Genomic DNA, 54,238 nt, shown 5'->3' with positions numbered 1-54,238 from the left:
GGGTTCGTTCATCGCAAGGGCGATGCCGCGGATGGGGACGGATTTGGCGTGCCCGTCGTATTTGTCGGCCCAGGCGGCGTAGGTGAAGAGGCGCTGGATGGAGGCGTCGACCTCGGCCTGGCCGGGGTTGCCGGTAAGGTCTTGCAGGCGTTGGGCGAATTCGGTGGCTCGGGCCGAGAGGTTTTCGGCGATGAAGTAGAGGATCTGGGCGCGGTTGTAGGCGGTGGTTTTGGCCCAGGATTTGGCGGCGTGGGCGGCCTCGACAGCGTTGCGGATGTCCTTGCGGTTGCCGATGCCGACGTGGCCGAGGAGTTTGCCTTTGGGGCTGCAGATCGGTTGCGAGTAGCCGCTGTCGGGGCGGGCCTGCTTGCCGCCGATGTACATCTTGGCGGTGCGGTCGAGGGCGTCGACTTGTGGCTCGGTGGGGGTTGCTGGGGTGGTGACGGGTTTGAGGGCGGCGGGTTTGAGGCTGGGTTTGAGGTAGGCCATCAGGCCCTCCCATCCGCCTTCGCGGCCGAAGCCGGATTCGCGGACGCCGCCGAAGCCTGCGGCGGCGTCGAAGAGGTTGGTGGCGTTGACCCAGACGACTCCGGCTTTCAGCTTGGGGGCGATGTCGAGGGCGAGGTTGATGTTCTCGGTCCAGACGGTCGCGGCGAGGCCGTATTTGGTGTTGTTGGCGAGTTGGACGGCCTCTTCGGGCGTGCGGAAGGTCATGGCGACGAGGACGGGGCCGAAGATTTCTTCTTGCATCAGCGGGGAGGCGGTGCCGAGGCCGGTGATGAGGGTGGGGGGGTAGAAGGAGCCGTGGGCGGGGAGGGGGCAGGGGGCCTGGTAGTGGTCGCCCTCGGGGTTTTCGCGGACGAGTCGGGTGATGGTGTCGAGTTGGATCGGGTCGACGATGGCGCCGATGTCGATGGCCTTGTCGAGGGGGTCTCCGACCCGGAGGCCGTCCATCCGGTGCTTCAGCTTGGCGTAGAAGCGGGGGGCGATGCCTTCCTGGACGAGGAGGCGGGAGCCGGCGCAGCAGACCTGGCCCTGGTTGAACCAGATCGCGTCGACGAGGCCTTCGATGGCGCTATCGAGGTCGGCGTCGTCGAAGACGATGTAGGGGGATTTGCCGCCGAGCTCTAGCGTGAGGGCCTTGCCGGTGCCTGCGGTGGCTTGCCGGATGCGTTTGCCGACCGAGGTGGAGCCGGTGAAGGCGATCTTGTCGACTTGGGCGTCCACGAGGGCAGCCCCGGTGGAGCCGTCGCCGGTGACGATGTTGAGGACGCCTTTGGGGAGGCCAGCCTCGCGGCTGATGTCGGCGAAGAGGAGGGCGGTGAGGGGGGTGTATTCGGCGGGCTTGAGGACGATGGTGTTGCCTGCGGCAAGGGCGGGGGCGACCTTCCAGGCGAGCATCAGGAGGGGGAAGTTCCAGGGGATGATCGCTCCGCAGACGCCCAAGGCGGTCAGGTCGGGGTGTTCGGAGGGGAGGAGCTGGGCGAGGCCTGCGTGGTAGGAGAAGTGGCGGGCGACGAGGGGGATGTCGATGTCGCGGGATTCGCGGATCGGTTTGCCGTTGTCGAGGGTTTCCAGGACGGCGAGGAGGCGGGCGTGTTTCTGAGTGAGGCGCGCGAGGGCGTAGAGGGTTTGCGCGCGTTTGTGGGCGGGGAGGGCGGCCCATTTGGGGTGGGCGCGGCGGGCGGCTTGGACGGCTTTTGTGACGTCGTCGGCGGTGCCCTGGGTGACTTCAGCGAGGGGTTTGCCGGTGGCGGGGTTCGTTGTGGTGAACGTCTCACCCGGCGTGGTGAATTGGCCGTCGATGTAATGGCCGAAGGTGCCGTTGTGCTTGGCGATCCAGGCGAGTGCCTCGGCGGCGGATTCAGGGGCGGGGCCGTAGGCCATGCTGTCGAAGATTTCCTTGATGGTCATGGCAGGGTCCTCAGCTGCACAGGGGCGGGCTTCTGGCTGGCCTGCGCCTCCGGCGGGGATACTTGGGCAAAGATGAATGGCATGGGGTTCGTCAGCCCATCGCGTGGCGGTTGGTGGCGGAGTAGTGGCCGGTCAGGTGGTGTTCAAGCTGGCGTTCGATGTCTCCCAAGAGGGACGAGGCGCCGAAGCGGAAGAGGTCGGGTTGCAGCCAGGGGTGGCCGAGTTCGTCTTTCATCAGGGAAAGGTAGACGAGGGCGTCCTTGGCCTTGGCGATGCCGCCTGCGGGTTTGTAGCCGACCTTGAAGCCGGTTCGCGCTTCGTAGTCGCGGATCGCGCGGATCATGGTGAGGGAGACGGGGAGGGTGGCGTTGACCGTTTCCTTGCCGGTGGAGGTCTTGATGAAATCGGCCCCGGCCATCATGCAGATGAGGGAAGCGCGGGCGACGTTGCGCAGGGTTCCCAGTTCGCCCGTGGCGAGGATGGCCTTGACGTGGGCATCGCCGCAGGCTTCGCGCATGTCGCGCATCTCGTCGTAAAGCGCCTGCCAGTTCTGCGTCAGGACGTGGCGGCGGGAGATGACGATGTCGATTTCCTTCGCCCCGGCGCGAACGCTTTCGCCGATCTCCATGATGCGGAGCCTGTAGGGCGATAGGCCTGCGGGGAAGCCTGTTGAGACGGCCGCTACCGGGATCGAAGTGCCTTCAAGGGCCCGGACGGCGTGTTCGACCATCTCGTGATAGACGCAGACGGCCCCCACCGTAAGGCCCTGCATTCCCATTTTCTCCAGCATCCAGGGCGCGACGGGCTGGCGGGCCTTGGCGCAGAGGCGCTGGACGCGGCCTGCGGTGTCGTCACCGGACAGGGTGGTCAGGTCGATGAGAGAGATCGCCTTGAGAAGCCAGGCGGCCTGGTAGTCCTTCTTCACCGAACGGCGACCGGGCAGGGTCGCGGCGCGGCGTTCGATGGCCGAGGTGTTGGCCTGGACCGAGGCGACCCAGTCCAGATCCAGCGCCATGCCGGGGTTCCGGGCATGGGTGACCTGCGGCAGAAGGCCCGCTTGGGCCGGAGACAGGGTGTTCATCGGGCCTCCCCAGGGTGACGCGCAGACGATGCCACGCGGGGCGCGGTCGGGCAAGGGCCGGGGCTGCGGATTTCTGACCGTATGGTCAAAAATCAGGAATCGTGACGCTCGGGCGCGAGAGTGGCCCAGGGCTTGCCGGTGCCGCTGTCGGGGATGTCGGGATCGGCCTCGCCCCTCAGGATCAGGGTCTTGGCAAGGAACAGGGCCGAAACTGGCGCTGTCAGCAGGAGGAATACCGTGATGAGCAGTTCCTGCCAGCTGACCTGGCCCTGGCCGAGAAGATCCAGCGCCGAGACCAGCAGCGCCGCGCCAACGCCGATGGTGGTGGCCTTCGTCGGTGCATGCAGCCGCTGCATCGGGCGCGGCAGGCGCAAAAGCCCGTAGGAGCCGACCAGGGCGAAGATGCCGCCTCCGACCAGGATCGAGGAAAGGAAGAGGTCGAGGGCCATGTCCAGAGCGGGCGTCATTCGATGATGTTCCCGCGCAAAAGGAATTTGCAGTAGGCCACAGTGCCGACAAAGCTGGTCAGGGCGAAAAGGACGGCGACCTCCAGATAAAGCCCGGTGCCCGCCCAGATCCCGTAAAGCACGACCAGAGCGATGGCATTTATGGTCATCGTGTCCAGCACCACCACGCGGTCGGTGAGGGTCGGCGCCGAGAAGAGCCGCCAGAGGTTCAGCGCGAAGGCAAGGGTCAGGCAGCCAAGGAAGAACAGCAGGGCGTAGGGCAGGATCATTCGAAAATCCTTTTCAGGCGGGCCTCGTAGCGGGCCTTGATCTGGTCGCGGACGGCGTCGGGGTCGGGTGCATGCAGCGCGTGGACTAGGAGCGCACGGCCGCAGGCCGACATGTCCGAAGTCAGCGTCCCGGGTGTCATGGTGATGGTGCCGGCCAGAAGCGAGATCGCCTCGGGCGAGGTGAGGTCGAGCGGCACGGTGATCCAGGCCGAACGGATCCGGTCGCGGGGCATGAAAAGGACGATGCGAGCGACCTGGAAGTTGGCGACGATGACATCCCAGAGAACAAGGATCGCGTAGGCGGCCAGCGCGAAGGGCCGCTTGACCCGGGGCCGGTCGGGCCACCAGGCCGAGGTTGCAAGCGGGATGATCGTGGCGAGGATGATCGCCATCACCAGGCTGCCAAGCTTCCACTGGTTCACCAGGAGGAACCACATCACGATCAGGGTCAGCGACAGGTAGGGATGAGGGAAGAGGCGTCTCATGGCGCAACCTCCAGACGGTTGGCGCCGATATAGGCGGCCGGGTCATGCAGGGATGCGGCGGTGCCGTCAAGCCAGCCAGTGACCGGCCCCGCTGCCAGTGTCAGCGCGATGAGCGCAGCGAAAAGCGCGAAGGCGGCGGTCACGGCCAGCGGCTCTTGCGGAGCAGGGTCCGCGACCGCTTCGGATTCGGACGGTTTCCAGAACAGGAGCGAGCCTGCGCGGGACAGGCCAAGCAGCATCAGGAAGGACGAGACAAGAACCGCGGGCCAGATCGCGAAGGCCTGATCGCGCCAGGCGTCAAGGATCAGCAGCTTGCCGATGAAGCCGGACAGCGGCGGCATACCGGCCAGGGCCACGGCGGAGGCAAGGTAGAGTGCTGCGATCAGGCCGTTCTGCGCCACAGGGGCCGGGGCATCCAGCCGCAGATGCGCGCGACGGCGCGAAACAAGGTCGGCGACGAGAAAGATCAGGGCCGTCGCAAGCGTCGAGTGCAGGATATAGTAGAGCGCGGCGCTGGTGCCCCTGGGGGTCATGTGCGCGATGGCGAGGAAGGCCGTCCCCATCGAGGCGATGGCGGCAAAGGCAGCCAGACGCGGCAGGGTCGTAGCTCCAAGGATGCCGAGGGCGCCAATTGCCAGGGTCACCAGAGCGGCGGGCAGCAGGAACGCGGGGATCAGTGTCCCGGTCGCGGGCAGGTCGGTCGGAAAGACCAGGGTGACGAAGCGCAGCGTGGCATAGGCCCCGACCTTGGTCATGATCGCGAAGAGGGCGGCGACCACCCCAGGCGCGTTGGCATAGGTGCCCGGAAGCCAGAATTGCAGCGGCACAAGGGCCCCCTTGATCGCGAAGACCAGGATCAGCATCACCGCGGCGACCCGCAGGAGGGCGGCGTCGCCTGCGGGCAGGCCGGGCAGCTTGGCCGCAAGATCGGCCATGTTGAGGGTGCCGGCGACCCCGTAAAGCAGCGCGAGCGCAAAGAGGAAGAGCGACGACCCGACCAGGTTGAAGGCGATGTACTGGATGCCGGCGCGGGTGCGTCGGTCGCCTCCTCCGTGGATCATCAGGCCGTAGGAGGCGATGAGCAGGACCTCGAAGAAGACGAAGAGGTTGAAGGCGTCGCCGGTCAGGAAGGCTCCGCCCACGCCCATAAGGAGGAATTGCAGAAGCGGATGGAAATGCGCGCCCTTCGCGTCCCAGCCCGAGCCGATGGCGTAAAGCGTGGTGATGAGTGCGAGGACGGCAAGCAGGGCGACCATCATCGCGGAAAGCCGGTCAAGGACGAGGCTGATGCCGAAGGGGGCGGGCCAGTCGCCCAGGAAATAGGCCTCGGGGCCGTGCATGGTCGCGGACCACAGCAGGGCGACCGCGATGGCGTTCAGGGCGATGATGGCGGCCAGGCTGGCGATGCGCTGCAGTGCGAGATGGCCGCGCAGGGTGAGCACCATCAAAGCGGCGACGAAGGCCGGAAGGACGACGGGGGCGATGATCCAGTGGTTCATGCCTTGTCCTCGTCCAGGTCGATGCGGTCGTGGCCGGCCTGCAGATGCCCGCCGATGGCCATGATCATGATGACGGCGGTCATCCCGAAGGAGATGACGATGGCGGTCAGGACCAGGGCCTGAGGCAGGGGGTCGGCGGGCGCGTCGGTGGTGCCGACGATCGGGGCGGCGTTCACGGCAAGCCTGCCGGCGGTAAAGAGGAACAGGTTCACCGCATAGCTGAGAAAGGTCAGCCCCAGGATCACGGGGAAGGTGCGCAGCCGCAGTGTCAGGTAGATGCCAACAGCGGCGAGAAGGCCGATGGCCGAGGCGAGGAGGGCTTCCATCAGCGGGTCTCCTCAAGGTCATGGGCGGTGGTGTTCGGGCCTTCGCCGGTCCGCAGCGCCAACCGCGACAGCGACGCCAGCGCCAGCAGGATCGCGCCGAGGACGCAGAGGAAGACGCCAAGGTCGAAGATCGCGGCGGTGGCCAGTTCGAATTCCTCCAGCGGCCAGAGATGGACGTATTCGAAGCCAGAGGTCAGGAAGGGCAAGCCGAAGGCCCAGGCGCCGACCCCTGACAGCGAGGCGACCAGGACGCCCCAGCCGATCAGCGCGTGGTGGTCATAGCGCTGGCGGGCGTGGCTCCAGTCATAGCCGGAGGCCATGTACTGCATCAGATAGGCGATGGCGAAGACCAGGCCCGAGACGAAGCCGCCGCCGGGCATGTTGTGGCCGCGCAGGTAGATGTAGACGCCAACCATCATCGCCATCGGCAGAAGAAGGCGGGTTGCGACGACCAGCATCATCGGGTGGCGGTCGCCGGCTTCCCGCTCTTTCGGCAGAGAGGCAAGGCGTGCGGTAACGGCCGGGTTGCGCAGAAGCGCCTCGGACAGGGCATAGATCACCAGGGCGGCAATGCCGAGCACGATGATCTCGCCGTAGGTGTCGTAGCCACGGAAGTCGACGATGATGGTGTTGACGGCGTTGGTACCCCCCGCACCCGGCTTGGACTGGGCCCAATGGAAGGCCGAGATCCGGTCAAAGGCGGGCTGTCGGGTCATCATGGCATAGGCGAGACCCCCGATGCCAAGCCCGGCCATCCCTGCGACGGCGGCGTCGCGCAGGCGCCGCGGCAGGCGGCTTTCGACGGGAGTCTCCTTCGGCAGGAAATTCAGTGCGAGCAGCATGAGAAGAAGGGTCACAACCTCGACCGACAGCTGGGTCAGGGCCAGATCGGGCGCGGAGAACATCGCGAACATCGGGGCGATCAGCAGGCCGACAACGCCGGTCAGAAGCAGCGCAACAAGGCGGTTGCGGTGGAGGAACGGCACGGCAAAGGCTGCGACGACAAGGACCAGCCAAAGGCACAGGACCAACGGGTCCACCGGAAGAATCGGGCGCGTTCCAGGGGCGTGCGGCGTGGCGGTCAGGAAGGCCAGCGTCGCCAGGACCCCGATCCCTACAACCGCAACAACCATGCTGCGGCTGAAGCGGCCGTTGTGCAGGCTGTCGGTGACCTGACGCGCGGCGTCGGCCAGGGGCTCGATGAGACCGTCGAAGATGCGCTTCGCCTCGGGCCGCGGCGTGGCGTCCCAGAGGGAACGCAATCGGGGGTAGGCGCCCAGCAGGACAAGGCCGCCGCCGATGGCCGCCACCGACATCCAGAGCGCGGCGGCCTGGAGACCGTGCCAGTGGTAGATGTTGGTGAAGATGCCGCGCCCGGTGGTCGCCGAGGCCGCCGGGTTCAGAAGCCAGCCGATCATCGTGTTCGGCATGAGGCCGACCAGCACGACCAGCACCGCCAGCAGCGCCGGTGCGGCCCAGAGGCCGAAACCAGGGTCATGCGGTTTGTGCGGGTAGTCGTCGCGCACGGGGCCAAGGAAACCATGCGCCAGGAAGCGGAACGAGTAGGCGACCGAAAAGAGCGCGCCGATGGTGGCCAGGACGCCGACAAGCCAGGCGTTCGGCCAGGCGACATGCGCGGCCTCTTCCAGCATCATCTCTTTCGACAGGAACCCGTTCAGCGGCGGGATGCCCGCCATCGACAGCGAGGCGATGGCAGCAATGGCGAAGGTCACCGGCATCAGCCGCCGGAGGCCGCCAAGGCGTTTGAGGTCGCGGGTGTGCGCCTCATGGTCGACGATGCCTGCGGTCATGAAGAGCGCGGCCTTGAAGGCGGCGTGGTTCAGGATGTGGAAGATCGCCACCGTCGCGGCCTCGGGCGTGCCGAAGCCCAGAAGCATGGTGATGAGGCCAAGGTGGCTGACCGTGGAGAAGGCCAGAAGCGCCTTAAGGTCGTCCTTGAAGAGCGCGATCTTGGCGGCCATGACCATCGTGATCAGGCCCGCCGAAGCAACGATCACGAACCACTCGAAAGTGCCGGACAGGACCGGCCACATCCGCGCCATCAGGAATATCCCCGCCTTTACCATCGTGGCCGAGTGCAGGTAGGCCGACACGGGTGTTGGCGCGGCCATCGCGTGCGGAAGCCAGAAGTGGAACGGGAACTGCGCCGACTTGGTGAAGGCGCCAAGCAGGATAAGGATCAGGGCCGGCAGGTAGTGGGGCGATGCCTGGATCGCCTCCTTGTTCTGCAGGATCACCGTCAGGTCGTAGCTGCCGGCGATGTTGCCCAGGATCAGCATCCCCGCGATCATCGCAAGGCCGCCGCCGCCCGTCACCGCCAGCGCCATCCGGGCGCCCTGGCGGCCTTCGGGGAGGTGCTTCCAGTAGCCGATGAGCAGGAAGGACGAGAGCGAGGTCAGTTCCCAGAAGACGAGAAGGAGCAGGATGTTGTCGGACAGCACGATCCCCACCATCGCGCCCTGGAACAGCAGCAGGTAGGTAAAGAACTGCCCCATCGGGTCGGACTTCGCCAGGTAGAACCGGGCGTAAAGGATGATCAGGAGGCCGATCCCGAGGATGAGGCCCGCAAACATCAGGCCCAGGCCGTCAAGGAAGAAGTTGGCGTTCAGGCCAAGCGCGGGCAGCCATTCGATCCGGGTCTGCACGATCTCGCCGCGCAGGACGGCGGGGGCCTGCAGGGCCAGAAGGATGAGCGCCAGAAGCGTCACCGCCCCCGTCGCCGCGGCGCAGGCATTGCGTCCCGCACGGATCATCAGGCCGGGAAGGAGCGCACCAAGGAAGGGCAGCGCCGCGATCAGGGCTAGGGACATGCGGTGGGGATTCCTCGTCGTGGCGGCTGGTTGTTGGTTATCGGTCGCGTCGCGGCGGGTTTCGAGCGATTTTGGGCCTTGCGTCAAGGGTTTCAAGCCCCTTGCGTCGCGATAGCGCACATTTCGACGGGATTTCAAGCGGGAGACCGCCCTTGGGGGCATCGAGCCCCCGCGGCCGGGCTGCCGCGGACAGGGCGCATCGGGGTGCGCCCGTGGTCGGTTCAGCGGAAAACCAAGCGGCAGCCCCTGGTCCGGGCTGCCGCAGGAGGGGTCAGGCGACCTCGGCCACGCCTTCCGGGACCTTGGCGCCGGTCATGAAGGCCACGGCGTCCGACATCGAATAGTCTGAGGGCTTGATCACGCAAAGCCTGCGGCCAAGCCGGTGGATGTGGATGCGGTCCGCGACCTCGAACACATGCGGCATGTTGTGGGAGATCAGGATGATCGGGATGCCGCGGCTGCGGACATCGCGGATCAGCTCCAGCACGCGGCGGCTTTCCTTGACGCCAAGGGCTGCCGTGGGTTCGTCCAGGATCACCACCTTCGAGCCGAAGGCAGCGGCACGGGCCACGGCCACCCCCTGACGCTGGCCACCCGAAAGCGTTTCGACCGCCTGGTTGATGTTCTGGATCGTCATCAGGCCAAGTTCGTTCAGCTTTTCCCGTGCGAAGGCCTGCATCTTCGGCCGGTCAAGCTGGCGGAAGACCGAGCCCATGATGCCGGGTTTGCGGATCTCGCGGCCCATGAACATGTTGTCGGCGATGGACAGTGCCGGGGACATGGCGAGGGTCTGGTAGACCGTCTCGATCCCGGCCTTGCGCGCCTCGATCGGGGTGCGGAACTGGATCGGCTGGCCTTCCAGGCGGATCTCGCCCTCGTCGGGGATCACCGCGCCCGAGATCGCCTTGATCAGCGTGGACTTGCCCGCGCCGTTGTCGCCGATGACGGCGAGGATTTCGCCTGGCATCAGCTCGAAGTCGCAGTTGTCCAGCGCGGTGACGCGGCCGTAACGCTTTACCAGCCCGCGTGCGGTCAGAATGGGTTCCATGATGTCCTCCCTCAGGCCGATACCTTGCGGATCCACTGGTCGACTGCGACAGCGGCGATGATCAGCACGCCGGTCAGCAGAACCTTCCATTGCGGGTCCGCGTTCATCATGTTCAGGCCCATCGACATGATGCCGACGATGAGCGTGCCGAAGAGCACCCCCAGGATCGAGCCGCGCCCGCCGAAGAGCGAGATGCCCCCGATCACGGTCGCGGTGATGGCCTGAAGGTTGAAGTCGGTGACCACGGTCGACGGCGAGATCGAGCCATTGCGGCCGATCGACACCCAGGCGGCCAGGCCCGCGATGACGCCCGCAAGTGTGTAGACCCCGACCAGGACTTTCTTGGTGCTGATGCCCGCCAGTTCGGCCGCATCCGGGTCGTCGCCCACGGCATAGATGTGGCGGCCGAAGGCGGTGTGATTCAGCATGAACCAAAGCGCGATATAGAGGAGGATCATCGCCACGACGCCGTAGGTCACGACGGCGGGCCCGACCCGGAAGTTCTGGCCGAAGATGTGCAGAAGCTGGGTCTGGGCGGTCAGGTCCGCCTCGCGCATCGTGGCGTTTTCTGAATAGATCAGGCAGATCGCCATGATGATGTTCCAGGTGCCTAGCGTCACGATGAACGGCGGCAGCTTGAGGCGCGCGACGAGGTTGCCGTTCACGAAGCCCCAAAGGGCGGCCACCACGAAACCTGCCAGCAGCGCCAGCACGGCGGGCACCGCGAAATCGCCGGGCGAGCCGTCGGTCAGGACCAGATTGCCCATGATGACGAAGGAAAAGACCATGATGACGCCGATGGCGAGGTCGATGCCGGCCGTCAGCACAACCAGCGTCTGCGCGGCGGCAAGGATGCCCACCACGGCGACTTGTTGCATTACCAGCGTCAGCGTGTAGGCGCTGAAGAACCGGTCGCCCGCGAAGATGCCGAAGAAGGCGATCAGTCCGACAAGGACGATCAGCGGCACCAGGGCCGGATTGCCGTGCAAGAGGTGCTGCAGCCGGGACAAGGCCGACTTTCGTTCCTCGAAGTGGGCGACGTTCTGGTCCGCGCCCTTGGTGGCGCTTTCGAAGTCCTGTGCTTTGGTCATGCCTCTGGTCCCCTCCCCATTGGTCCTGTTCATCCTGCCTCAACCTGCGGCTTGAAGAAAGGGCGGCACGTGGCCGCCCTTCCCGTCCCCGCCGCTACCGGCGGGTCATGCCTTGGTCAGACCTTAGCCCCAGCAGAGCTCGGTGCCCTTGGTGGTGTCGATCGAGGTCACACCCTCGGCCGGCTTGTCGGTCACCAGCGAAACGCCGGTATCGAAGAAGTCCTTGCCTTCGGTCGGCGCCGGCTTGGTGCCGTCAGCGGCGAACTTGGCGATGGCTTCAACGCCCAGAGCGGCCATCGCAAGCGGATACTGCTGCGAGGTGGCGCCGATGACGCCGTCCTTGACCGAAGCGACGCCCGGGCAGCCGCCGTCGACCGAAACGATCAGGACCTGGCTTTCCATGCCGACAGCCTTCAGCGCCTGGTAGGCGCCCACGGCGGCGGGTTCGTTGATGGTGTGGACGACGTTGATGCCCGGGTCCTTCTGCAGAAGGTTCTCCATCGCCTTGCGGCCACCTTCTTCGTTGCCGTTGGTCACGTCGTGACCGACGATGCGCGGATCATCCTCGTCACCGATGTCGGCGGCGTTTTTCACGTCGATGCCGAAGCCCATCATGAAGCCCTGGTTGCGCAGGACGTCGACGGTCGGCTCGGACGGGGTCAGGTTCAGGAAGGCGATCCGGGCGTTGGCAGCTTCAGCCCCCAGCGTCGCGGCAGCCCAGGCACCGATCAGGCGACCGGCTTCCAGGTTGTCGGTGGCGAAAGTCGCGTCAGCGGCGTCCGCCGGGTCGAGGGGCGTGTCGAGAGCGATGACCAGCAGGCCAGCTTCGCGGGCCTTGGCCAGCGGGCCGACGATGGCCTTGGTGTCCGAAGCGGCGATCAGGATGCCCTTGGCGCCGTCTGCGATGCAGCTTTCCACCGCAGCGACCTGGCTGTCGTGGTCGCCGTCGACCTTGCCGGCATAGGACTTGAGCGTGATGCCCAGTTCAGCCGCCTTTGACTCGGCGCCTTGCTTCATCTTCACAAAGAAGGGGTTGGTGTCGGTCTTTGTGATCAGGCAGGCCGAGATGCCGTCCTGTGCCGAGGCGAAGCCGGCCGACAAGGCAAGCGCGCCTGCGCCCAGAAGGGCTTTGGTGATGATCTTCATGGTCTTCCTCCCAAGGTGAGGGCGTTTGTGCCCCCGTTTCGAAATCCGTGCGCCGGGCCGAAAAGCCCCTGCGACGAGGGTAGAAAAGCTGATTCCCTGCCTTGCGTCAAGATAATTAAATCACTCTGATTTATTATTGACAGGCGCGGCATCCGGCCGCAGTCTGGGCTGGATGATCGGGGCAGATGCTCTCGTCGCGCCAGACCCGGGAGGAGGGGGAGGCCATGCTGATCGGTATTCCACCCCTTTTGGGGCCCGACTTCCTTGCGACCCTGCGCGGCATGGGACACGGGGATGAGCTTGCCATCGTGGACGGCAACTATCCAGCCGTGGACCACGCGCGTCGGCTGGTCCGTGCCGATGGGCACGGGGTGCTCGCGGTGGTTGAAGCGGTCTTGACGGTGATGCCGCTGGACCTTGCGGTTCCGGCTGCGCTGTTCCGCGCCAGTCTGAACAACGATCCTGTGCAAAAAGATGAGATTCACCGCCAGATCGACGCGCTCTTTGCCCGGATGGCGCCGGGCTTGGCGGTTGTGGCCCTGTCGGGAGAGGCGCTCTATCCCCGCATCCGGGCGGCACATGCCATCGTGGCGACCTCCGAAACGGCGCTTTTTGCGAACGTCATCCTCCGCAAGGGGGTTGTCGGTCCGGTCGGCTGACGATGCAGGACGCCTCGACCAATGCGCTGGAGGTCGTGCGGGGCACGAACCAGTCTGGCATGCGCGACCACAACGAGCGGTTGGTCCTGTCGCTGGTGCGGCGTCATGGGGCGCTGGCCAAGTCCGACATCGCGCGCATGACGGGACTGTCGGCGCAGACCGTCAGCGTGATCATGCGGGGGTTGGAGCAGGACGGGCTGCTGGAACGCGGCCAGCCGGTGCGGGGGCGGGTGGGGCAACCGTCGATCCCGATGTCGCTGGCGGCCGAGGGGGCGTTCTTCCTGGGGCTGAAGGTCGGGCGGCGGTCGGCGGACCTGGTGCTGACCGACTTTCGCGGTCGGCTGCGGGCGGCGCGGCGGCGGGTCTATCGCTATCCGACGCCGGACGCGGTGGTGGGGTTCGTTCGGGAGGCGGCCCCGGCCCTGGCGGGGGAATTGCCCGTGGCGCTGCGGGGCCGGATCATGGGGATGGGCGTGGCGATGCCGTTCCAGCTGTGGAACTGGGTGTCGGTCCTGGGGGTCCCGCAGTCCGAGATGGACGCCTGGCGGTCGCGGGATCTGGGGGCTGAACTCGGGGCCGTCACGGGCCTGCCGGTCTATGTCCAGAACGACGCGACCTCGGCCTGCGGGGCGGAACTGATCTTCGGGACGGGGGAGCGGCCGAAGGATTTCCTCTACTTCTACTTCGGGACCTTCATCGGCGGCGGGCTGGTGATGAACGGCCAGCTTTACCTTGGCCGGACCGGCAACGCGGCGGCGGTAGGGTCGATCCAGGTGCCTGCCCCCAGTTCCGGGCCGGGCGGCGGGACGCGGCGGCTGATCGACCTTGCCTCGATGTCGGTGCTGGCCGAGGCGATGGAGGCGGCGGGGGAAGGGTCGGACCACCTCTGGTCGCAGCATGACAGGTGGGAGGTGTCTTCGGCCGTGCTGGACCGCTGGCTGGATCAGGCGGCGGGGGCGCTGGCCCATGCGACGCTGGCGGCGGCGGCCTTGCTGGAAATCGAGGCGGTGCTGATCGACGGGTGGATGCCCTTGGCGGTGCGGGCCGAACTGGTGCGGCGGACCCGGGGGGCGCTTCTGGGACTGGACCTGGCGGGGATCGAGCCTCCGGTCATCCGGGAGGGGACGGTGGGGGCGGACGCGCGGGCGCTGGGGGCCGCGGCGATTCCCTTGTCGCAGAGGTATCTGATCGACCAGAACGTCGCGGTGCGGGAGGGGTAGTGTCCACGGTGGACATTTTCTGATTTCTATTTGGAATCAGTGGGATGGGCGTGGGCGTTTACCGGGTGTTAACCGTTGGTTTCCCCTCACCCCGGCCCTCACCCCCGAGGGGAGTGGGGACGCTCGGGGCTGGCGGTGGTGATGGCTTGCGACGCCGTCGGCCCGCTGGCGCAGAATCGGATGGAGGCGTAGACTGATCCTGTCCGATCCAAGGGAGGGAGTGTGCCATGCAACTCAATGCCCAACAGGTGACGGTGATGCTTCCGGTTCGTGATCTTGCCCGCGCGCGCGATTTCTATGAGCGAGCGCTGGCACTGCCGTCGGGCGAGGAGCGGCCTGACGGAAAGGTGGTCTACCACTGCGGTGGCACCGAAATCGCGCTGTTCCCGAAGCCCGAGGGGACCAAGGCCGAACACACCGCGCTGAGTTTCCGGGTGGATGACATCCTGTCCTCGATTGCCGAACTGGAAGGCCGGGGCGTGGTCTTTGCCGATTATGACCTGCCGGGGTTCAAGACGGTGGGGCACGTCTGCGTGCTGGGGTCAGAGAAGGCGGCGTGGTTCAATGATCCCGAGGGGAATATCCTTTGTTTGCATGAGGATATTGCGTAGAGGGCGGTTCAGTTGGGGCTTCGCGGCTGGCGGCCGGGGGTTTCACACCCCCGGACCCCCGTGGGATATTTGTGAACAGGTGAATGAGCAGATTCGATGAACAAGAGAAAGACCCTGACTGCATTTGCAGCTCTGACCGCAGGAGTCGTTCTTGTGGGGGCTTTGGCGGCGTTAGGCTGCCCGCAACTTATCCGTTCTGACGCTTTGCGCATCGCCGGAGATAGACCCTATTGCCTGGCTGTTCCCGGTGCTCATCGGCCGGTTCAGGGATGGTGGGATCTGACCCCCTTCTTCGCCCGTGGGAATTGGCTGCGGCAGCACCTGGTACTTTTTGTGGAGGGGCCAAATGGTTTGGAGGGATACCACTGGTCCTATTCCGAGTCCCAGTTCAACCCCGGCGCAATCGGAATGCAGCATTGCCTTCCTCGCTTGGGTTTCCTTGATGCACTGCGGAACGATGGATCTGGTTTCTACTTCGTGATGGGCGGTACCGCCTATCTTATCCCGCGGGAGTTCAACGCAGGTCATGGAGATGAGGATTTCATCGCTTTGGACTTCGGTCTGACCCAACGAAGGCCAGGAGGACGGGACCATGTTATGATCGGTGCCGCTTCGGTCGAACGCTGGCGGCGAGAGTCAATTGGGCAGCCGACCCCCAAAATGACGATAGGTCAAAGGCTGCGTACAGAAGGCGCCTATGGACTCAGCATTCGCGACTTTGACCACTTGGGCCAAATTCAGCAAGAGTTCCGTTGCCTTAGCAAAGAACGGCTGTGCGTTCTGGAGTTTATTGCGCCGCCGGGGGTGTTCCATGTGGTTCTGGCTGAAACGTCAGTCGAGATGTTGCCGGCGGTGAAGCAAGGCATTCTGGACACTTGGGAGGGGTTCAAACTCCCCTAGTGACATGCTTTCGCGGGATGAGGGTGCGGGCCGAGTCAGCCGTTGGCAAGATCCTCAAACAACCGCGCCACGCCTTCCGCGCCCGGATCGTTATGCCCCTTGAGCTTGTCGGCGGCGAGGTAGCTCGCCCGTCCTGCCTTGGCGCGGGTCATCTGTGCCGTGGCGTTGGCGCCTTCGCGGGCGGCTTTGGCGGCCTGCGCAACTCCCTGCGGCAGGGCGGCCAGCGCTGGGGCGAGGGCGTCGATCATGGTGCGGTGGCCGGGGGCGGCTCCGCCTACCTGCATCACGCGGTCGAGGCCTGCGGTGAGGGCTCCGATCCAGGTTTTGCCGGAGGCGCTCGCGTCGCCGGCGGCGGCGAAGAAGATGGCGAGGAGGACTCCCGAGGAGCCGCCCATGGTCTGCGACAACTCCATACCGATGGCGCGGTAAAGCTGGGTGGGGTCGGCGAGGGGGAGGCGGTCCAGGGCGCTCAGGAGGGCGCGGGCGGCACCGGCGAGGGTGCTGCCGGTGTCGCCGTCGCCGGACTTGGCGTCGAGGAGGTTCAGGTCGGATTCGATGGCGATGAGGGCCTTGCAGCAGCGGTCAATCAGGGCGCGGCGGGCGGGGTGGGCGCTGGGGACGGGCTGGATCGGAGCGAGGCCGTCGGGGAGGGGGCGGACCGCCACGGCTCCGAACGGGGAGAGGCCGGGCCAGGCGTGGGGGGCGACGGGGGCGGCGAGGCTGGTCACCTGAGCGTGGTCGACGGGCAGGAGCGAGACCGAGAAGCCGTGCATGTCGAGCGAGGTCATCAGGGGGGCGGGGCCGATCATCCATTTGACCTTTTGCCCGAGGGGGGAGCGGGCGAGTTCTTCGGCGAGGATGCTCATTTCGAGGGGGGTGGTGGAGCCGAGGTTGTTGAGGAGGGCGACGTGGTCGCCGTTGCCGGTGTGGGGCAGGAGTTTCTCGGCCACCATCTGCATGGCAGAGCGGGCGCCGGTGAAGTCGACCTGTTCGATCCCGGCCTCGCCGTGGATGCCGAGGCCGAGTTCGGCTTTGCCTGACGCGATGCGGTCTTCCTTGGGGGAGCCGGGGACAGTGCAGGTGTCCAAGGACATGCCGATGGAGATTGCGCCTTTGATAACGCTGTGGGCGGCGGCGGTGATCGTGTCGAGGTCGGCACCGGATTCGGCCATCGCTCCGGCGATCTTGTGGACGAAGAGGGTTCCGGCGACGCCGCGGGCTTGCGGCAGGTCGGGGAGTGCTATGTCGTCGTCGACGATGACCATGCTGACCTTGAGGCCGAAGGCGCGGGCGCGCTCGGCGGCGAGGCCGAAGTTGAGGCGGTCGCCGGTGTAGTTCTTGACGATGAGGAGGCAGCCGGACTTGCCGGTGACGGCGAGGATGCCTGCAAGGACGGCGTCCACGGAGGGCGAGGCGAAGACATCGCCGCAGACGGCTGCCGTCAGCATGCCCTGGCCGACGAAACCGGCGTGGGAGGGTTCGTGGCCGGAGCCGCCGCCTGACACAAGCGCGACCTTGGAGCGGTCCCAGTCGGTGCGGACGACGACGCGGATGTGGGGATAGCCGTCGAGGCGGGCCAGTTTGCCTGCGCTGGTTCTGAGCAGGCCGTCGATCGCTTCGGTGACAAGGCTGTCGCGCGCGTTCATGAACTGTTTCATGGGGTTGGCCTTTCAGATGCGGTTTCCGGCTGTGTCGAACCAGAGGGGGTTGTGCGGGCGGATGTTGAGGGTCTGTCCGGGTTTCAGGGCGGTGTGCGGCTCGGTCAGGGTGATGAGGCTGTGTGGGCCGAGGGAGAGGTGGAGGCGGGTCTGGTCGCCCAGGTGTTCGACGCGGGTGATGGTCGCGGGGCTGCCCTCGCCAACGTGGATATGTTCGGGGCGGAGGCCGATCTGGGCGGCATTCGGGGGCGCTGGGCCGAAGGCGTCGGCGGGCAGAAGGTTGATGTGCGGCTGGCCGAGGCGGGAAGCGACATAGGTCGAGACGGGGGCCTCATAGATCTCGCGCGGGGTGCCGAACTGGACGAGGCGACCATGGTCAAGGACGCCGACATGGGTGGCCATGGTCATCGCCTCGATCTGGTCGTGGGTGACGTAGAGGAAGGTTGCGCCCATGTCGGCGTGGATGCGCTTCAACTCGATCCGCAGGTCGGCGCGGAGCTTGGCGTCGAGGCTGCTGAGCGGTTCGTCCATCAGGTAGATGCGGGGGTTCCTGACAAGCGCGCGGCCGATGGAGACGCGCTGCATCTCGCCGCCCGAAAGGGCGGTGGCCTTGTTGTCAAGCTTGTGGGGGATGCGGAGGACCTCGGCCACCTCGGCCACGCGCTTGGCGATGTCGGGTTCGGGCATCGCGATCATGGGGGAGCGGAGGGGGAAGGCGAGGTTCTCGCGGACGGTGAGGTGGGGGTAAAGCGAGTATTGCTGGAAGACCATCGCCACGTCGCGCTGGGCGGGGGTGTCGTTCACGACCGATGCGCCGTCGATGCGGACGTCGCCCGTGTCGGGGCGGTCCAGACCGGCGATCAGGCGCAGCGTGGTGGTCTTGCCTGCGCCGGTGGGTCCGAGGAGGACGACGAAAGCGCCGGTCGGGATGGTGAGGGAGACGTCCTTGAGGGCCTGGGTGGGGCCGTAGGACTTGGACAGGTTCGTCAGTGTGACCTCAGCCATGATGGACCCCGGCGTTGGCGGCGGTACGCAGCGCACGCCCGGTGGTGGCGTCGAAGAGCGACAGGCGGCGGGCGTTCAGGGCCAGGCCGGCGAGGTCGCCGGTCTTGGCCGGGGCCGTCGAGGGCGTGCGCGCCTTCACCTGGCCGTGGGGGGTCGAGAGCGTGACGATCTGGGTAGTGCCAAGGTATTCGACGGCCTCGATCCGCCCGCGCAGCGGGGCGCTGTCGGACAGCGCGACATGCTCGGGGCGGACGCCAAGGACAAGCTGGCCAGAGGCAGGTTCCTGCAACTGGGGGAGGGGGATGGGGATGCCGCCGAGGGTGACCGTCTCGGCCCCCGCGGCGGCGGTGCCCTCGAAGCGGAGGAAGTTCATCGCCGGGCTGCCGATGAAGTCGGCGACGAACAGGGTCGCGGGGTGGTCGTAGATGTCCTGCGGGGTGCCGAACTGCTCGACGACGCCGTGGTTCATCACCACGATCTTGTCGCCCATCTGCATCGCCTCCAACTGGTCGTGGGTGACGTAGACGGTGGTGGCGTGCATCCGGTCGTGCAGGGCGCGGAGTTCCTCGGCCATGATCTCGCGGAATTCGGCGTCGAGGGCACCAAGGGGTTCGTCCATCATGAAGGCCTTGGGGTTCCGCACAATCGCGCGGCCAAGGGCGACGCGCTGACGGTCGCCGCCCGACAACCCGCCGACCGGGCTGTCGAGCATGTGGTCGATGCGGAGGATCCTGGCGACCTCGGCCACCTTCTGCGCGACCTGAGCCTTGGGGACACCTTGCGAAACAAGGGGATAGGCGATGTTCTTGCGCACGTTCATGTGCGGGTAAAGCGCGAACATCTGGAAGACCATGGCAATGTCGCGCTGCGAGGCGGGGCGCATCGAGACATCCTCGCCGTCGATCAGGATCTCGCCCGAGGTGGGCAGTTCCAGGCCCGCAATCATGCGCAAGGTCGTGGTCTTGCCGCAGCCGGAGGGGCCAAGCAGCATGAAGAACTCACCGTCCCGGATGGTGAAGCTGGACCCCTGCACGGCGGTAAACGCGCCGAATTCCTTGCGGAGGTTCTTGATGACGATTTCAGCCAAGGGGAATCTCCTGCCCGGCGCGGATGAGGTTGCCGCCCGGGTCGAGAAGCGCCAGTTCGCGCATGCCCCAGGGTTTGTCGGTGGCGCGCTCAAGCCGCGGGATACCGGTGGCGGGAAGGCCAAGGGCGGCCCATTCGGCGTCGAGTGCGTTGATGTCAGCGGGGCGCAGATAGGCCCCGTGGTCGCATTTGAACGGGTCGAGGTCTGGATGGTGGAAGAAATGCACCTCGGCCCCTTCGCGCTTCATCAACAGGTAGTCGGCGTCAGTGTAGACGGTGTGGAAGCCCAAACGCTGCCAGAAGGTCTGCGTCTCGGCGATGTCGCGGGCGGGCAGGATGGGGGACAGCTTTTCCAGCATCAGGCTTACTCGGGGAAATGGCTGGTGACGATGAACATCACCGTGCCGACAAGGGTCACAAGGAAGGACCAGGTATAGGCCCAGAGGAAGAAGGGCTGCATCAGCATCACGACGCCGAGGGCGATCAGGATGGTGGCCAGGTTCTCCCACGGGCCGCGGCGCAGGCGGAGGAGGCCGTTGAGGAAGGCGGTCATGGGTGACCTCCGGTATTTGCAAGGGCTGCGGTCAGTTCGGTTTCAAGCCTTGAGACGAGCTCGGCGGCATGTTCGACGGCTTTGATGTCACCTACTCCGGTGCCCGCATAAAGGCAGGCCGATTGCACCGATCCGACTGCGCCGGGCATTGGCGGGGTGTCACTGTAGCGGGGGAAGGTTTCGTCGCCGCGCCGGAAGATCACATCGCCTTCGCCCGGACGGTTCGGGGCCTGCGGGCAACCGGACGCTTCCCATTCGGTCAGCGTGTCGTTGCGCAGGACGCGGTGCATGGCGAAGGGCCAGCCGACGTCGAAGCAGTTGGTGAAGACGGTATCCTTGGCCGAGGCTCCGACCAGCGCTGATTGGTACACGTCATGGGCTGCGGCTTCGACAGTGGCGACAAAGCGGGTGCCCAATGCGGCCCCGGCAGCGCCTGCGGCGATGGCGCGGGCGACGCTGTCGGCGGTTGCGATGCCGCCCGCGACGATCACCGGGACGCGATGGGCCTCGGCAAGAACAGCGGGCAACAGATCCTGTAACGGTGTCGTGCTTTGCACATGGCCGCCAGCCTCGTTGCCCTGTGCGATCAGGAAATCCGCCCCTGCATCAAGTGCCTTGCGGGCGCCCAATGCGCTGGCGACCTGAATTCCGACCAGCGCGCCTGCCCGATGTGCGCTTGCCACTTTTCCGGCGTCGATGCCCCAAGAGAGGGTGATGATCGGGAGGCCAGCTTCCAGTGCTGCATCGAAGCCCTCGCACGGGAAATGCAGCACGAAATTACAAAAGAAGCTGCGCCCGTCAGTTGCCGCGCGCAGAGCCGTTACGGCGGATGCGGCCTCCTCTGGATTTGCCCATGTCAAAGCGAATCCGCCCAAGGCTCCTGCCCGAGACACGGCCCCGGCAAGTGCGGTCGTCGCGGCAGAGCCGATGGGAGCCTGCATGATCGGGATGCTCTGGCCGATCAGTTTCAAGAAGGCGCCGACGTGGGACGGGTAGCCTTTGGTCATTTGCGGACGGCTCCGAAGGTGATCCCGCGCAAGAGGTGTTTGCGCAGAAGGATGGTGAAGATCATCACCGGGAGAAGGAACAGGGTCGCCCCTGCGGCCACGGCGGGCCAGTCCTGGCCGCCGACGCCGATGATCGTGGGGATGAAAGGCGGGGCGGTCTGGGCGTTGCCCGAGGTGAGCAGCACCGCAAAGGCGTATTCGTTCCAGGCGAAGATCAGGCAGAAGATCGCGGTCGAGGCGATGCCGGTCGCGGCCTGCGGCAGCACCACTTTGCGGAAGGCCTGAAAGCGGGTGTAGCCGTCGATGAGGGCGGCCTCTTCGTATTCGCGCGGGATCTCGTCGATGAAGCCCTTCAGAAGCCAGACAGCGAGGGAGATGTTCACGGCAGTATAAAGCAGGATCATGCCGAGATGCGTGTCGGACAGGCCAAGCTCGCGGTACATCAGGTAAATCGGGATCGCGACGGCGATGGGGGGCATCATCCGGGTGGAGAGGATGAAGAACAGAAGGTCGTCCTTCAGCGGCACCTTGAAGCGCGAGAAGGCATAGGCGGCCAGCGTGCCGAGGAAGATACTGAGGAAGGTCGAGCCGAAGCCGATGATGACCGAATTCATGAAGCGTTCGCCGAACCGGCTTTGCCCGGCGATGACCATGCCCTGATCGCGGACGATCTGGTCATACCATGTCTCGGGCGGGGGCAGGGCCGCGAAGTCATCCGCCGCGATGCGAGTGCGGGTGGTGAAGAGGTTGACATAGCCCTCGAGCGCCGGTTCGAAGATCACCTTCGGCGGGTAGGAGATGCTGTCGGGGCCGGACTTGAAGCTGGTGGAGATGATCCAGACCAGCGGCAGGAGCGTGACGAGGGTGTAAAGCGCGACCAGGGCGCCGGCGACCCATTTCGAGGCCCGCGAGGGTTCGGTGACGGAATAGGCGCTCATCTTTCTTTCACCTTGTTGAGCGCCTTGACGTAGATCGAGGCGAGGCCGAAGACGGTCACGAACAGGATGATGGCATAGGCGCTGGAATAGCCGGTCCGCCATTTCTCAAAGGCTTCGCGCTTGAGGTCGATGGAGGTCAGGAGCGTCTCATTACCCGGGCCGCCCCCGGTCAGCAAATTGACCATATCGAACATCTTGAAGTTCTCGATCCCGCGAAACAGGACTGCCAACATGAGAAAAGGCAACACCATCGGCACGGTGATGGTCCAGAACTGACGCCATTTCGAAGCGCGGTCGACCTCGGCCGCCTCATAGATGTAGTCGGGGATGGATCGCAGGCCGGCAAGGCAGATCAGCATCACGAACGGTGTCCACATCCAGGTGTCGACGATGATGATCGACCAGGGGGCAAGGCCGCCGGGGCCGAGCATCGAGAAGGAGGACGCGGGCGTGCCGGTCAAGAGCTCGACCATGTAGTTTACCAGGCCGATCTGCGGCTGGTAGAGGAAGGTCCAGAAATTGCCGACCACGGCGGGCGACAGCATCATCGGCAGCACGATCAGCGTGGTCAGCAGGTCGTTGCCCTTGAACTTGCGGTTGATGAGCCAGGCGAGGGTGAAGCCGATCACCACCTGCAGCACGATGGTCCAGATCAGGAAATGCGCCGTGGTCTGCATCGTGGCCCAGGTGCCTTCGTCGGTCAGGATGCGGGTGTAGTTGCGCAGGCCGACCCATTCCACCTCGCGGTTGGGGCGGTTGGCGGCGTAGTTGGTGAAGGAAAGCCGCACCGTCCAGATAAGCGGGAAGATGTTGATCGCGAGCAGCAGGAAGATCGTGGGGGCGACGAAGATCCAGGCGATGGCCCGGTCGCTGAGGCCCCGGACCTTGCGGGCGAGAGGCGCGGGCGTGGCCCGGGCGGCGGCTTCGATGGGGCCGGGAATTGGGGGGTGTGGCATTGCGTGATCCCAGGGGATGTGTCCCCGGACCCGTACCCAAGGGGGCAGGGTTGCTTCTGATGGTCTCCCCCGCCCGCAGGGGGCGGGGGAAAGCGGGGCCTAGAGCTTGCCTTCGTCCTGGAAGACTTCGGTCCAGTCGGCGATCAGGCCGTCCAGGGCCTCTTGTGCGGAGCCCTTGTCGGCCACGACATAGTTGTGCAGCCGTTCCTGCATGGCCAGCAGAAGCTGGGCATAGGCCGGTTCCTGCCAGAAGTCCTGGACGCCGCCCATCGCTTCGAGGAAGTCACCGGCGAAGGGCGCGGTGTTCACGAAGTTCGGGTCCTCGAGCACGGCCTTGTGGCAGGAATAGCCGCCGGCGGCCCACCACTTCTTCTGCACCTCGGGCTGGGCGAACCATTTGATGTAGGCCAGCGCGCCGTCCATATTGTCGGTGTTCGCCACAACGCTGATGCCCTGGCCGCCAAGGGTCGAGGCCGCGACGTTCTGGGCGGGGTTGACGAAGAAGTCGATCTTGTCGCCGCCGGTGTTCGGATCGGCATAGAGGCCGGGGAAGAAGGCGAACCAGTTCATCGCCATGGCGACCTGGCCCGACTTGAAGGCATCGAGCGACTGTTCCATGTAGGCGTTGTCATAGCCCGGAGGCGTGCCGGTCTTGTAAAGCTCCTTGTAGAATTCAAGGGCTTCGACCGCCTCGGGCGAGTTCACCGCGCCTTCCATGTCATAGCTGCCGGGGGTGTTCTCATACTTGAAACCCCAGGCGTAAAGCGCGCCGGTGGCGCCCATGGTGATGCCTTCGGACCCGCGTTCGGTGAAGATCGAGGCGCCGTAAACCGTCTTGCCGTCGATCTCGCGCCCCTGGAAGAACTGGGCGATTTCAAGAAGCTCCTTCTGGGTCTTCGGCTCGCCCAGTTCGCGGCCGGTCGTTTCCTGGAAGGCGGCGCGGATGTCGTCGCGGGCGAACCAGTCCTTGCGGTAGAACCAGCCGTTCGCGTCGCCCATCGCGGGCAGGGCGTAATAGTTCGGCTCGCCCTTGGGCCAGGTCGAATAGGCATAGACCGTCGCCGGGGCGAAGTCGTCCATGCTGATGCCTTCGGCGTCGAAGAAGTCGTTCAGTCTGACATACCAGTTGTTCTCCGCCGCGCCGCCGATCCACTGGCTGTCGCCGATCAAAAGGTCGCAAAGCTGCCCGCCCGAGTTCAGTTCGTTCAGGATGCGGTCGGCAAAGTTCGGCCAGGGCACGAACTCGAATTTCATCTTGGTGCCGGTCTGCGCCTCGAAGTCCTTCGACAGTTCGACCAGCGCGTTCGCCGGATCCCAGGCGGCCCAGCACAGCGTGAGCTCGTTGGCCTGCGCATTGGCCTGAGCGGCCCAGGCCAGGGAAATAGCCGCAGAGGCGGCCAGAATCGTCCGTTTCATGTAGTCCTCCCGGTGTTGAGTTCGGACCCGTGCGGATGCCGGGCCTTCTTTGGATTGCAGGGACCATAGGCAGATGCGGGCGGGCCTGTAAAGCATTTTTGAGGTGCGTACCTCAGATCGGCGCAAGCGCCCGGATCAAAGCGATTTGAGGACGGCTCAGGCGACTTGATCGACCTCGGTCGGCGGCTGGGAGACGGGCGGCTCGGGCAGGTTTTCACGCAGGACGATCTCGATTCGAATCTGTTCCTGGCTTTCGTCGAGCGGCTGGTGGTCGGCCTTGGCCCGCAACACGCGCAGGGTGGACCGGGCAAGGTGGCCAAGGTTCTGGGTGATCACGGCGGTGATCCGACCCGCGATCAGCGCCGCGCGGACATGCGGCGTGAGTTCGTGGCAGATCACCGTCAGTTTGCCGGAAAGCCCCATTTCGTCAAGGACTTGAGTCAAGGTCCGGTTTCCGCCGCCCATGGCGTAGATGCCGCGGACATCGGGCGCGTTGGCCAGCATCTCGCGCACGACCTGACGCAGGGTGGCGGGCGAGCCGTGGGTTTCCAGCGACTGCAGCGCCTCCAGCCCCGGAAAATCGCGCTGCATCACCTCGTCAAAGCCGCGACGACGTTCGATCATGTCACGGGCCAGAAGCGATTGGCCAAGGACAAGGACCTGACCCGGCCCCCCGCCAAGGAACCGGCCCATGATCACGCCCGCTGTCCGACCGGCTGCGCGGTTGTCGATGCCGATGAAATGGTCGCGCCCCGCGTTCGGCAGGTCCGAGACCAGGGCGACCACGGGAATCCCGTTCGCGCGCAACTGGCGGACGGCATCGCGGAGGATCGGGGTTTCGGGGGCCATCAGCGCGACGCCCAGGTAATCGCGGCCGGGCAGGGTGCCCAGCAGGGCCGCCAGGGCATGCGGGTCCTCGGCCGGAAAGCGGTGAAGGCGCAGTTCTGTGCGGCTGGTGGCGGCCAGCGAGCCGGCTTCGGTCAGGGCTTCGGCAAGGGATTGAATGAACTGGCTTTCCGTATCGGGCAGCACGACGGCAACCCGGTAGGTCCGCCCCCGTGCGAGGTTTGCCGCTGTCAGATCGCGGACATATCCCAGCCGGGCGATCGCGTCGTTCACCGCCTTGACCGTCTTTTCGCGCACGCCGGGGCGTGCGTTCAGGACACGGTCGACCGTGGCAAGACTGACACCGGCCTCACGGGCGATATCGTTGACAGTTGGCCGCAAGGTAGGCTCCAGGTTTCCGGGTCCAAGTATCTGCCCCTGCATGAGGTACGTCAATCAGCTTGTAGCAGGGACACGGTGGGGCACCAGAGCGGATTTGTCGTTCAAGCCGGATCGGGCAGCGTATACGGTTGCGGCGGACACCGGGCCGTTGCGGTCCGGTCAGGGGAGGATAGGCATGACCAGGACCGTTCTGCTTTTTGGCGACAGCAACACGCATGGCACGATGCCGATGCCGGATCTTGGCTTCGGCGGCCGCTTCGACCGCGAGGACCGCTGGGCCGGGCGTCTGGCAAGACTGCTGACCGGCTGGGAGGTGATCGCCGAGGGCCATCCGGGCCGGACGACGGTGCATGACGACCCGGTAGAAGGCGCGCATCGCAACGGGCTGACCGTGCTGCCGGCGCTTCTGGAAAGCCACAAGCCGCTGGACGTGGTGGTCGTCATGCTGGGGACCAATGACCTTAAGGAACGCTTTTCGGTCAACGCCTGCGACATCGCCCTGTCGCTGGAGCGGCTGGTGCGGGTGATCCTGGCCTCGGACTGCGGGCCTGGGAACGGGGCGCCCGAGGTGCTGCTGGTCGCTCCGCCGCCGATCGTCGAGGTGGGCTGCCTGGCCGGTATGTTTGCGGGCGGGGCGGCGAAGTCGGTTGCGCTGGCGGCCGAGATCGCGGCAGCGGCGAAGCGGGTGGGGGTGCCGTTCCTGGATGCGGGGGAGGTCGTGGCTGTCTCTCCCATCGACGGCATCCACTATGACGCCCCGGCCAATCCGGCATTGGCCGAGGCCATTGCGGCGGCGATCAGGGCGCATTTCCCCGGCTGAGTGTCGCGTTTTCGCTGGAACCGTAGCAGCGGCAGGCGCAGGATCGGAGGAGGAGGTGCCCCATGACCCAGCACGATCCGTCGCTTGCCATTGCAGAGCTGCGCGCCAATGTCTCGGTCCCGTTCGAACGGGCGCGGGCGATGCCGAAGTCGGTCTACACCTCGCCCGATTTCGCCAGGGCCGAGCAAGAGCATATCTTTGCGAAGGAATGGCTGTGTGCCGGCCGGGCGGATGCGCTGCCGAACCCCGGCGACTATCTGACCATGACCATCGCGGGCGAGCCGGTGATCATCCTGCGCGACCGCGAGGGCGTATTGCGCGGCATGTCCAACGTCTGCCGCCACCGCATGAGCACTCTGTTGGAAGGCCGGGGGAATGTGCGGTCGATCGTCTGCCCGTATCACGCCTGGACCTACAACCTGGACGGCTCGCTTCGGGGTGCCCCGGCGATGGCGCGCAATGAGGCCTTCTGCAAGGAGGACGTGAAGCTGCCCACCGTCCGGGTCGAGGACTGGCAAGGCTGGATCATGGTGACCCTGTCGCCCGATGCTGTGCCGGTGGCCGAGCGGCTGGCGGGGGTGGACAGGCTGGTGGGCCACCTGCCGATGAAGGACTACCGTGAGGTCTTCCGCGAAGAGTTCCGCTGGGACACAAACTGGAAGGTCCTGGCCGAGAATTTCATGGAAAGCTACCACCTGCCGGTCTGCCATGCCGGGACCATCGGCGGGGCTTCGGACCTGAACAAGATGGAGTGCCCCGAGGGCGAGGAGGCGTTCAACTACCACTGGATCATCAAGAACGACCTGGTGCCCCTGGCTCTGGCGCATCCGTCGAACACGGTCTTGCAGGGCGATGACCGGCGGATCACCTGGCTGCTGGCGATCTATCCGGCGCTCTTGATCACGCTGACGCCGGGGTATTTCTGGTACCTGTCGTTGACGCCGGACGGGCCGGGTTCGGTGCGGGTGCTGTTCGGCGGGGGCATGAGCGCCGAGTGGATGGCCGACCCCGAGGCCCCGGCGCATCTGGCAAGCGTGAAGGCGCTGCTCGACGATGTGAACGTCGAGGACAAGGGCTGCGTCGAGAAGGTGTGGAAGGGGCTGTGCGCCGGGATGTCGGCACCGGGTGCGCTGAGCCATCTGGAGCGGCCGAACTATGATTTCGCCCGCTATATCGCCGGGCGGATGCCGGGGGCTTGACCTTCCGGCCCGCGGCGTCACCTATCCGCCCATGACCAAGCATGCCCTGATCGTGGCCCATGGCCAGCCCTCGGACCCGCGCCCGGCCGGTGCCGCGCTGGAGACGCTGGCGGCGCGGGTCGAGGCGCTGCTGCCGGGCTGGTCCATCGGCGCCGCAACGCTGGCCGAGGCGGGCGCGATGGCCCGTTCGGTGGACGGGATGCCGGGCGGTGTCGTCTTTCCGATGTTCATGGCGGGGGGCTGGTTCACGCGGGTCCAGATCCCGAAGCGGCTGGCCGAGGTCGGGGCGCAGGGGTGGACCGTGCTGGAGCCCTTCGGCTGCGATCCGGCCGTGCATGATCTTTGCGTGACGCTGGTGCGTGAGGCGGGGGCCGGGCAGGTGATCCTAGCGGCGCATGGGTCGTTCAAGGCGTCCGCCCCGTCCGACATCGCGCAGCATGTCGCCGGGCGGATTGCCGAGGAGACGGGGGCCGATGTCGCGGCGGGATTCATTGACCAGGAGCCGCAACTGTCGAGCCTGACCGGGCGCGGCGGGGTGTGTCTCCCGTTCTTCGCGGCTGGGGGCGGGCATGTCAGCGACGATATTCCTGCCGCGCTGGCGGTGGCGGGGTTCACGGGGCGCGTCCTGCCGCCAGTGGGGCTGGACGCGCGGGTGCCGGGAATCATCGCAGCGGCGATTGCGCGCGGTGTGCCGGTGTGTTCGGGGGCCTGCCGCTGGGCGCGATGACCAAAATCCTTCGAAGGATTTTGCAAAAGTCTTCGAAGACTTTTGCGCCCGGCAGTCAGACGGTGTGCAGGTAGAGGTCAAAGTCCACTTCGCTGACGGTCCGCATCACCCGCGCATACTCGGCAGCCATGATCGCGGTGAAGGTGCGGTGCATGTCTTCGCCGAGCGCGTCCTTCAGGAAGTCGGACCGCTTGGCCGCGTCTATGGCGGATTTCCAGTCGGTCGGGATCGCGGAGATGTCCTCGTCGGCGTAGCCATTTCCGGTGGTTTCGGGGCCGGGGTCGATCGCTTCCGTCATGCCCTTGCGGACTGCGGCCAGCACGGTTGCGGCGACCAGATAGGGGTTCGCATCCACCCCGGCCGGGCGATGCTCGATCCGGCGGGCCTTGACGTCACCGGCCGGAATCCGCAGCGCGACCGAGCGGTTGTTGACGCCCCAGGAGGGCGAGACCGGCGCGTAGGACTGGTTGGCGAAGCGGCGCCAGGAGTTCGCATGGGGCGCGAAGACCAGCATCGATTCCCCCATCGTCTGCTTTAGGCCGCCAAGCGCGTGCAGGATCGTCGGGTTCCATTTGCCCTCATCCGTTTCGATGAAGACGTTGTGGCCCGTGTCGTCGAGAAGCGACACGTGGAAGTGCATGCCCGAACCGGCGTAGTTCTCGTTCGGCTTGGCCATGAAGCAGGCGACGACGCCATGCGCGCGGGCCTGGGCGCGGACGATGCGCTTCAGCCGCATCAGGTCGTCGGCGGCCTGCATCACGTTTTCGCGGTAGTGGAGGGTTAGTTCATACTGGCCGGGGGCGTATTCCGAGATCAGGGTTTCGGCCTTGATCCCGGCCTTTTCGGCGCCCGCGTAGATGTCGCTGAAGAGCGGCAGCATCCCGTGCAGGTGGTCCACCGAATAAACCTCGGTCTTGCGGCTTGACCGGCGGTCCAGGACGTCGCGGGCGGGCTGCATCTTGCCATCGGGGCCGCGTTCGGGGTCGAGAAGGAAGAATTCCAGTTCAAAGGCCCCTGCCGGGTGCAGACCGTTCCGCGCCAGCAGGTCCACTTGCCGCTGCAAGGCGTGCCTGGGGTCGCTGGTCATCGGCGCGCCGTCGAGCATGTACATCGACATGAACACCTCGCCCCGGGGCGGCTGGGTGTTGTGCAGCGCCTTCAGCGTGCCTGGGATCGGCCAGGCACGCAGGTCGCCGTCGCCCTGGTCCCAGATGAGACCCGTTTCGTGGACATCTTCGCCGCAGATGTCGAGGCCAAGGATCGAGATCGGCAGATGGCGGCCATTGTTGTAAAAAGACAAAAGCTCATGCCGCCGGATGATCTTTCCACGGCCAATTCCATTGGCGTCGTGCAGGATAATGTCAAAAGCCTCGATCTCGGGGTGAGCTTCGAGAAAGGCTTCCGCTTCGGCTGGGGTGGAGCCGGAGGGGCTGCCCTCCTGCGTGTTCTGGGTCATGGTCAGGCCTTGAAGAGTTCGGTGAGGATGGCGTCGAAGCTGGCGATCAAGCGGTCGACCTGGGCCTTCCTGGTCGCGGGGCTGATCAGCATCATGTTGTGGAAGGGCGCGATGAGCGTGCCGCGGTTGATGAGGCCGGTGTGGATCGCGGCTTCCAGTCTAGGCTGGTGGGCCGCGCCTGCTTCCGTCCCGTTCCTTAACGGCCCGGGGGCGCAGATGAATTCGACCCGCGCGCCGACGCGGACGACGTGCCAGGGGGCGCGGTGTTTGTCGATGGACTTGGCGAGCCCGTGAGAGAGGCGTTCGGCCAGCTTCTCCATATGGGCGTAGTTTTCCGGGGTCATGACCTGGCCCAGGGTGGCGACCAGGCAGGCGAACTGCATCGGGTTGGCGGAAAGGGTCGTGCCCATGCCGGTGCGGCCGGGCTCGCGTTTGGCATCCGCCTCCTCGTACCGCCTCGCGGTCTCGTCGGTAAGGCCCCAGACGGCGGTGGGCATCCCGCCCGCGACGCATTTGCCGACGACAAAGATGTCGGGGCGCAGCGAATGGACGCGGGTATAGCCGCCAAGCCCGGAGGAGATGGTGTGCGTCTCGTCGATGATGAGCAGCGCACCGTATTTCATCGACAGCTGGCGCAACCCGTCGTGGAAGCCCGCCTCGGGAAGGACCATGCAGGAGTTGGTCATCACCGGCTCGGTCAGGATGGCGGCCACGTCGCCTTGCGCCAGGGCGGCCTCGACCGAGGCCAAGTCGTTGAATTCGCAGGCGACGGCGGTCTGGGTCAGGTCATTCACCTGGCCGAGGAGACCGGGGGAATTGACGGTCGTGCCGTTCTCCAGGCTGACGAAGGTGTCGTCCACCGTGCCGTGGTAGCAGCCGTTGAACACGAGGACCTTGGGTCGGCCGGTGATCGCCCGCGCGACGCGCAGCGCGAAGCGGTTGGCATCGGTCGCGGTGGTGGCGATCTGCCAGCGGAAGGGGCCGAAGCGGTCGGTCAGAAGGCGCCCGGCCTCCAGCGCGGCCTCGGTCGGCAGCATGTAGGTCAGGCCGCGGCGGGCCTGGTGGCGGATGGCCTTCGCCACGGGGGCGGGTGAATGGCCGAACATCGACCCGGTGTCGCCGAGGCAGAAGTCGTCAAGCCTGATCTCGTCGATATCCTCGATCCTGGCGCCGTGGGCCTTTGCGACCAGGGGAAGGTGCGGCATCGGCCAGTCGGCCATCCAGTGCATCGGCACGCCGCCGAGGAAGGTCTTGGCACCTGTGGCGAGGGCCTTCAGCGCCTTGGGGCGCGCCTTGGCATAGATAGCTGCCTCGCGTGCGGCGAAGGCAGCAAGGAAGTCGGTGCGGATTCCGGCAATGGTTTCAGCGGACATGGCGGGCCCCGGGAACTGTCGCTGCGTTTATGCCGGAATTTGATCAAATAGCAAGCGGCGGCTCGCCCTGCGTCTTCGACTTCTTCTCGCAGGGCGCACCCAGCGAGAAGCGACGAAGTCGACGACGAGCGGATCGTCAGGCCCAGCGGCCCTCGAAATCTTCGGGAACCAGAAGGTTGTGACGCCCCATGTTCTTCACGTCGCGTTCACCGCAGAGCGCCATCGTGATGTCCATTTCCTTGCGGATGACGTCCAGCGCCTTGGTGACCCCAGCTTCGCCCATCGCACCCAGGCCGTGAATGTAGGCGCGGCCGATCATCGTGCCCTTGGCGCCCAGCGACAGCGCCTTCAGCACGTCCTGGCCGGACCGGATGCCGCCATCCATCCAGACCTCGGTCTGATCGCCAATCGCGCGGACGACCTGCGGCAGCACGCGGATCGAGGACAAGGCCCCGTCCAGTTGCCGTCCGCCGTGATTCGACACGATCACCGCGTCGGCCCCGGCATCGGCGGCCATTTTCGCGTCTTCGGCGTCAAGGACGCCCTTCAGGATGAACTTGCCCTTCCACTGGTCGCGGATGCGGGCGACCTTGCCCCAGTCAAGCTTGGGGTCAAACTGTTCGTTCGCCCAGGCCGCCAGGTTCGACAGGTCCTTCACACCCTTCACATGCCCCACGACGTTGCGAAAGCTGCGACGCCGGGTCTTCAGCATGTTGAAGGCCCAGCGGGGTTTCGTGGCGATGTTCACCAGGTTAGGGATCGTAAGCTTGGGTGGCGAGGTCAGCCCGTTCTTCAGGTCCTTGTGGCGCTGGCCAAGGATCTGCAGGTCCAGCGTCAGCACCAGTGCCGAGCATTTCGCGACCCGGGCGCGTTCGATCACCCTGTCGACGAAGTCCTCGTCGCGCATCACGTAGATCTGGAACCAGAAGGGGTCTGGCGAATGTGCCGCGACATCCTCGATCGAACAGATCGACATGGTGGAGAGGGTGAAGGGCACCCCGGCCTTGGCAGCGGCGCGGGCGGCGTGAATCTCGCCATCCGGGTGCTGCATGCCGGTCGATCCGACCGGAGCCAGCGCCACCGGCATCGAGACCTTCTGGCCGGCCATCGTGCTTTCCAGAACCCGGCCGGTCAGATCACGGGCGACACGCTGGCGGAAGCGGATCTGCGCGAAATCGGAGGTATTCTCGCGGAAGGTCTGTTCGGTATAGCTGCCGCTTTCGCAGTAGTCCCAGAACATCTTCGGCGTGCGCTTCTGATGGAGGCGCTTCAGATCCTCGATGCAGGTGATGACGGGCATGGCATCCTCGGATATTGGTGAACTGAACTTACCAATCGGTGCCGCCAGCGCAAGCGGGAACGCGGTGTCAGGCCGACGTCAGATAGTGGCGCAAGGTGGCGCGGGCGGCGTAATCGCCAGTGGCAAGATCAAGCACCCGGCCGGGAAGCGCGACGGTGCCGTTGGCGCGGACCTCGGCCGCGGCCAGAAAGGGCAAGCCGGGCGGCAGGATCGACCATTGCAGCCCGCCCCCGCCAGCCGGATATTGGGCGGAGGGTGCCATGTGGCGGTTGTGGTCGGTGCCTGGCAGGACCTTGGCGATGCGCTGCTCGCCCAGCAGCTTGATGTCGCGCAGGGTGCGGGCCTGGAGGTCGGCGTAGCCAGCCGCACCGCGCGAGGCCAGGACATGATCATGCACCTTTGGTCGTTGGAGATCGGCGGCTGGGGTGGCAGCCGGCAGGCCCAGCCGACCGCCCGAGTTCAGTGTCGTGCCGTCAAAGCGGAACTGGTCGGGCCGGGGCAGCTGTTTCAGCACCAAAATCCAGTAGCCCTGGGCAAGACGACCCCGGTGAAAGCCCAGGGCAGCTTCGGTTTCCGCCTCGTAGCCCGGTTTGATCCATTGCAGGGTGGTGACGTTGCCCGAAAGGGTCACGTGCTGGCCGAGACTGATCGACATTGCCACCTCCGTCCGTCCGCTGACGCAAACGTAAGGCAACGGCAGGCTTGCGACAAGAACGGCGGTTTCAGCCGGGCGGCCGGTCGATCAGGCGGCGCAGGAGGGTTTCCAGGCTGGAAAACGCGTCATCCCCAAGATGTTCGCGCCAGCGCGCCTCGATCTGCAGCTTGATCCGGTCGGCGTCGCGCATCGCGACCTCACCCCGGGGCGTCAGGCGGACTCTGCGGGCGCGGGCGTCGGCCTCGTCCGGGGTGCGCATGACGATGCCGTCTTTTACCAGTTCGTCGACGAACTGCTGCACGGCCTGTTTCGTCAGCCCGGCCCTTTCGGCCAGGTCCCCCTGCCGGATGCCGTCCGGGCCGATGTGGACCAGAAGGTTGCCGCGGGCCTGGGCGAACCAGCCGTGACCGGCCGCCGCCATCGCCGCGACGAAATCCTTGCGCCAGGCCAGGTTGGCCCGCCACAAAGTCCAGCCAATATGGTCAGGGACCATCCTCGAGGCTCCATATGGTCAAGTTGCTTGACAATTTTGGCCGCGCTGGCCAATAGTCAAGTTGCTAGACTATTTGCGGTCTATTGCCAAGCGCCGGGGCATTTCCGGCAAAGAAAGGATTTCGCGATGAGAGTTCTTGAGAGCGCCGTGCTGGAGGTTCTCCTGCCAGGCTTCACGCATCACATCGACATCGGGCAGGGCGCCGCGGCGAAGATGAGCTTCGGCGCGGATGGTCTGGCGCAGATGGTTTTACCCGGCAAGCCACCAATGAACGGCGCCTGGACACCTCGGCCCGATGGCTACCATGTCGCCTGGACGGGCGGGCCGGAGGGATTCTGGAAGATCGCGTACAAAGTGGGACGGCTGGCCTTTATCGACCCCACGGGACGAGAGGCCGGCACTGTGACGCGGATCGAGCCGATTCAGCCTTGGACCTGAACCCCGGATCGGCGCGGTTGGCGTCCCAAGGGCTAACGCCAAGAATTCTGAATAGAATTATTGACAGATTTCTTGCTGAAGAAATCTGGCCCCCGGCCCCGCCGGTCAGGCGGAATGGGCGCCGTCGGCCAACGCCTTCACCTTTGCCAGGACATCGGACACCGGGACTCCCGCGCCGATGTCCTTGACGATGGCCGACCCGACGACGCAGCCGTCCGCGACGCTGGCGATGGCTTTCGCCTGGTCGGGCGTGTTGATCCCGAAACCCACGATGATCGGCAGGTCGGTCGACCGCTTGATCCGGGCGACTTCGGGGGCCACATCCGTGGCCACGGCCGCAGCGGCGCCGGTGATCCCGGTGACCGAGACGTAGTAGACGAAGCCCGACGTGTTCTGCAACACTTTTGGCAGGCGCTTGGCGTCCGTGGTGGGCGTTGCAAGGCGGATGAAGTTCAGGCCTGCCTTCTGGGCCGGGATGCACAGCTCGTCGTCTTCTTCGGGTGGCAGGTCCACGACGATCAGGCCGTCGATCCCGGCCTCGGTCGCCTCGGCGAGGAAACGGTCGACCCCGCGCGAGTAGATCGGGTTGTAGTAGCCCATGAGAACGATGGGAGTCGCGTTGTCCTGGGCGCGGAAGGTGCGCACCATCGCCAGCACCTTGTCCATCGTCATGCCGCCTTCGAGCGCGCGCTGCCCGGCGGCCTGGATTGTCGGGCCGTCGGCCATCGGGTCGGTGAAGGGCATCCCCAGTTCGATCACGTCGACCCCGGCGCCGGGCAGGCCCTGCATGACGGCAAGGCTGGTCGCCTGATCGGGGTCGCCCCCCATGATATAGGCGACAAAGGCCTTCTTCCCCTCGGCCTTGAGCCGCGCGAAGGTGTCGTCGATTCTGGTCATCTGGTCCCGCGCCCCTTGAAAGATTGCACCGGGTTTCGCACGGTCCTGCGGGAAAGATCAAGGATCAGGCATCAGCCGTGCTGTCGAGCGGCTCCTCCGGGGCGACGGAAATCATCCAGTGCGTTCCGTAGCGGTCCTTCAGCATCCCGAACCCGCGCGAGAAGAAGGTTGAGCCGAAGTCCTGGATCACCGCTCCGCCCTTGGCCAGCGCGGTGAAAAGACGCCGCGCCTCGGGCACCGTGTCGGAGACATGCATGATCGACACGCCCGCCTGCGGATCGCCCGTCATCCCGGGGGGATAGTCCGAACCCATCAGAAGGCCGTCGGGCAGGCTGACCTGGCCGTGGACGACGCGGGTCGGGTCGCGCATCGTGTCGTCGATGTCGGGCGCATCGGCATAGCGCATGAGCTGCAGGTCCTCGGCGCCGAAGACCTTGGCATAGAAGGCCAGCGCCTCGGCGCAGTGGCCCTGGAAGTGAAGATAGGGGATGGGCATTGGAGACTCCTTTCGGATGGAGAGCAGGATAGCACGGGACGAAGCAGTGCGGGGCAACTTGATAAGCCGGCGCGCGCCCACTAGAAGCGGCGCGAAGAGCTAACGGAGTAGGGCGCGATGGGTTTCAGGATGGGCATTGTCGGACTGCCGAACGTGGGCAAGTCCACCCTCTTCAACGCGCTGACCCGCACGGCAGCGGCGCAGGCGGCGAACTTTCCGTTCTGCACCATCGAGCCGAACGTGGGCGAGGTCTCGGTCCCCGACGCGCGGCTGGAAAAGCTGGCGGCCATCGCGGGTTCGAAGCAGATCATCCCGACGCGGATGACCTTTGTCGACATCGCGGGGCTGGTGCGCGGGGCGTCGAAGGGCGAAGGCTTGGGCAACCAGTTCCTGGCCAACATCCGCGAATGTGACGCCATCGCCCATGTGCTGCGCTGTTTTGAGGATGGCGACATCACCCATGTCGAGGGCCGGATCGATCCGGTTGCCGATGCCGAGACGATCGAGACCGAGCTGATGCTGGCTGATCTGGAATCGGTAGAGCGTCGTCTGACGGCGCTGGGCAAGAAGCTGCGCGGCGGCGATCAGGAGACGCTGGATCAGGACCGACTGCTGCGCGCGGCCCTGGCGGCGCTGGAGGCGGGAAAGCCCGCGCGGACGCTGACCATCGCCGAAGATGACCGCAAGCAGTGGCGGATGTTGCAGCTGCTGACGGCGAAGCCGGTCCTCTATGTCTGCAATGTCGAGGAGGCCTCGGCGGCCTCGGGGAACTCCCAATCCGCCCGCGTGGCCGAAATGGCGGCGGCGCAGGGGGCGGCGTCGGTGGTGATCTCGGCCCGGATCGAGGAGGAGCTGGCGCAGCTTCCCGAGGACGAGGCCGCGATGTTCCTGGAAGAGATGGGCCTGCAGGAAGCGGGGCTGGATCGCCTGATCAAGGCGGGCTACGCGCTGCTGGGCTTGCAGACCTATTTCACCGTGGGGCCGAAAGAGGCGCGGGCCTGGACGATCACCAAGGGGACGCTGGCGCCGCAGGCGGCGGGGGTCATTCACGGCGACTTCGAAAAGGGGTTCATCCGCGCGGAAACCGTGGGTTACGACGACTATATCGCCGGCAAGGGCGAGGCGGGGGCCAAGGAAGCGGGCAAGTTCCGGGTCGAGGGCAAGACCTATGAAGTCAAGGACGGGGACGTGCTGCATTTCCTGTTCAACGCGTGACCCGTCCACGGTGGACAGATTTTCGGCGTGAGTGATTTCAACAGGTTGGGCGTGGACGTTAGGGTGGCGTTAACGCTTTGACCGGCTTGCCCATGGCAGGCACCCGGGGGGGTCACACCCCCGCCGGGTTGTCCACCTCCCCGCCCATTTCCTTCAGGTCCTGGTAACGGTCGCCGATGCGGTGGTGGGGGCGGCCACCGAGCGAGGCGCCCAAGGCGATGACCAGCTCGTCGTGGCTGGGCGCGTCGGGGATCGAGAACTGGACGGTCAGGTAATGCGACCTGCGACCGGCGTCGTGTTTGTCCATCAGCGGGATCTGGATTTGCGCGTTGGCAGGGCCGCGGCTGTTGGTGAAGCCGAGGTAGGTCTTGGCGCCCACCGCCTCGCGGAAGAAATTGCCGAAGCGCAGCGTGTGGATCAGGGCCGAGCAATGCTCCAGCTCGCAGGCGGTGCCGCAGAGGGCGGCCTTGCCGTAGGCCTCGATCGCGTCGCCCGAGCCTGCGAGGCGGATCAGGCGGTCGGTCAGGAGCTGGCCGAGAGCCGGACCCATGCGCTTGATCTCGGGCGAGAGGTCTTCGACGAAGCCGCGGCCATGCCAGGGGTTCGTCACCACGGCGGCCACGGCGATCATCCGCAGGGAGGGCGTGCAGGCGCGGCCGCCGTCGGTGACGGTATCCTCGTCATAGGTCACAAGCTTGCGCAGTTCGGGGAGGGACATCTTTGGTTCCTTTCAGTCAGGCGCCGATCTGGCGGGTTTGGCCCGTGGTTTCGGTGCCGTGGTATATCGAGAAGCTGCCGTTCCTGAAGTCCTGCGCGTAGCGGGCAAGCATCTGCGCTTCGGCGGGATTCGCGATCCGCGCCTGTGCGAGGTCGGCCAGTGGGACGATCCGGTAGCCCGGAGGCAGGGGGCCAGAGACGGAGCCGTGGTAATAGATGGCGTGGCCGCCCGTGGTGCGGTCGTCGAAGGCGGCGTAGACGAAGTCGATCAGCGGGGTCAGGCCAAGGGCGGCGAGTTTCGCCGTGAGGCTGTCCAGCGTCGGATGCGGGGCGAGGGGCAGGCGAAGCTGGTCGCCGTCATCCTTGAGCAGGACCCCGTCATTGCAGGCCAGGACCGCGCCGAGGCGGCTGTCCTTCGTCGCGGCGGCGGCTTCGGCGAGGTCCTTCTCGAGGCCGATCGAAAAGTAATTGCCCCGGAAGTAGCCGAGGGGCTGGCCTTCGGTGGTGGCGAAGTCTTCGACGCGGCCGATCAGGATCAGGTGGTCGCCCGCGTCGACTAGCTGGTGGCGGGCACAGGTGAACCGGGCAAGCGACCCGTCGATCAGCGGCACGCCCGCCGAGCCGGGGGTCCAGGCGCATTGGTCGAACTTGTCCGCCGCGCGCGAGGCGAAGAGGCCGGAGACGGCCTTCTGGTCCTGGGCCAGGATGTTGACGGCGAAATGCGGGGCGTTTGCGAAGACATCGGCCGAATGGGCGGTCCGGGCCAGGCAGACGAGGAGGAGGGGCGGGTCAAGCGAGACCGAGGTAAAGCTGTTCGCGGTGAACCCGCGGGGCGTGCCGTCGGGCTGGCGCGTGGTGATGACGGTGACGCCGGTGGCGAAGGCGCCAAAGGCATTGCGCAGGGCCTTGGGGTCGATGGTCGTATTCGGGGTCATCGCAGCACCTTGGTCAGAAAGTCCACGACGGGGCGGTTTACGGCCTCTGGTGCTTCGGCGAGCGCCATGTGGCGCAGGCCCTTCAGGATCACCAGCCGGGCGCGGGGGATTTCGGTGGCGATGGCGATGCTCATCTCGGGGCCGTTGCCGGTGTCTTCGTCGCCGGTCAGGACAAGGGTCGGGACAGTGATCGGGGGATCGGGCGCGACGATCTCGTCCACGCCATGCGCAAGGATGCGGTAGAGCTTGACGTAGATGTCGCGCGGGTTGGCCAGGACCCATCTGCGGGTCAGGTCCATCAGGTCGGGGCGGCTGGCTTGCGCGGCCTCGGTATACCAGCGTTGCAGGGCCAGGTCGACGGTGGCTTCGGGGCCGTGCTCCCGCGCCTGCTCGACGCGGTAGAGGATGGCGCCTTGCTGTTTCTCGGTCCGCTTGTGGGCGGAGTGGAGGACGACGAGCGCGGTGGTGCGGTCGCGGTAGTCCTGCGCAAAGCGGCGGGCGACCATGCCGCCAAGCGAGAAGCCGACGAGGGCGGCGCGGTCGATCTGCAGGTGATCGAGAAGGGCGGCAAGCTGGTCGGCAAGGTCCCTGAGCGTCGGCTGGCCCTGCGGAGGCGCGGTTTCGCCGTGGCCGATCAGGTCGTAGGTGACAACCCGGAACTGCGTGAGGTCGGGCGCAAGCCATTGCCAGACGGCGCGGGTCAGGCCGAGGCCGTGGATCAGGACGACGACGGGGGCATCCTCGGGGCCGGTGATGTCGTAGCTGGTGCCGTGCGGGTCGATCATGTTTGGGGTTTCCAGGCGATGACCTCGACCTCGACCCGGATGTCGACAAGGAAGTCCGAGACAAGCGCGGATCGGGCGGGCGGGTTCAGGGGGAAGTAGTCGCCGTAGACGGCGTTGAAGCCGGGGAAGTCGGCGCGGTCCTTCAGCCAGACCATCGTTTTCACGACATCGTCGCGGGTGCAACCTGCCAGCGCCAGCGTCTCGGTGATCCGGTCAAGGCAGGCGCGGGTCTGGTCCTCGATGCTGCCGGTGGTCAGGACCTCGCCGCCCGCCATCGGGACCTGTCCGGTGAGAAAGACGAAATCGCCCGCGCGGACGGCTTTCGACAGCGAAAGCTGCCGTCCGTTGATGACAAGCGGGCCGCCGATGATCTCTTTCATGCGCTCCTCCGTGGGTTTCGGTTTGTCATCCCGGCGAAGGCGCGGAGTGCGGATTTTCGTCAGGCGGTGACGGAAAATCGGAAACCTGCGGCATTTAGGCGCGGCATCAAGGGTGAAGGAAGCGGAGGACGGAATGGGCGAGATCAAGCGCTGCCAGATGCTGATCGACGGGGAATGGGTCGGGGCCTCGGACGGGGCGGTGTTTCCGTCGGTCTCGCCGGTGACGGGTCAGGTCTGGGCCGAGGTGCCGGAGGCGACGGCGGCAGATGTGGACCGGGCGGTGCGGGCGGCGGACCGGGCGTTGTCAGGCGAGTGGGGGCGGATGACCCCGAGCGCCCGGGGGAAGTGCCTGCGCAAGCTGGGGGATTTGCTGGCCGATGCGTCCGAGGAGCTTGGGCGGGCGGAGACGCTGGATACCGGCAAGATGCTGAAAGAGACGCGCTGGCAGGCCAAATACATCGCGGAGTTCTTCCACTTCTATGCAGGCGCCGCGGACAAGCTTTCGGGCGAGGTCCTGCCGATCGACAAGCCGGACATGCTGGTCTTCACCAACCGCGAGCCGTTGGGCGTGGTTGCGGCGGTGGTGCCGTGGAATTCGCAACTGTTCCTGTCGGCGGTGAAGCTGGGACCGGCCCTGGCGGCGGGGAATACGGTGGTCTTGAAGGTGTCCGAACACGCCTCGGTGCCGATGCTGGAGTTCGGGCGGCTGATCGAGGCGGCGGGGTTTCCGGCGGGTGTGGTCAACATCATCAGCGGGCATGGCGAGGTGGGGCGGGTGCTGACCTCGCATCCCCTGGTCGCGCGGGTGTCGTTTACCGGGGGGCCAGAGACGGCGCGGCATATTGTGCGGAACTCGGCGGAGAACTTCGCGGAGGTGTCGCTGGAGCTGGGTGGCAAGTCGCCCTTCGTGGTGTTCGAGGACGCGGACCTTGAAAGCGCGGTGAATGGCTGCGTGGCGGGGATCTTTGGTGCGACGGGGCAAAGCTGTGTCGCGGGGTCCCGGTTGATCGTGCATGAGGCGGTGGCGGAGGAGTTTCTGGCCCGGCTCGTGGCGGCGGCGGAGGCGATCCGGATTGGCGACCCGCTGGAAGACGAGACGCAAATGGGGCCGCTGTGCACCGAGGCGCAGGTGCGGTTGATCGAGGCGCAGGTGGCTTTGGCGATCAAGGAAGGGGCCAAGGTCCTGACCGGGGGCAAGCAGCCGAGCCTGGGCGGGACCTATTATGAGCCGACGATTGTCGACTGCCCGTCGCCGGACCTGACCATTGTGGACACCGAGCTGTTCGGGCCGGTGCTGTCGGTGCTGCGGTTCAAGACTGAAGACGAGGCGATCCGCCTGGCCAACCAGTCGGCGCATGGGTTGGCGGCGGGCGTCTTCACCCTGAACGGCGCGCGGCAGATGTGGGTGGCCAAGGCCATTCGCGCCGGGATCGTCTGGGTCAATACCTACCGCGCCGTGTCGCCCATCGCGGCCTTTGGCGGCGTCAAGGGCTCGGGCTACGGCCGCGAGAGCGGGTTCCAGGCCATGTACGACTACACAAGGCCCAAGACGATCTGGGTCAACACCTCATCCGAGCCCATCGCCAACCCCTTCGTGATGCGCTGAAATTTCAGGGAGATACGAGATGAAATTCCACCTTGCGATCAACATGGAGCGGATCGACGACACGCTTGCCATGAAGGACGTGGCCAAGCACACGCTGGAGATGGTGCAGATGGCCGACGCGGGCGGGTTCCGCATCGCCTGGGCGGCCGAGCATCACGCGCTGGAGATGACCATCGCGCCGAACCCGTTTTCGATCCTGACCTGGTGGGCCGAGCATACCAACGACATCCGTCTGGGCACGGCGGTCATCGCCGCGCCCTACTGGCACCCGATCAAGGCAGCGGGCGAAGCGGCGTTTGTCGACCTCATCTCGGGCGGGCGGTTGGAGTTCGGCATCGGCTCGGGCGCCTATCAGCGCGAGTTCGACCGGATGCGGCCGGGGCTGAAGCAGACCGACGCCTGGCGCTACATGCAGGAAATGCTGCCCGTGATCCGGGAGTTGTGGAAGGGCGACTATGCGCATGAGGGGGAGCATTGGTCGTTCCCGGCCTCAACCTCGTGCCCGAAGCCGGTGCAGAAGGATGTCCCGGTCTGGGTCGCGGCCCGCGCGCCGATCACCTATGACTATGCGGTCAGGCATGGCTGCAACATCCAGTCCTGGCCCCTGACCCGCGACATGGGTGAGGCGCAGTTGTACATGGACCGGCTGGCCGAGGCGCTGGCGAACAACCCCGGTGCCAAGCGTCCGACGATGGCGATGATGCGGCACACCGCGCTTTATGACCGGAAGGAGGACTGGATGATCCCGGTCCGGGCGGCTCAACGCCAGCTGTCGCAGTTCGAGAACCTGTTCAAGAACATGGGTGACGTCGAAAACGGCTTTCCGAAGTCGATCCCCTTCGACCAGCTTGGGAACCGGGCGGAGTATGACCCCGAGATGCTGAGCCGGAACCTGATGTTCGGCACGCCGGACGAGGTGATCGCCAAGTTGAAGGAGTATCAGGCAATCGGGGTGGACGAGTTCATCTACTACGCCAGCCTTGGTCTGGGGCTGAAGGAACAGAAGCGGTCGCTGGAACTGTTCTGCAAGGAGGTCATCCCGGCCTTCGCGTGAAGCGGTCGTTTACTTGGGGCCGCTCGTCGTGCGCCTTTGGCTTCTCCTCGCCGGGTCCCTCCGACGAGGAGACGACGTCGAACGAGGTAGCTTGACCCTGGACTGCGCGGGCCGCGCGCAGGCGGAGCGTCTCGATATAGGCGCTAAGGGTGCCGGGCCAGGAGGGGGCGGCCTCGCTGGGGGCCCAGCCCTGGCGATAGTCGCTGGGACGACGGTCAAAGCATTTGCGGAAAGCGGCGGCGAAGTGGGACATCGCGTTGAAGCCGGTGGCGGTGGCGATCTCGCGCACCGACAGCTTGGTCGCGATCAACAGGACGCGGGCGTGTTGAAGCCGGACCAGGGTGCCGAACTGCACGATGGAGCAGCCAAGGCCCCTGTGGAACTGGCGTTCGAGTTGGCGTTGCGAGAGGCCGAGGCGCTGGGCGATTTCGGGGACAGCAAGCGGGTCGGCGATGTTCGCCTCGATCAGGGCGATGGCGTCGCGGAGCGTGGGCGAGAACTGGTCGGTGCCCTGACCCAGGGTGCGACGCTGGGGGGCCTCGGGGGGGAGGATCGGCTGGTGGAGCATCTGGTCGGCGACCTCGCCTGCCAAGCTGTCGCCGTGGCGACCGGCGATCAGGCGCAGCATCAGGTCGACACCGGCCATGCCGCCAGCGCAGGAGAAGATGGGCTCGTCCAAGGTGTAAAGCTGCTCGACTAGCGGGATGTCGGGGTAGCGTTCCTGAAAGCCCGGCGCCCAGGACCAGTGGGTTGCGATGGGGGTGTCGGTCAGGAGGCCAGCCTTGGCAAGAAGGTAGCAGCCGAGTTCAACCGCACAAAGCCGGGCGCCGTCGCGGGACTGGCGGCGGAGCCAGGCGAGGAGGTCGCGGTTCGCATAGTCTTCGGCACCCCAGGAGCCGAGGGCGAAGATCGCCTCGCCACGGCGGTTGCGGTCGGAGAGGGGTTGGGCGGAGATGGTCAGGCCGTTCGAGGCGGGGATCTCGGCACCGTCCGGGGACAGGATCTCCCATTGATAAAGCGGCTGAGGGGCGAGGTAGTTGGCGACGCGGAGGGGTTCGATCAGGGTGATGAGCGTCGCCATGTTGAAGCGGGGGACGAGGACGAAGGTCACTCGGGTCGGCGGCGTGACGGGGTCGCGCAGAAGCGGGGCCGGGGCGGGCGCGGAGATGCGGTTTTCCGTCATGGGCCGCAGGATAGCCGCCGGGCGACCAACGGGGAAGGGCGGGCCTGTCCACGGTGGACAGACCCTGCGGGTCAAGGGAAATCAAGGGTTTGCGCCTGGGCGTTCAGGCTTTGTTAACGGTCACCCCTCAATACCACATATCCGCCATCGACTCTTTGCGCCGCGCCATGAAGTCCTGCAGCGCCTCGTCGATGCCTTCGTCCAGCGGGGGCGTCTGATAGTCGCGCAGGATCTTCTTCCATCGGGTGTTGGCGCGCTGGGCATAGTCGATGCCGCCCTGTTCGTCCCAGGTCTCCCACGGTTGGTTGTCGTCGAGCGCGGAGTCCCAGTAGGCGGTTTCATAGTGGCGCAGCGTGTGCTGGGTGGAAAAGAGGTGCTGGCCGGGCCCAAGCTCGTTCAGCGCCTCGAAGGCCAGCGTGTCCTCGTTCACCGCCATCCCGTCGAGGTAGGAGTGCAGCGCGCCGCAGATGTCGGTGTCCATCACGACCTTTTCGTAGGACATCGACAGCAGGCCGTCGAGGAAGCCCGCCGAGTGCAGGACGTAGTTGGCCCCGCCCTGCACGGCGGACATCATCGACATCATGCTTTGCCACATGGCCTGGCCGTCGGGGAGCTTGGAGGTCGAGAAGTTCCCCGCACAGCGCAGCGGCAGGTTCAGGCGGCGGGCAAGCTGGCCCATCGCGAGCGAGCCGATGGCGGGTTCGGGCATGCCAAAGGTGGGCGAGCCGGTCTTGAGCGACATCGACGAGAAGAACGAGGCAAGGATCACCGGCGCGCCGGGGCGGGTCAGCTGGGCCAGCGCGCAGGAGGCCATCGATTCGGCCAGTCCCTGCGCGACCATGCCGGCGATGGTCAGGGGCGCGACGGCGCCGCCCAGAAGGAAGGGCAGGTGGATCGAGCCCTGGTTCGCGGCGGCATAGGTGCGGATGCCCGCCGCCGTCACCCCGTCGATCACCAGGGGCGAGGTGGTGTTGAAGTTGCCCATGACGACGCAGTTCTGGTCGGTGAACTCGGCCCCGAAGAGGATACGGGCCATCTCGACGCTGTCGGCGGCGCGTTCCGGCGCGGTGATCGACCCCAGAAAGGCCCGGTCGGAATAGCGGATGTGGCTGTAGACCATGTCCAGATGGCGCTTGTTCACCGGGACATCGGTGGGTTCGCAGACCGTGCCGCCAGAGTGGTGCAGCCAGGGTGAGCTTTGCGCCAGCTTGATGAAGTTCTGGAAGTCCTCGATCGTGCCGTAGCGGCGGCCCCGGTCAAGGTCCATCACGAAGGGCGACCCGTAGGAGGGCGCGAAGACGACGTTGTTGCCGCCGATCTGCACGGTGTTGGCCGGATTGCGGGCGTGTTGCGCAAAGACGGCGGGGGCGGTCTTCAGGATCTCGCGCAGCATGGCGGGGGGGAATTTCACGCGCCAGATGTTCTGGGTGGTTTCCGTCACCTCGGCGCCTGCGGATTTGTAAAGCTGCATGGCCTCGACGTCGTCGCGAAGCTCGATCCCGATCTCGGCCAGGATGCGGTCGGCGGTGGCCTCGATCTTCGTCAGGCTGTCTTCGGACAGGATGTCATAGGTCGGGATGCCGCGGGTGATGTAGGGGCGGTGGACCCCAGCCTCGACTCCCACACGGGCGTCGCGCATCTTCTGCCGCCCGCCGCGCTGCCGTTTTTCCGGGATGTCGCCGTCGGCCATGATCGTGGTCCTTCGATAAGTCGCGGCCATGTTATCCGGCGCGGGCGTCGGCGTGACGCTGGAAAAGGCTGATAGAGTTGATAAGCTGGGTTTATGGAAAACCTGCGATCTCTGGTGCCGTCGATCAACGCCCTTGTCGTCTTCGAGGCGGCGGGGCGGCATGGCAGCTTCACCGCAGCGGCGCGGGAATTGCGGATGACGCAGGCGGCGGTGTCCTATGCGGTGCACCGGCTGGAGGAACATCTGGGGACAACGCTGTTCCTGCGCGAACATCGGCGGGTGCGGCTGTCGGCAGCGGGGGCGCGGTTTCATGCCGACGTGGCGATCGGGCTGTCCCACATCCAGCGCTCGGCCCGCGATTTGCGGACGGCGGCGGAGGGGCATGTGACGCTGTCCTGTTCCACGGCCTTTGCGGCCTTCTGGATGGTGCCGCGCATGGCGCAGTTGCGGGCGGACCTGCCGCAGATCGACCTGCGCATCCAGACCGGGGATCACGACCTGGATCTAGTGGGCGAGGGGATTCCCCTGGGGGTGCGGGGCGGCAATCCGGCGGACTGGCCGCAGTATGAGGCGCGGCCTTTGGCGGCGGAGGAGATCTGGCCGGTCTGTGGGGCAGGGTATCTGGCGGGGCGTGCGCGGCCTGTGGGGCCGGAGGAGTTGCTGGGCCATCAGCTGATCCACCTGGAGGAGCCGTTCCGGCAGGCGGCGACCTGGCGGGACTGGTTCGCCTCGGTGGGCGTGGAGGGTCGGCGGGTTCCGAAGGGCTTGCAGATCAATGACTATGTGCTGGTGGTGCAGTCGGTGATCGCGGGGCAGGGTGTCGCGCTGGGCTGGCGGCATCTGGTCGAGGGGTTGATCGGCCAAGGGGTGCTGGTGCGGCTGACGGATCATGCGCTGGTGACGGGGATGGATTTCCACGTCATCTGGCCGCGCGACGCGACACTGGCCCGACCGGCGCTGGAGGTGCGAGACTGGCTCTTAGCCCAGGCGCGGGGTTAGCGGGCGGCGAGCGCGTGGGTCAGGCAGGCTCCGGTCTCAAAGTATGCGGCCTGGGCGGCGGGGAGGGTTTCGCGGTGCTGGCGGATGGGGGCGACGGGGAGGGGGGCGTCGCTGCCGGTCAGAAGCGCGCGGGCGGCTTCGGTGCCGAAGACCGTGCCGGGACCGATGCCGCGACCGGAGTAGCCGAAGATGGCATAGGCGTCGGGGCCGAAGGCGACGACCTTGGGGACGTGGTCGCCGGTCATGGCGATCCGGCCGCTCCAGCCATGGGTGAGGGGGGTGCCCTTCAGGGCGGGGTATAGGGCGGCAAGCTTGCGGCGCGCCCAGGTGGCGTGGACCCGCGCGCCGGGGCCGTCGCCGTTGCCGATGCCGCCGATGATGAGCCGCCCGGCCCGGTCGCGGCGGACCGAAGACATGATGAGCGCGGTGTCCCAGCAGCCTTCGCCTTTGGGCAGGATGGTGTCCAGAAGGGCGGGGGGCAGGGGGGCGGTGGCGTATTGGCAGTAGTGGACGGGGACGAAGGCGGGCTGGAAGGCGGGGCCGACGGGCAGGTGGTAGGCATTGGTCGCGACAAGCAGGCGGCGGGCCCGGAGGGTGTGGGCGCCGGAATTGATGTGCCAGAGGTCGGCCTGGCGGATGATCGACTGGACGGGGCTGCGTTCATGCAGGATCGCGCCGGCCTGTGCTGCCGTCCGCGCCAGACCGCGGACATAGGCGAGGGGCTGGATCGTCCCGGCGCGGGGGTCGAAAAGCGCGCCGTGGAAGGCTGTGGAGCCGGTGCGTCGGGCGGTCTCGGCGGCGTCCAGAAGCGCCAGTGGTGCGCCCATCATGCGGCCCTGGCGGTGGCGCTCGGTGAGGTCGACCATGCCCTTCGGGGAATGGGCGAGGTGGAGGGTGCCGTTGCGGGTGGCCTCGCAGTCGATGACTTCGCGGTCGATCAGGGCGAAGACGCGGGCGGGGGCTTCGGCGAGGGTGGTGAGAAGTCTGGTCGCGGCGGCTTCGCCCATCTGGGCGCGGACGGTGTCGGGGGGCAGCCAAAGGCCCGCGTTGACGAGGCCGACGTTGCGGCCGGAGCCGCCGTGGCCGATGGTTGCGGCCTCCAGCAGGCAGACGCTCGCGCCCTGTCGGGCGGCTTGCAGGGCCGCCGCGCAGCCGGTGAAGCCGCCGCCGATGATGGCGAGGTCGACGGTGCGGTCGGTGTCCAGGGGCGGGGCGGAGAAGGTTTCCCGCGCGGAGGCCCGCCAGAGGTTTGGCTCAGAGATCAAAGCGGACCCCTTGGGCGAGGGGCAGGCTGGCCGAGTAGTTCACGGTCGAGGTCTGCCGCCGCATGTAGCCCTTCCAGGCGTCCGAGCCGCTTTCGCGCCCGCCGCCGGTTTCCTTCTCGCCCCCGAAGGCGCCGCCGATTTCCGCCCCCGAAGGGCCGATGTTGACGTTGGCGATGCCGCAGTCGGACCCGGCGGCAGAGAGGAAGGTCTCGGCCTCGCGCAGGTTGAGGGTGAAGATGCAGGAGGAGAGGCCCTGGGGGACGTCGTTCTGCAAGGCGATGGCGTCATCGAAGGCGTCGTAGGTCAGGACGTAAAGGATCGGGGCGAAGGTTTCCTCGCGGACAGTGGCGGTCTGGGCGGGCATCTCGACGAGGGCGGGGGTGACGTAGGCGCCAGCGGGGACGCCATCGGTGACGGGCTGGCCGCCGTGGACGGTGCCGCCCTCGGCGCGGGCGCGGTCGAGTTGGGCAAGCATCCGGTCGCGGGCGGCCCGATCAACGAGGGGGCCGATCAGGGTGCCCTCTGCGCGCGGGTCGCCGATGGAGAGGCTGGCGTAGGCCTTGGTCAGGCGGGCCACCAGGTCATCGCGGATCGAACGGTGGACGATCAGGCGGCGGAGCGAGGTGCATCGCTGGCCGGCGGTGCCGACGGCGCCGAAGACGATGGCGCGGACGGCCATGTCGAGGTCGGCCGAGGGCGCGACGATCATCGCGTTGTTGCCGCCAAGCTCAAGGATCGGGCGGCCCCAGCGGGCGGCGACCTTCGGCCCGACGATCCCGCCCATGCGGGTTGAGCCGGTGGCGGAAAGGACCGGGACGTCGGGGCTGTCGACGAGGGCCGCGCCGATGTCGGGGCCGCCGATGACAAGTTGGCACAGGCCATCCGGTGCGTCGCCAAAGCGGGCCAATGCGCGGTCCATGATGCGCATGGTGGCGATGGCGGTGAGGGGGGTCTTCTCGGACGGTTTCCAGATCACCGGGTTGCCGCAGACCAGGGCAAGGGCCGTGTTCCAGGACCAGACGGCGACGGGGAAATTGAAGGCGCTGATGACGCCCACGGGGCCGATCGGGTGCCAGGTTTCGGCCATGCGGTGACCGGGACGCTCCGACGCGATGGTGAGGCCGTAAAGCTGGCGGGACAGGCCGACGGCGAAGTCGCAGATGTCGATCATTTCCTGCACTTCGCCCAGGCCTTCGGAGGTGATCTTGCCGACCTCCTGTGTGACGAGAGCGCCGAGTTCTGCCTTTGCGGCGCGAAGTTCTTCGCCCAGCAAGCGGACGAGTTCCCCCCGGCGCGGGGCGGGGACGGTGCGCCATTGAGTGAAGGCGGATTTGGCGCGGGCGATGATGCCGGGCATCTCGGATGCCGGGGTCTCATGGACCCGGGCCAGTTCTGCGCCGTCGATGGGGGAGCGGACGATGAGGGTGCCTTGGGTCAGGTCCGCCTGGGTGAGGCCTGCGGCGGCGAGGGTGGCGGTGTGGGTCATCTTAGGCTCCTTCATGGGTCGCGAGGGCGCGCTGGTCGGGCAGCCCCATCGCGACAAGCAGCGGGCTTTCGGCCTGCAGTTTATGGAAATCCGCCTTGGCCCCCATGCCGCGCCAGCGGGCAAGGATCAGCGATTGCGCCACGGCCCCGCCCAGCGTGGTGCCGGGACCGGTGACGATGAACAGGTCGGGGCCAAATTCGTGGGCGGCGGTGCGGATGGCGGCGGTGAAGTCGTAGGTCTCGGTCACCTGATGGCCGAGGGTGTAGGCGTGCAGCGCGGTGGAGTCGGTTGCCCCCGGCCACCAGATCGCGCCTCGCCCGTCGATCAGGGGGAGAAGCGGCTGGGTGATGAGGGTCGGAGGGAGGGCTGTGCGGCCTTGCGCGGCGACGGGGGCTTGCAGCGCGGTGTGGAAGGCCGCGTGGTTGCCAAGGCGCATCGGGAAACGGCCTTGCACGGGGTCGACGGTGGTCTCGAACGCCTTGAGCCCCGCCTCGTTCCCGGCCAGGACCAGAAGGCCACCAAGGTCGATGGAGAGGGAAAGCGCGTGGTCGCGGCGGGTGGCGATGTCGGCGACAAGCGCCAGGAGCGCGGCCTTGCGGGCGGGGCGGGGGACCCAGTCTTCATCCACCCACGGATATACCAACTGGCCGCCGATCAGCGCGGATTGCATCAGGCGGCCCATCGTGTTGGCGATGGTGAAACCGTCTTCCGGCGTCACGGCCCCGGCGCAGGCGAGGGCGGAGTACCAGCCCATCGAATTGCCGGTCACGGCGACCACGTCGATGCTTTGCCGCTCGAGGGAGAGGAAATCCCCCAGCGTGGCGGCGTAGATCAGGGCGCTCGCGTTGTCGCCGCGGGTGTGGCGGGCGAGGGTGAAGCGGTCGGCCCCGTCAAGGGCGGTTAGGCTGTCCTGTCCGGCTGCGGTGCGCAGGGTGTCGAAGCGGGAGAGCAGCGCAGGGTCCGGGAAATTGCGGCCAAGGTAGCCGAGTTCGGTGGCATTGTAGGTGCCGCGACCGGGGCAGATGACGACGGCGGTCTTGCGGGTCATGGCTTGGCCCCCGTTAGCGCGCGGGCGGCGGCGACGATCCGGTCCTTGGACGGCATCGTGGCCGCATAGGCCGGGCCGGTGGCGATGAAGCTGTCCTCGGCGGTCAGGCGGGCGAGGGGGGTGCCGGGGGCGGCCTCGTGGAAATGCGCCATCAGGCCCTCGGCGACGCCGCCGGTGTGGCGGGTCTCATCGACGATCAGGATGTGTTTGCAGCCTTTGACGGCTTCGGTCAGCGCCGGTTTGGGCAGAGGCGAGAGCCAGCGGGTGTCGATGATCCGGGTCTTCAGGCCTGCGGCTTCCAGTTCGGGGCGGGCCTGCTGCGACAGGTAGCAACCGTTGCCGAAGGTGACGATGGCAAGGTCGGTGCCTGTGCCGTCAGTGCCGACCTCGCCCAGGCGGATGGTCTGGGAGGGGTCGGGGTAGCGGCGCATCCAGCCGCCGTCCTTGTCGGCAAGAAGGTCGCGCATCGGGTAAAGCGCGATCGGTTCCACGAAGACGACGACGCGCTGTTCCTCACGCGCGAGGCGCACGGATTCGCGCAGCATCATCGCGGCGTCGGCCCCGTTCGAGGGCACTGCCAGGATCACGCCGGGGATATCGCGCAGGACGGCGAGCGAGTTGTCGTTGTGGAAATGCCCGCCGAAGCCCTTCTGGTAGCCAAGTCCCGCGATGCGGATCACCATCGGGTTGGTGAACTGGCCGTTGGAGAAGAAGGGCAGCGTCGCCGCCTCGCCCCGGATCTGGTCCTCGGCGTTGTGGACATAGGCGAGGAACTGGATTTCCGGCATCGGGACGAAGCCGTTCTGCGCCATGCCGATGGCGAGGCCGAGGATGGATTGCTCGTCCAGCAGCGTGTCGATCATCCGGTCGGGGCCGAAGCGCTGGGTCAGCTTCTGCGTGACACCGTAGACGCCACCCTTTCGACCCACATCCTCGCCCATCATCACGATCTCGGGGTGGGTCAGCATCAGGTCGGTCAGCGCCCAGTTGATCAGGCGCGACATGATCTGCGGTTCGGCCATCGCCTTCAGGTCGCCGCCGAAAGCCTGTTCGCGGGCCTGTTGGCTGGGGCCGTTGGTCGGCCGGTTGTCGCGGCGGGGCGGGATGATGGCGGCCATCACGTCGGGCGCGGTCGTCAGGCGGGGGCGGGTGACGGCCTCGGCGGCGACGCGGGCGACGCGGTCGGCAGTCTGGGTGTAGATCACCAGCGCCTGATCCGGGGTCAGGGCCCCGGCCTGATCCAGCAGGCGGACAGAGTGGAGGAGGGGGTCGTTGGCTTCCTCGGCCTCGACCTCCTCACGGGGCAGGTAGGTGGTGGGCATGTCGGCCCCGGCGTGGCCGTAAAGCCGGATGGTGCGGACGTGGAGGAAGGCGGGTTTCTTGCGGGTGCGGACGTAGTCGGCTGCCTCCAGAGCGGTGGCGTAGGTGTCGTAGAGATCAAGGCCGTCGCAGGAGAAGTATTTCAGGCCGGGGCGATTGGCGAAGGTCGCGGCGATCCAGCCGGTCGGGGTCTTGGTGGAAATGCCGATACCGTTGTCCTCGCAACAGAACAGCAGCGGCAGCGGCACGGACTGGTAGCTCGTCCACTGCGCGGCGTTGAAGGCGCCTTGGGCGGTGGAGTGGTTGGCCGAGGCGTCGCCGAAGCTGCAATAGGCGATGGCGTCGTCCGGGAGGATCGCGTGTTCGGGCCGGTGGCGGCGGGCGGCGGCGATGGCATAGGCGGCCCCGACGGCCTTGGGCAGATGGCTGGCGATGGTCGAGGTCTGCGGCGGGATCATCAGCGCGCGGCTTCCCAGGACCTTGTGGCGGCCGCCGGAGATCGGGTCCTCGGACGAGGAGGCGAAGGAGAGGAGCATGTCACGGGTGATGGCCTGGCCGGGGACCTGTTCGGCCCTTGCGATCTGGAAGGCCGCGTCGCGGTAGTGGAGGAATGCGATGTCGGTGGGGCGCAGGGCGGCGGCGACGGCGGCCAGGCCTTCGTGGCCCGAGGAGCCGATGGTGTAGAAGCCCTGGCCCGCGCGCTGCATGGCGCGGCTTTGGCGGTCCAGGGCGCGGCTGAGGCAGCCGGAGCGGTAGAGGGAGACGGCGAGGGTCTTGGGCAGGGGGCCTTGCGGTGCGCGACCCGCGGGCAGGTCGCGGGCAGCAACGCGGCGCATGAAATTGTCGTGGACGATGTCGCAGCGGTCCATCAGCGGGTCTCCAGCGCGGCGGCGATGCGGGACAGGCCACGGGTCAGGTCGGCGTCGGAATAGGCGAAGGAAAGGCGCAGGTGGCCGGGAAGGCCGAAGGCGCGACCGGGGACAAGGGCTATGCCGTGGTCGTGCAGCAGCCAGCGGCAGAAGGCGGCGTCGGTCGGGTGGCCGGTGGCCTCCATCGCGGCGGTGATGCGGGGGAAGACGTAGAAGGCCCCGTCGGGGAGGGGGCAGTCGATGCCGGGCAAGGCGTTCAGCGCGTCGACCACTCGGTCGCGGCGCACGCGCCATGCCTTGCGGCGGGTGTCGAGGAGCGACTGGTCGCCGGTCAGCGCGGCAAGTGCTGCGGCTTGCGAGACCGAGGAGGCGCCCGACGTCACCTGCCCCTGCACGGTTCCCATCGCACCGATCAGGGCCTTGGGGCCGATGCCCCAGCCGATCCGCCAGCCGGTCATCGCATAGGCCTTGGAAACGCCATCGACGGTCAGGGTGCGGTCGCGAAGGTTCGGGGCAGCTTCGGTGAAGGGCGTGAAGGGGACGAAGTTCAGGTGGCGGTAGATCTCGTCCGACAGGACCCAGACCTGCGGATGGCGGGCCAGCACCTGGGCCAGCGCGCGGAGGTCTTCGGTGGTGTAGATCGCGCCCGTGGGGTTGGACGGGGTGTTGAGCATCAGCCAACGGGTGCGGGGCGTGATGGCGGCCTCCAGCGCCTGCGGCGACAGTCGGAAGCCTGCCTCCATCGGGCTGGGGACCACCACGGGCCGCCCCCCCGCCATGCTGACGATGTCGGCATAGCTGGTCCAGAAGGGCGCGGGCATCACTACCTCGTCGCCGGGGTTCAGGGTCGCCAGCATCGCATTGGCGATCACCTGCTTTGCGCCGGTCGAGACGATCACCTCGGCCACCGTGACACCTGCATCCGCCGCGATGGCTGCGCGAAGGGGGGTGGTGCCGCTGTTCGCGGTGTAGCGGGTCTGGCCTTGCAGGGCGGCCTGATGCGCGGCCTGGATCACATGGTCGGGGGTCGGGAAATCCGGTTCTCCGGTGGACAGCGAGACGACGTCGCGGCCCGTGGCGCGCAAGGCGGCGGCCTGTTCGGAAATCTGCACGATCTCGGAAACCTCAAGCCCGCAGATGCGGTCCGCCCGGGCGAATGTTGCGGTCATCGTCGTCCTGTCCCTTGCCGTCCGGCTCCAGTCTAGCTGGCCTTTGGCCTGAAAATGAGCGACATGTTGGTCATTACCTTGGAGAAAAACTCACATGATCGCCCCGCGCCGTTTTCTGCCTTCGATCAGTTCGCTTCTGGCGCTGGAGGCAGTGGAGCGCCTGGGCAGCGCCACGGCGGCGGCGGAAGAGCTGGCGCTGACCCATTCGGCGGTCAGCCGGCAGCTGAAGGCGCTTCAGGACCAGATCGGGGTGACGCTGATGCGGCGCGAGGGGAAGGGGCTGGCACTGACCCAGGCGGGCACGGACTATGCGGCGTCGATCCGCGACTACCTGCAGGACCTGGCGCGGGCCAGCCTGAAGATCCGCGCGGCGGGCGAACAGTCAAGCCTGAACATCGCGGTGCTGCCGGCCTTCGGGACACATTGGCTGCTGCCGCGCCTGCGCCGGTTCGCCGAAGAGAACCCGGACATCACGCTGAATTTTGGCACGCGGCTGTCACCCTTCGACTTCACGCGTGAGCCTTTCGATGCGGCGATCCACTTCGGCGGAGCGGACTGGCCTGGGGCGAACCATCTGGAGCTGGCGCGCGAGCGGGTGATCCCGGCTTGCGCGCCTGGGCTGGCGGGGGAGGGGCCGCTGGTGCCGCAGGATCTGCTGGCTCTGCCGCTTCTGCATCTGGAGAGCCGACCTGGCGCCTGGGAGGACTGGTTCGCGCGGCAGGGCTGTCCGGCGGGTCACCTGCGGGGGATGCTGTTCGACCAGTTCAGCCAGATGGCCGAGGCGGCGGCGCTGGGCTTTGGTGTGGCACTTCTGCCGGCCTTCCTGGCCGAGGCCGAATTCCTTGCGGGGCGTCTGCGCCCGGCAATCGCGGCATATACCGACGTCGACGGGGCCTATCATCTGGTCTGGCCCCAGGTCAGGACGCCCAGCCGGGCGCTGGTGAAGCTGCTGAAGTGGATGCAGTCCCGCACATCGGGCCAGGAGGTGTCGGCGCGACCCGGCTGAGACCGGACGTCAGGGAAGGTGCCCATCGGGCCGTCCGGGACCGGCACCCCGCCCGCCATCGCGCGCCAGACCGGCCCCAAACCGGCCCCAAACCGGCCCCAGACCGGCCCCAGACCGACTTGGCCCCATCGCCCTGCTGCGCCGCCAGTGCGGTCGCGACCTAGCCGAGACGCTCCAGAAGCTTGCAATAGGCGGTCTGGCCGGTGCGGAAGTTCGACAGGCGGAAGAATTCGTTCGGGGCGTGCAGGTTCTCGTCGTTCATCC

General features: G+C 66.6%; 53 protein-coding genes and 1 pseudogene (2 of these 54 only partly in view). 14 read left to right on the top strand and 40 right to left on the bottom strand.

What is annotated here, in order from left to right; genetic code table 11:
• The 11 genes from Q8M85_RS09455 to Q8M85_RS09405 all read right to left on the bottom strand — a co-directional run.
• Window positions 1-1,914 carry the 5' portion of an aldehyde dehydrogenase family protein gene (locus Q8M85_RS09455; protein ID WP_305543442.1) on the bottom strand. The gene continues 426 nt to the left of window position 1, outside the view, so 1,914 of the gene's 2,340 nt are visible here — the first part of the coding sequence; it begins with the start codon at window positions 1,912-1,914; its stop codon lies off the left edge, out of view.
• A gap of 91 nt (window positions 1,915-2,005) precedes the next feature.
• The gene (gene deoC, locus Q8M85_RS09450; protein WP_305543440.1) at window positions 2,006-2,995 is read right to left on the bottom strand and encodes a deoxyribose-phosphate aldolase; all 990 of its coding nucleotides are present in this window, start codon (window positions 2,993-2,995) and stop codon (window positions 2,006-2,008) included.
• Window positions 2,996-3,087: 92 nt separating this feature from the next.
• The gene (locus Q8M85_RS09445) at window positions 3,088-3,462 is read right to left on the bottom strand and encodes a monovalent cation/H(+) antiporter subunit G (protein ID WP_305543438.1); all 375 of its coding nucleotides are present in this window, start codon (window positions 3,460-3,462) and stop codon (window positions 3,088-3,090) included.
• Window positions 3,459-3,728: a K+/H+ antiporter subunit F gene (locus Q8M85_RS09440; RefSeq protein WP_305543952.1), complete on the bottom strand. Its 270-nt coding sequence runs from the start codon at window positions 3,726-3,728 to the stop codon at window positions 3,459-3,461. The genes Q8M85_RS09445 and Q8M85_RS09440 overlap by 4 nt, the downstream gene beginning before the upstream one ends.
• Complete coding sequence (locus Q8M85_RS09435; RefSeq protein ID WP_305543435.1) at window positions 3,728-4,216, bottom strand: Na+/H+ antiporter subunit E; 489 nt, start codon at window positions 4,214-4,216, stop codon at window positions 3,728-3,730. Before Q8M85_RS09435 ends, Q8M85_RS09440 begins: the two co-directional genes overlap by 1 nt.
• A complete protein-coding gene (locus Q8M85_RS09430) occupies window positions 4,213-5,715 on the bottom strand; it encodes a monovalent cation/H+ antiporter subunit D (protein ID WP_305543433.1) in 1,503 nt (500 codons plus the stop codon). The genes Q8M85_RS09435 and Q8M85_RS09430 overlap by 4 nt, the downstream gene beginning before the upstream one ends.
• Entirely contained in the window at window positions 5,712-6,041 is a 330-nt protein-coding gene (locus tag Q8M85_RS09425; RefSeq protein WP_305543431.1) for a Na+/H+ antiporter subunit C, read from the bottom strand. The genes Q8M85_RS09430 and Q8M85_RS09425 overlap by 4 nt, the downstream gene beginning before the upstream one ends.
• Entirely contained in the window at window positions 6,041-8,872 is a 2,832-nt protein-coding gene (locus tag Q8M85_RS09420; RefSeq protein ID WP_305543428.1) for a monovalent cation/H+ antiporter subunit A, read from the bottom strand. Before Q8M85_RS09420 ends, Q8M85_RS09425 begins: the two co-directional genes overlap by 1 nt.
• 271 nt (window positions 8,873-9,143) lie before the next feature.
• Window positions 9,144-9,920, bottom strand: a complete 777-nt coding sequence (locus Q8M85_RS09415; protein ID WP_305543425.1) for an ATP-binding cassette domain-containing protein — start codon at window positions 9,918-9,920, stop codon at window positions 9,144-9,146.
• A gap of 11 nt (window positions 9,921-9,931) precedes the next feature.
• Window positions 9,932-11,011, bottom strand: coding sequence for an ABC transporter permease (locus Q8M85_RS09410; protein WP_305543422.1), 1,080 nt, complete (start codon window positions 11,009-11,011; stop codon window positions 9,932-9,934).
• 123 nt (window positions 11,012-11,134) lie between these two features.
• A complete protein-coding gene (locus Q8M85_RS09405) occupies window positions 11,135-12,157 on the bottom strand; it encodes a substrate-binding domain-containing protein (RefSeq protein ID WP_305543419.1) in 1,023 nt (340 codons plus the stop codon).
• Window positions 12,158-12,381: 224 nt separating this feature from the next.
• On the opposite strand from Q8M85_RS09405, the gene Q8M85_RS09400 reads away from it, so the two are divergent.
• The 5 genes and pseudogenes from Q8M85_RS09400 to Q8M85_RS09385 all read left to right on the top strand — a co-directional run bounded on the left by Q8M85_RS09400 (window position 12,382) and on the right by Q8M85_RS09385 (window position 15,547).
• Window positions 12,382-12,816: an RbsD/FucU family protein gene (locus Q8M85_RS09400; protein WP_305543416.1), complete on the top strand. Its 435-nt coding sequence runs from the start codon at window positions 12,382-12,384 to the stop codon at window positions 12,814-12,816.
• A gap of 11 nt (window positions 12,817-12,827) precedes the next feature.
• Window positions 12,828-13,022: pseudogene (locus Q8M85_RS23365) on the top strand (helix-turn-helix transcriptional regulator); the annotation flags it as partial.
• A gap of 45 nt (window positions 13,023-13,067) precedes the next feature.
• Window positions 13,068-14,036 carry an ROK family protein gene (locus Q8M85_RS09395; protein ID WP_371135227.1) on the top strand — a complete coding sequence of 323 codons (969 nt, stop codon included), beginning with the start codon at window positions 13,068-13,070 and terminating at the stop codon, window positions 14,034-14,036.
• Window positions 14,037-14,263: 227 nt separating this feature from the next.
• Window positions 14,264-14,647: a VOC family protein gene (locus tag Q8M85_RS09390; protein WP_305543410.1), complete on the top strand. Its 384-nt coding sequence runs from the start codon at window positions 14,264-14,266 to the stop codon at window positions 14,645-14,647.
• Between the two features lie 96 nt (window positions 14,648-14,743).
• The gene (locus Q8M85_RS09385; protein WP_305543407.1) at window positions 14,744-15,547 is read left to right on the top strand and encodes a hypothetical protein; all 804 of its coding nucleotides are present in this window, start codon (window positions 14,744-14,746) and stop codon (window positions 15,545-15,547) included.
• A 35-nt stretch (window positions 15,548-15,582) separates the two neighbouring features.
• On the opposite strand, the gene Q8M85_RS09380 is transcribed toward Q8M85_RS09385, so the two are convergent.
• The 10 genes from Q8M85_RS09380 to Q8M85_RS09335 form a co-directional block, all read right to left on the bottom strand.
• The gene (locus Q8M85_RS09380) at window positions 15,583-17,205 is read right to left on the bottom strand and encodes a dihydroxyacetone kinase subunit DhaK (protein WP_305543404.1); all 1,623 of its coding nucleotides are present in this window, start codon (window positions 17,203-17,205) and stop codon (window positions 15,583-15,585) included.
• Window positions 17,206-17,217: 12 nt separating this feature from the next.
• Window positions 17,218-18,210, bottom strand: coding sequence for an ABC transporter ATP-binding protein (locus Q8M85_RS09375; RefSeq protein ID WP_305543401.1), 993 nt, complete (start codon window positions 18,208-18,210; stop codon window positions 17,218-17,220).
• On the bottom strand, window positions 18,203-19,297 hold the full coding sequence (locus tag Q8M85_RS09370) for an ABC transporter ATP-binding protein (RefSeq protein ID WP_305543398.1): 1,095 nt from the start codon (window positions 19,295-19,297) through the stop codon (window positions 18,203-18,205). Before Q8M85_RS09370 ends, Q8M85_RS09375 begins: the two co-directional genes overlap by 8 nt.
• Complete coding sequence (locus Q8M85_RS09365; RefSeq protein ID WP_305543396.1) at window positions 19,290-19,655, bottom strand: VOC family protein; 366 nt, start codon at window positions 19,653-19,655, stop codon at window positions 19,290-19,292. Before Q8M85_RS09365 ends, Q8M85_RS09370 begins: the two co-directional genes overlap by 8 nt.
• Window positions 19,656-19,660: 5 nt before the next feature.
• Window positions 19,661-19,849: a hypothetical protein gene (locus tag Q8M85_RS09360; protein WP_305543393.1), complete on the bottom strand. Its 189-nt coding sequence runs from the start codon at window positions 19,847-19,849 to the stop codon at window positions 19,661-19,663.
• A complete protein-coding gene (locus Q8M85_RS09355; protein WP_305543391.1) occupies window positions 19,846-20,856 on the bottom strand; it encodes a nitronate monooxygenase family protein in 1,011 nt (336 codons plus the stop codon). The genes Q8M85_RS09360 and Q8M85_RS09355 overlap by 4 nt, the downstream gene beginning before the upstream one ends.
• Window positions 20,853-21,794, bottom strand: coding sequence for a carbohydrate ABC transporter permease (locus Q8M85_RS09350; RefSeq protein ID WP_305543389.1), 942 nt, complete (start codon window positions 21,792-21,794; stop codon window positions 20,853-20,855). Before Q8M85_RS09350 ends, Q8M85_RS09355 begins: the two co-directional genes overlap by 4 nt.
• On the bottom strand, window positions 21,791-22,750 hold the full coding sequence (locus Q8M85_RS09345; RefSeq protein WP_305543386.1) for a carbohydrate ABC transporter permease: 960 nt from the start codon (window positions 22,748-22,750) through the stop codon (window positions 21,791-21,793). Before Q8M85_RS09345 ends, Q8M85_RS09350 begins: the two co-directional genes overlap by 4 nt.
• A gap of 99 nt (window positions 22,751-22,849) precedes the next feature.
• On the bottom strand, window positions 22,850-24,166 hold the full coding sequence (locus Q8M85_RS09340) for an ABC transporter substrate-binding protein (RefSeq protein ID WP_305543383.1): 1,317 nt from the start codon (window positions 24,164-24,166) through the stop codon (window positions 22,850-22,852).
• Window positions 24,167-24,322: 156 nt separating this feature from the next.
• A complete protein-coding gene (locus tag Q8M85_RS09335; protein ID WP_305543380.1) occupies window positions 24,323-25,393 on the bottom strand; it encodes a LacI family DNA-binding transcriptional regulator in 1,071 nt (356 codons plus the stop codon).
• A 175-nt stretch (window positions 25,394-25,568) separates the two neighbouring features.
• On the opposite strand from Q8M85_RS09335, the gene Q8M85_RS09330 reads away from it, so the two are divergent.
• From Q8M85_RS09330 to Q8M85_RS09320, 3 genes are all read left to right on the top strand, one after another.
• The gene (locus tag Q8M85_RS09330; RefSeq protein ID WP_305543377.1) at window positions 25,569-26,213 is read left to right on the top strand and encodes an SGNH/GDSL hydrolase family protein; all 645 of its coding nucleotides are present in this window, start codon (window positions 25,569-25,571) and stop codon (window positions 26,211-26,213) included.
• Between the two features lie 62 nt (window positions 26,214-26,275).
• Window positions 26,276-27,412 (top strand): aromatic ring-hydroxylating dioxygenase subunit alpha, encoded by a 1,137-nt coding sequence (locus Q8M85_RS09325; RefSeq protein WP_305543375.1) that lies wholly within the window; start codon window positions 26,276-26,278, stop codon window positions 27,410-27,412.
• A gap of 31 nt (window positions 27,413-27,443) precedes the next feature.
• The gene (locus Q8M85_RS09320) at window positions 27,444-28,139 is read left to right on the top strand and encodes a sirohydrochlorin chelatase (protein WP_305543372.1); all 696 of its coding nucleotides are present in this window, start codon (window positions 27,444-27,446) and stop codon (window positions 28,137-28,139) included.
• 55 nt (window positions 28,140-28,194) lie between these two features.
• Here the strand turns inward: Q8M85_RS09320 and Q8M85_RS09315 are convergent, their stop codons facing one another.
• The 5 genes from Q8M85_RS09315 to Q8M85_RS09295 form a co-directional block, all read right to left on the bottom strand.
• Entirely contained in the window at window positions 28,195-29,595 is a 1,401-nt protein-coding gene (locus Q8M85_RS09315; protein WP_305543369.1) for a glutamine synthetase family protein, read from the bottom strand.
• A gap of 2 nt (window positions 29,596-29,597) precedes the next feature.
• Window positions 29,598-30,968 carry an aspartate aminotransferase family protein gene (locus Q8M85_RS09310; RefSeq protein WP_305543366.1) on the bottom strand — a complete coding sequence of 457 codons (1,371 nt, stop codon included), beginning with the start codon at window positions 30,966-30,968 and terminating at the stop codon, window positions 29,598-29,600.
• A gap of 136 nt (window positions 30,969-31,104) precedes the next feature.
• A complete protein-coding gene (locus Q8M85_RS09305; protein WP_305543364.1) occupies window positions 31,105-32,268 on the bottom strand; it encodes an alpha-hydroxy acid oxidase in 1,164 nt (387 codons plus the stop codon).
• 67 nt (window positions 32,269-32,335) lie between these two features.
• Complete coding sequence (locus Q8M85_RS09300) at window positions 32,336-32,923, bottom strand: hypothetical protein (protein WP_305543361.1); 588 nt, start codon at window positions 32,921-32,923, stop codon at window positions 32,336-32,338.
• A 67-nt stretch (window positions 32,924-32,990) separates the two neighbouring features.
• Window positions 32,991-33,416, bottom strand: coding sequence for a MarR family winged helix-turn-helix transcriptional regulator (locus Q8M85_RS09295; RefSeq protein ID WP_305543358.1), 426 nt, complete (start codon window positions 33,414-33,416; stop codon window positions 32,991-32,993).
• Between the two features lie 126 nt (window positions 33,417-33,542).
• Here Q8M85_RS09295 and Q8M85_RS09290 point away from each other — a divergent pair, with 126 nt between their 5' ends.
• Entirely contained in the window at window positions 33,543-33,854 is a 312-nt protein-coding gene (locus Q8M85_RS09290) for a hypothetical protein (protein WP_305543356.1), read from the top strand.
• 105 nt (window positions 33,855-33,959) lie between these two features.
• Here the strand turns inward: Q8M85_RS09290 and trpA are convergent, their stop codons facing one another.
• Both trpA and Q8M85_RS09280 read right to left on the bottom strand, forming a co-directional pair.
• Window positions 33,960-34,751 carry a tryptophan synthase subunit alpha gene (gene trpA, locus Q8M85_RS09285; protein WP_305543354.1) on the bottom strand — a complete coding sequence of 264 codons (792 nt, stop codon included), beginning with the start codon at window positions 34,749-34,751 and terminating at the stop codon, window positions 33,960-33,962.
• 64 nt (window positions 34,752-34,815) lie between these two features.
• Complete coding sequence (locus Q8M85_RS09280; RefSeq protein ID WP_305543352.1) at window positions 34,816-35,247, bottom strand: VOC family protein; 432 nt, start codon at window positions 35,245-35,247, stop codon at window positions 34,816-34,818.
• Between the two features lie 117 nt (window positions 35,248-35,364).
• On the opposite strand from Q8M85_RS09280, the gene ychF reads away from it, so the two are divergent.
• Window positions 35,365-36,462 carry a redox-regulated ATPase YchF gene (gene ychF / locus Q8M85_RS09275; protein WP_305543350.1) on the top strand — a complete coding sequence of 366 codons (1,098 nt, stop codon included), beginning with the start codon at window positions 35,365-35,367 and terminating at the stop codon, window positions 36,460-36,462.
• 112 nt (window positions 36,463-36,574) lie between these two features.
• Here ychF and Q8M85_RS09270 read toward each other — a convergent pair whose 3' ends face one another.
• From Q8M85_RS09270 to Q8M85_RS09255, 4 genes are read right to left on the bottom strand one after another with little or no spacing between them, the layout of a single operon-like run.
• Window positions 36,575-37,180, bottom strand: coding sequence for an amino acid synthesis family protein (locus tag Q8M85_RS09270; protein ID WP_305543348.1), 606 nt, complete (start codon window positions 37,178-37,180; stop codon window positions 36,575-36,577).
• 16 nt (window positions 37,181-37,196) lie between these two features.
• Window positions 37,197-38,114: a flavin reductase family protein gene (locus Q8M85_RS09265; protein WP_305543345.1), complete on the bottom strand. Its 918-nt coding sequence runs from the start codon at window positions 38,112-38,114 to the stop codon at window positions 37,197-37,199.
• Complete coding sequence (locus Q8M85_RS09260) at window positions 38,111-38,899, bottom strand: alpha/beta fold hydrolase (RefSeq protein ID WP_305543343.1); 789 nt, start codon at window positions 38,897-38,899, stop codon at window positions 38,111-38,113. Before Q8M85_RS09260 ends, Q8M85_RS09265 begins: the two co-directional genes overlap by 4 nt.
• Window positions 38,896-39,279, bottom strand: a complete 384-nt coding sequence (locus tag Q8M85_RS09255) for a RidA family protein (protein WP_305543340.1) — start codon at window positions 39,277-39,279, stop codon at window positions 38,896-38,898. Before Q8M85_RS09255 ends, Q8M85_RS09260 begins: the two co-directional genes overlap by 4 nt.
• A 133-nt stretch (window positions 39,280-39,412) precedes the next feature.
• Here Q8M85_RS09255 and Q8M85_RS09250 point away from each other — a divergent pair, with 133 nt between their 5' ends.
• Complete coding sequence (locus tag Q8M85_RS09250) at window positions 39,413-40,885, top strand: aldehyde dehydrogenase (protein WP_305543337.1); 1,473 nt, start codon at window positions 39,413-39,415, stop codon at window positions 40,883-40,885.
• Between the two features lie 19 nt (window positions 40,886-40,904).
• On the top strand, window positions 40,905-41,939 hold the full coding sequence (locus tag Q8M85_RS09245; protein ID WP_305543334.1) for an LLM class flavin-dependent oxidoreductase: 1,035 nt from the start codon (window positions 40,905-40,907) through the stop codon (window positions 41,937-41,939).
• On the opposite strand, the gene Q8M85_RS09240 is transcribed toward Q8M85_RS09245, so the two are convergent.
• Window positions 41,920-43,122, bottom strand: coding sequence for a GlxA family transcriptional regulator (locus tag Q8M85_RS09240; RefSeq protein ID WP_305543331.1), 1,203 nt, complete (start codon window positions 43,120-43,122; stop codon window positions 41,920-41,922). The genes Q8M85_RS09245 and Q8M85_RS09240 overlap by 20 nt on opposite strands.
• Window positions 43,123-43,249: 127 nt before the next feature.
• Entirely contained in the window at window positions 43,250-44,812 is a 1,563-nt protein-coding gene (locus tag Q8M85_RS09235) for a trimethylamine methyltransferase family protein (protein WP_305543328.1), read from the bottom strand.
• 93 nt (window positions 44,813-44,905) lie between these two features.
• Between Q8M85_RS09235 and Q8M85_RS09230 the strand changes: the two genes are divergently transcribed.
• Window positions 44,906-45,811, top strand: coding sequence for a LysR substrate-binding domain-containing protein (locus tag Q8M85_RS09230; protein ID WP_305543325.1), 906 nt, complete (start codon window positions 44,906-44,908; stop codon window positions 45,809-45,811).
• On the opposite strand, the gene Q8M85_RS09225 is transcribed toward Q8M85_RS09230, so the two are convergent.
• From Q8M85_RS09225 to Q8M85_RS09205, 5 genes are read right to left on the bottom strand one after another with little or no spacing between them, the layout of a single operon-like run.
• Entirely contained in the window at window positions 45,808-47,076 is a 1,269-nt protein-coding gene (locus Q8M85_RS09225; RefSeq protein WP_305543322.1) for an FAD-binding oxidoreductase, read from the bottom strand. The genes Q8M85_RS09230 and Q8M85_RS09225 overlap by 4 nt on opposite strands.
• On the bottom strand, window positions 47,066-48,562 hold the full coding sequence (locus tag Q8M85_RS09220) for an aldehyde dehydrogenase family protein (RefSeq protein WP_305543320.1): 1,497 nt from the start codon (window positions 48,560-48,562) through the stop codon (window positions 47,066-47,068). Before Q8M85_RS09220 ends, Q8M85_RS09225 begins: the two co-directional genes overlap by 11 nt.
• 1 nt (window position 48,563) lies before the next feature.
• Entirely contained in the window at window positions 48,564-49,610 is a 1,047-nt protein-coding gene (locus Q8M85_RS09215) for an ACP S-malonyltransferase (RefSeq protein ID WP_305543317.1), read from the bottom strand.
• Window positions 49,607-51,799, bottom strand: coding sequence for a thiamine pyrophosphate-dependent enzyme (locus tag Q8M85_RS09210; protein WP_305543315.1), 2,193 nt, complete (start codon window positions 51,797-51,799; stop codon window positions 49,607-49,609). Before Q8M85_RS09210 ends, Q8M85_RS09215 begins: the two co-directional genes overlap by 4 nt.
• The gene (locus tag Q8M85_RS09205) at window positions 51,799-52,968 is read right to left on the bottom strand and encodes a pyridoxal phosphate-dependent aminotransferase (RefSeq protein WP_305543313.1); all 1,170 of its coding nucleotides are present in this window, start codon (window positions 52,966-52,968) and stop codon (window positions 51,799-51,801) included. Before Q8M85_RS09205 ends, Q8M85_RS09210 begins: the two co-directional genes overlap by 1 nt.
• Before the next feature lie 94 nt (window positions 52,969-53,062).
• Here Q8M85_RS09205 and Q8M85_RS09200 point away from each other — a divergent pair, with 94 nt between their 5' ends.
• A complete protein-coding gene (locus tag Q8M85_RS09200; RefSeq protein ID WP_305543311.1) occupies window positions 53,063-53,974 on the top strand; it encodes a LysR substrate-binding domain-containing protein in 912 nt (303 codons plus the stop codon).
• A gap of 160 nt (window positions 53,975-54,134) precedes the next feature.
• On the opposite strand, the gene Q8M85_RS09195 is transcribed toward Q8M85_RS09200, so the two are convergent.
• Window positions 54,135-54,238, bottom strand: partial view of a dipeptidase gene (locus Q8M85_RS09195; protein ID WP_305543309.1) — the 3' portion only. The gene runs 1,261 nt beyond the window's last position; the window shows 104 of its 1,365 coding nt (coding positions 1,262-1,365); the start codon falls outside the window, past its right edge; it ends in the stop codon at window positions 54,135-54,137.

Origin of the sequence: Tabrizicola sp. (assembly GCF_030694085.1) — a bacterium.
GTDB lineage: Bacteria > Pseudomonadota > Alphaproteobacteria > Rhodobacterales > Rhodobacteraceae > Tabrizicola.
This window is presented reverse-complemented; position numbering and strand designations above follow the sequence as displayed.

Bases quoted from the DNA above. Each gene is read 5' to 3' on its own strand.
- Q8M85_RS09205 (WP_305543313.1), bottom strand. From the start codon at position 52,968: ATGACCGCAACATTCGCCCGGGCGGACCGCATCTGCGGGCTTGAGGTT.
- Q8M85_RS09250 (WP_305543337.1), top strand. From the start codon at position 39,413: ATGGGCGAGATCAAGCGCTGCCAGATGCTGATCGACGGGGAATGGGTC.
- Q8M85_RS09295 (WP_305543358.1), bottom strand. From the start codon at position 33,416: ATGGTCCCTGACCATATTGGCTGGACTTTGTGGCGGGCCAACCTGGCC.
- ychF (WP_305543350.1), top strand. From the start codon at position 35,365: ATGGGTTTCAGGATGGGCATTGTCGGACTGCCGAACGTGGGCAAGTCC.
- Q8M85_RS09415 (WP_305543425.1), bottom strand. From the start codon at position 9,920: ATGGAACCCATTCTGACCGCACGCGGGCTGGTAAAGCGTTACGGCCGC.
- Q8M85_RS09380 (WP_305543404.1), bottom strand. From the start codon at position 17,205: ATGAAACAGTTCATGAACGCGCGCGACAGCCTTGTCACCGAAGCGATC.
- Q8M85_RS09220 (WP_305543320.1), bottom strand. From the start codon at position 48,562: ATGACCCACACCGCCACCCTCGCCGCCGCAGGCCTCACCCAGGCGGAC.
- Q8M85_RS09325 (WP_305543375.1), top strand. From the start codon at position 26,276: ATGACCCAGCACGATCCGTCGCTTGCCATTGCAGAGCTGCGCGCCAAT.
- Q8M85_RS09360 (WP_305543393.1), bottom strand. From the start codon at position 19,849: ATGACCGCCTTCCTCAACGGCCTCCTCCGCCTGCGCCGCGGCCCGTGG.
- Q8M85_RS09390 (WP_305543410.1), top strand. From the start codon at position 14,264: ATGCAACTCAATGCCCAACAGGTGACGGTGATGCTTCCGGTTCGTGAT.
- Q8M85_RS09355 (WP_305543391.1), bottom strand. From the start codon at position 20,856: ATGACCAAAGGCTACCCGTCCCACGTCGGCGCCTTCTTGAAACTGATC.
- trpA (WP_305543354.1), bottom strand. From the start codon at position 34,751: ATGACCAGAATCGACGACACCTTCGCGCGGCTCAAGGCCGAGGGGAAG.
- Q8M85_RS09435 (WP_305543435.1), bottom strand. From the start codon at position 4,216: ATGAGACGCCTCTTCCCTCATCCCTACCTGTCGCTGACCCTGATCGTG.
- Q8M85_RS09300 (WP_305543361.1), bottom strand. From the start codon at position 32,923: ATGTCGATCAGTCTCGGCCAGCACGTGACCCTTTCGGGCAACGTCACC.
- Q8M85_RS09410 (WP_305543422.1), bottom strand. From the start codon at position 11,011: ATGACCAAAGCACAGGACTTCGAAAGCGCCACCAAGGGCGCGGACCAG.
- Q8M85_RS09445 (WP_305543438.1), bottom strand. From the start codon at position 3,462: ATGACGCCCGCTCTGGACATGGCCCTCGACCTCTTCCTTTCCTCGATC.
- Q8M85_RS09385 (WP_305543407.1), top strand. From the start codon at position 14,744: ATGAACAAGAGAAAGACCCTGACTGCATTTGCAGCTCTGACCGCAGGA.
- Q8M85_RS09375 (WP_305543401.1), bottom strand. From the start codon at position 18,210: ATGGCTGAGGTCACACTGACGAACCTGTCCAAGTCCTACGGCCCCACC.
- Q8M85_RS09350 (WP_305543389.1), bottom strand. From the start codon at position 21,794: ATGAGCGCCTATTCCGTCACCGAACCCTCGCGGGCCTCGAAATGGGTC.
- Q8M85_RS09255 (WP_305543340.1), bottom strand. From the start codon at position 39,279: ATGAAAGAGATCATCGGCGGCCCGCTTGTCATCAACGGACGGCAGCTT.
- Q8M85_RS09280 (WP_305543352.1), bottom strand. From the start codon at position 35,247: ATGCCCATCCCCTATCTTCACTTCCAGGGCCACTGCGCCGAGGCGCTG.
- Q8M85_RS09330 (WP_305543377.1), top strand. From the start codon at position 25,569: ATGACCAGGACCGTTCTGCTTTTTGGCGACAGCAACACGCATGGCACG.
- Q8M85_RS09345 (WP_305543386.1), bottom strand. From the start codon at position 22,750: ATGCCACACCCCCCAATTCCCGGCCCCATCGAAGCCGCCGCCCGGGCC.
- Q8M85_RS09230 (WP_305543325.1), top strand. From the start codon at position 44,906: ATGGAAAACCTGCGATCTCTGGTGCCGTCGATCAACGCCCTTGTCGTC.
- Q8M85_RS09420 (WP_305543428.1), bottom strand. From the start codon at position 8,872: ATGTCCCTAGCCCTGATCGCGGCGCTGCCCTTCCTTGGTGCGCTCCTT.
- Q8M85_RS09215 (WP_305543317.1), bottom strand. From the start codon at position 49,610: ATGACCCGCAAGACCGCCGTCGTCATCTGCCCCGGTCGCGGCACCTAC.
- Q8M85_RS09320 (WP_305543372.1), top strand. From the start codon at position 27,444: ATGACCAAGCATGCCCTGATCGTGGCCCATGGCCAGCCCTCGGACCCG.
- Q8M85_RS09395 (WP_371135227.1), top strand. From the start codon at position 13,068: ATGTCGCTGGCGGCCGAGGGGGCGTTCTTCCTGGGGCTGAAGGTCGGG.
- Q8M85_RS09310 (WP_305543366.1), bottom strand. From the start codon at position 30,968: ATGTCCGCTGAAACCATTGCCGGAATCCGCACCGACTTCCTTGCTGCC.
- Q8M85_RS09365 (WP_305543396.1), bottom strand. From the start codon at position 19,655: ATGCTGGAAAAGCTGTCCCCCATCCTGCCCGCCCGCGACATCGCCGAG.
- deoC (WP_305543440.1), bottom strand. From the start codon at position 2,995: ATGAACACCCTGTCTCCGGCCCAAGCGGGCCTTCTGCCGCAGGTCACC.
- Q8M85_RS09265 (WP_305543345.1), bottom strand. From the start codon at position 38,114: ATGACCCCGAATACGACCATCGACCCCAAGGCCCTGCGCAATGCCTTT.
- Q8M85_RS09290 (WP_305543356.1), top strand. From the start codon at position 33,543: ATGAGAGTTCTTGAGAGCGCCGTGCTGGAGGTTCTCCTGCCAGGCTTC.
- Q8M85_RS09240 (WP_305543331.1), bottom strand. From the start codon at position 43,122: ATGACGGAAAACCGCATCTCCGCGCCCGCCCCGGCCCCGCTTCTGCGC.
- Q8M85_RS09235 (WP_305543328.1), bottom strand. From the start codon at position 44,812: ATGGCCGACGGCGACATCCCGGAAAAACGGCAGCGCGGCGGGCGGCAG.
- Q8M85_RS09200 (WP_305543311.1), top strand. From the start codon at position 53,063: ATGATCGCCCCGCGCCGTTTTCTGCCTTCGATCAGTTCGCTTCTGGCG.
- Q8M85_RS09400 (WP_305543416.1), top strand. From the start codon at position 12,382: ATGCTGATCGGTATTCCACCCCTTTTGGGGCCCGACTTCCTTGCGACC.
- Q8M85_RS09210 (WP_305543315.1), bottom strand. From the start codon at position 51,799: ATGGACCGCTGCGACATCGTCCACGACAATTTCATGCGCCGCGTTGCT.
- Q8M85_RS09270 (WP_305543348.1), bottom strand. From the start codon at position 37,180: ATGTCCCTCCCCGAACTGCGCAAGCTTGTGACCTATGACGAGGATACC.
- Q8M85_RS09430 (WP_305543433.1), bottom strand. From the start codon at position 5,715: ATGAACCACTGGATCATCGCCCCCGTCGTCCTTCCGGCCTTCGTCGCC.
- Q8M85_RS09340 (WP_305543383.1), bottom strand. From the start codon at position 24,166: ATGAAACGGACGATTCTGGCCGCCTCTGCGGCTATTTCCCTGGCCTGG.
- Q8M85_RS09305 (WP_305543364.1), bottom strand. From the start codon at position 32,268: ATGCCCGTCATCACCTGCATCGAGGATCTGAAGCGCCTCCATCAGAAG.
- Q8M85_RS09260 (WP_305543343.1), bottom strand. From the start codon at position 38,899: ATGATCGACCCGCACGGCACCAGCTACGACATCACCGGCCCCGAGGAT.
- Q8M85_RS09425 (WP_305543431.1), bottom strand. From the start codon at position 6,041: ATGGAAGCCCTCCTCGCCTCGGCCATCGGCCTTCTCGCCGCTGTTGGC.
- Q8M85_RS09315 (WP_305543369.1), bottom strand. From the start codon at position 29,595: ATGACCCAGAACACGCAGGAGGGCAGCCCCTCCGGCTCCACCCCAGCC.
- Q8M85_RS09245 (WP_305543334.1), top strand. From the start codon at position 40,905: ATGAAATTCCACCTTGCGATCAACATGGAGCGGATCGACGACACGCTT.
- Q8M85_RS09405 (WP_305543419.1), bottom strand. From the start codon at position 12,157: ATGAAGATCATCACCAAAGCCCTTCTGGGCGCAGGCGCGCTTGCCTTG.